We start from the raw sequence: 56,155 nt of genomic DNA on the forward strand, positions 1-56,155 counted from the left end.
GGCGCGGGCTCCGGCCCGCGCTGCGCATCGCCGCGGTGATGGCGGGCCGCAGGCGTAGGGTGGGCTTCAGCCCACCGGCTCCGAAGCGGAAGAAAGCGGTGGGCTGAAGCCCACCCTACGCACCCTCCGATGGTGCTAGCGGGTGTAGTAGCTGCCGCTCGCCACCAGCACCTTCGGCACGCAGAAGGTCCTGGGCAGCACGGCGATCGCCACCGGCACGCCAACGCTTTCCTCCACGCCACCGGCGGCGGCGCAGTCGGCTCCTTCCGGCAGGCGGTAGTGGATGATCCGCACGGTGTACTGCGGGCACACGTCCGAGCAGGGGAACCAGGCCACCACCGGCATGCCGTGGTTGCGGCCGAGCTCGACCGTCTGGCCCATCATCGCCTGCTTGTCGAACGGCCTGGCCGCGTAGGCCGCGAGCGCCGCGTCGTCGAGCAACCCGGGCTCGCTCGCGCGGGTCGCGCAACCGGCGCTCGCAAGCACACAAAGCAGGGCCAGCGCAGCGGGGATGGAAGGTCTCATGGGCGACTCCGTGAGCGGGTTCACCAAACTAGCGCAAGGCGGCCGCGGGTGCGTCAAGGCGGCGGTGACGTGGCCGATAAGCGCATCGACCGGCCCTGGACGCGCCGGGCGGGCGATGAGGATCGCCCGCGGCCAACGAACCTGACGTGATCATCAGCCAACCATCCATCGCTTCCCGCCTGCGCGGCCTGTGGGCCACGCGCGGCCAACGCCGCACGCGCGCCGACCTGCTCGGACGCATCGCCGCCATCGACCAGGTGCAGGCGGTGATCGAGTTCACTCCTGCGGGCGTGATCCTCGATGCCAACGAGAACTTCCTGCGCACCTTCGGCTACACCCGCGAACAGGTGGTCGGCCAGCACCACCGCATGTTCGTCGATCCTGCCGAGCGCGAGGGCGAGGCCTATCGCAGGTTCTGGCAGCAACTGGGCGAGGGCCGGCACGACAGCGGCCTGTACCGGCGCCTCGCCCGCGACGGCCGCGAGGTGTGGATCCAGGGCAGCTACAGCCCGGTCCGCGATGCACTGGGCCGCGTGCGGCGCGTGGTCAAGCACGCCACCGACGTCACCGCGCAGCGCCTGCAGGCGGCTGACATGGAGGGCCGGCTCAACGCCATCGACCGCGCGCAGGCGGTGATTACCTTCGACCTCGACGGCGTCATCCTCGACGCCAATGCCAACTTCCTCGCCGCGCTCGGCTACCGGCGCGAGGAAGTCGTCGGCCAGCACCACCGCATGTTCGTCGAGCGCGCCGAACGCGAGAGTCCGGCCTACCGACAGTTCTGGGAACGGCTGCGTCATGGCGAATACAACGCGGCGTTGTACAAGCGCGTGCGCCGCGACGGCAGCCCGATCTGGATCCAGGCCAGCTACAACCCGATCTTCGACTTGGCCGGGCGGCCGCTAAAGGTGGTCAAGTACGCCACCGACGTGACCCGCCAGACGCTGGCGGCGCAGGCCCTGCGCCACTCGCTGGAACAGCTCAACGACACCGTGCCGGCGATCGCCGGCGACGCGCAGAACGCCAATCGCCTGGCCGGCGACGCCAGGCACAGCGCCGGGACCGGCGGCGCGCTGGTGCAGGAGCTGGTGGGCGCCATCGGCGACATCAACGAGCGCGCCAGGGCGATGGCCGAGATCATCGAGGTGATGGATTCGATCGCCTTCCAGACCAACATCCTGGCGCTCAACGCCGCGGTGGAGGCGGCCCATGCCGGCGAGCTGGGCAAGGGCTTCGGCGTGGTCGCGCAGGAAGTGCGCGCGCTGGCCCAGCGCAGTGCGCAGTCGTCGAAGGAAATCCACGAACTGGTGCAGAACACCGTCGATGCGCTGGCCGGCTGCAGCAGCCGCGCGCAGCGCGCCGGCGAGGCCATGCAGGCGATCACCGGTTCATCCGCCCAGGTGGACGAACGCATCCGCCAGATCGCCGAGGCCGCCCGCTCGCAGGCCGACGGCCTGGCTCAGGTCGGTCGTACCCTGGCCGACCTGCAACTGGACGCGGCCGCCTGAATCAGCTCCCGCGTGCCGGCACCGCGCGGCCGTGCCGCGCCAGCCGGGCGTTCAGGCGATCGAGCGCCAGGTAGATCACCGGCGTCAGGTACAGCGTGAGCACCTGCGACACCACCAGGCCGCCGACCACCGCCAGGCCCAGCGGCCGGCGCACGTCGGCGCCGCTGCCGATGCCGAGCGCGATCGGCAACGTGCCGGCGAAGGCGGCCATGGTGGTCATCATGATCGGGCGGAAGCGCACGCGGCAGGCGTCGAAGATCGCCGCCGCCGGCGCCATGCCTTCCTCGCGCTGCCGCTCCAGCGCGAAGTCGATCAGCATGATCGCGTTCTTCTTGACGATGCCGATCAGCATCACGATGCCGACGAAAGCGAACAGGTCGAGTGATGCGCCGAACAGCACCAGCGTGAGCAGCGCGCCGACCGCCGCCGCGGGCAGGCCGGAGAGGATCGTCAGCGGGTGGATGAAGCTCTCGTACAGGATGCCGAGCACTAGGTAGATCACGAACACCGCCAGCAGCAGCAACAGGCCCATGCCCTGCATCGAATCCTGGAACGCCTGCGCGGTGCCCTGGATCGAGCCGCTGATCGTCGCCGGCAGGCCGATCTTTCCCATCGCGCCATCGATCTCGCTCACCGCTTGACTCAGGCTCACACCCGGCGCCAGGTTGAACGAAACCGTCACCGCCGGCAGCTGGCCCTGGTGGTTGACGGTGAGCACCTGCGGCTTGCGCGCGAAGCTGGCGACCGTGTCCAGCGGCACCGCCTTGCCGGTGTTGGAGGTGACGTACAGGCGCGAGAGCACCGCCGGATCGTTCTGCAGCGAGCGCTCGACCTGCAGGATCACCCAGTGCTGGGTGGCCGCGCCGTAGATGGTCGACACCTGGTTCTCGCCGAACGCCGCGCCCAGCGCGCTCTGCACCTGCGCCATGGTCAGGCCCAGCGGCGCGAGCTTGTCGCGGTTGACCTCGACCATGATCGAGGGGCTGTTGAGATCCAGGTCGTTGGTGACGTCCTGGAAGCCGGGCAAGGCGGCGAACGCGTGCGTGACCTTCGCCGACCAGTCGTACAGCGCCTTGATGTCGATCGACTGCAGCGTGTACTGGTACTCGGACTTGCTCTGCCGGCCGCCGACGCGGATCGCCGGCGGGTTCTGGATATAGGTGCGGATGCCGGTGACCTGCGCGAACTTGTGCCGCAGCTCCTGGCTGATCTCGTCCACGTCGAGGTCGCGCTGGCTGGCAGGCTTGAGCAGCAGCAGGATCGAGCCGTTGTTGACGGTGGCGCGCGAACCGCCCGCACCCACGCTGGACATGTAGCCGGCGAGGTTCGGATCCTTCGCCACGATCGCCGCCAGCTCCTGCTGGCGCGCGACCATCGCGTCATAGGAAATGTCCTCGGGACCCTCGGTGTTCACGCGCAGCTGGCCGCTGTCGCCGGCGGGAATGAAGTCCTTCGGCGCCACCACGAACAGCAGTGCGGTGACGATGAGGCTCGCCACGAACGCGGCCATGACCAGCCGCGGGCGGTCCATGCACCAGCGCAGGCTGGACAGGTAGCCGCGGTGCACCGCGTTGAAGCCGCGGTCGAAGCCATCGATCAGCCAGTTTTTCTTTTCATGGTCGTGCGCCTTGACGAAACGGCTGCACAGCATCGGCGTGAGCGTGATCGCGACCACGCCGGAGATTAGGATCGCCACGCTGATGGTGACGGCGAACTCGTGGAACAACCGTCCCACGATGCCACCCATGAACATCACGGGGATGAACACGGCGATCAACGACAAGGTCATCGAGAAGATGGTGAAGCCGATCTCGCCGGCGCCCTTGATCGCCGCGTCGTACGGCGCCTCGCCCGCCTCGATGTGGCGCACGATGTTCTCCAGCATCACGATCGCGTCGTCCACCACGAAGCCGACCGCGAGCGTGAGCGCCAGCAGCGAGAGGTTGTCCAGGCTGTAGCCTAGCGCGTACATCACGCCGAACGTGCCGATCACCGAGATCGGCAGCGCCACCGCGGGAATCAGCGTGGCCGAGAGGTTGCCCAGGAACAGGTAGATCACCAGCACCACCAGCACGCCCGCGAGCAGCAAGGTGAACTGAACGTCATCGACCGAGGCGCGGATCGACTGCGAGCGGTCGTACAACACCTGCAGCTTCACCGACGGCGGCAGGCCCGCCTCGAACCCAGGCAGCACCTGCTTGATGCGGTCGACCGTTTCCACCGTGTTGGCGCCGGGCTGGCGCTGGATCGCCAGCACGATCGCGCGCTCGCCGTTGAACCAGCTCGCCTTCTGGTCGTCCTGCACGCTGTCGCTCGCGTGCCCCAGGTCGCCCACGCGCACCGGCGCGCCGTTGCGGTAGGCGACCACCACATGGTTGTAGGCGGCCGCGCGCTCGAGCTGGCCGTCGCTGCGGATCGGCAACTGCTGGCGCTGGCCGTACAGCGAACCGGTGGCCTGGTTGACGTTGGCGTCGGCCACCGCCGACTGCACCTGGTCGATGCCGATGCCGCTGGCGGCGAGCTTGTCCGGGTCCAGGCTGATCCGCACGGCGTACTTCTGCGAGCCGTAGACGTTCACCTGCGCCACGCCGTCGACCATCGACAACTGCTGCGCCAGCTCGGTCTCGGCGTACTCGTCCACCTGCGTGAGCGGCAGCGTGGAGGAACTCATCGCAAGGTAGAGGATCGCCGCGTCCGCCGGGTTGACCTTGCGGAAGGTCGGCGGCGTGGTCATCTCCTTGGGCAGCTGGCGCAGCGCCGAGGAGATCGCCGCCTGCACGTCCTGCGCGGCGGCGTCGATGTTGCGGTCGAGCTCGAAGGTCAGCGTGATCGAGGTCGAACCCAGCGCGCTGGTCGAGCTCATCGAGCTGATGCCGGCGATCGTCGAGAGTTTGCCCTCCAGTGGCGTGGCCACCGCGGAGGCCATCGTCTCCGGCGAAGCGCCCGGCAGGCTGGCGCTGATGCTGATGGTCGGGAAATCGACGTTGGGCAGCTCGTTCACCGGCAGCCGCGGGTAGGCCACGACGCCGAACACCAGCAGCGCCGCCATCAGCAGCGTGGTCATCACCGGGCGGCGGATGCAGAGCTGGGGGATGTTCATGGGAATGACCGGTTACCGTGATCTTGCTCCCTCTCCCCTCCGGGGAAAGGGCTGGGGTGAGGGGCGGCTCTTGCGGGAAAGATTGTTGATGCGCGGAGCCGTAGTTTTTTGACCTGGCTCTGTAGCAGCACCCTCGCGAGCCCCGTCCCCTCACCCCAACCCTCTCCCCCATCTTCGATAAAGGACGGGGGAGAGGGAGAAGAGCGATTAGCCGGCCACACGGACTTTCGTCCCTTCGACCAGCAGCATCTGCCCCTCGGTCGCGACCCGCTCGCCGGCGCTCAAGCCCTTGGCGATCACCTGCTGCCCGGCCGCCACCGGCCCTGGCGTCACGTAGCGCTGCGTGACGGTGTCGTCCGCGCCCACCACGAACACGAAGCTGCCGCGCGAGGAGCTCTGCAAGGCCACCACCGGTACGGTGACCGCGTCGTCAATGCGCGTGGTGGGCAGGGTCACCTGCACGAACTGGCCGGGCGTCAGCCGCAGGTCGGGATTGTCGAAGCGTGCCTTGAGCAGGATCGTGCCGGTGGTGTTGTCCACCGCGTTGTCGACGAACTCGAGCGTGCCGGCCAGCGGCCTGGCACCCGGCACGGTGGCGCGCACCGTCACCGGGCCGCGCGCGAGCGCCGCGCGCACGGCGCCGAGGCTGGCCTCGGGCAGGCTGAAGGCCACCCGGATTGGCTGCACCTGGTTGAGCACCACGATGTCGGTGGACTGCGCGCTCACCTGCGCGCCGGGCCACACCAGCGGCGCGCCGGTGATGCCGTCGAACGGCGCCACGATGCGCGCGTAGTCGAGGTTGGCCTGGGCCAGTTCCTGCGCGGCGCGGTCGCCCTGCAGCGTGGCCTGCGCCACGGCGAGGTTGGCCTGGTAGGTGTCGTAGTCGGCCTTGGAGACGTAGCCCTTGGCCAGCATGTCGGCGTAGCGCTGCCGATCGGCTTCGGCCTTCTTCAGCTGCGCCTGGTCGCGCGCGACGGCGCCCCTGGCCTGGTCCAGTTGCGCCTTGAGCAGGCGCGTATCGAGCTGCGCCAGCAACTGGCCCTTCCTCACCCGGCTGCCCGGCTGGAAGGCCAGCGATTCGAGCTGGCCGGAAACCTGCGCGCGCAGCGTGACGCTGGACCACGCCTCGGCGCGGCCGACCAGGTCGAGCGAAAGGTCGAGGCTGCCCCGGCGCGCCACCGCCACCTGCACCGGCACGGCGCTGGACGCCGGCTTCGGGTCGGACGCGCTGGCCGCCGGACGCCACGCGAAACGTACCCCGAGGGCGACGAGCACCAGGACAGCCAGCAGCAACAGTATCTTTTTCGGGGACATGCAGACGTTCGATCCGGGGAGAGCCCGCGGTCAACGCGCGGGCAGGCCTCTGCCATGGGGCGAACCTGCCACAACGCGGCAGCCGGCCAGAGGTTTACCTGTCACGGCATTTTCCCCGCGCCGTGCCCACCGGCCCACCGCCAGAGGGCATGGACCCGAGTCACTCGCCGCCGGTTTCGGTCTGGTCCAGCGCCTGCAGGTTGTCCTTGATGCGGCCGATCACCGCCAGCGCCTGGCTCAGTTCCTCGGCGCTGATGCCGGCGGTGGCGTCCTTGCGCAGGCCGCGGCCGATGTCCTGCATGTCGTCGATCACCGCACGCGCACGCGGGGTCAGGTGCAATCGCCAGGCGCGGCGATCCTTCGGGTCGGGGCGGCGTTCGACGAAGCCGGCGGCCTGCAGGCGGTCGATCACGCGGCCGACGGCGATCGGTTCCATCTCGAGGAATTCGGCCAGCTCGGTCTGCCGCAGGTCTTCCTCGCGGTGATGCAGCATCTTGATCGCGCGCCACTGCGCCCGGGTCAGCCCGAAGCGGACGGCACGCCGATCGAAGTGCTTGCGGAAAAGCAGCGTCACGTCACTGAGCAGGTAGCCGAACGGAATATCTTCGGGTTTCATCTTTTTGTTCTGCATGTCCCCATCCCAGAGCCAAGGATAAGGCGCCGTCCGCGCCAAAAACCATCGTCCATGTCGATCACCCTGCTTACCGCCGATCTCACCCGCCTGGCCGTCGATGCAATCGTCAATGCCGCCAACCGGCCGCTGCTCGGTGGCGGCGGCGTCGATGGCGCGATCCATCGCGCCGCCGGCCCGCGCCTGCTGGAAGCCTGCCGCGCGCTGCCGGAGGTGGCGCCGGGCGTGCGCTGCCCGACCGGCGAGGCGCGCATCACGCCCGCCTTCGACCTGCCGGCCGCCCACGTGATCCACACGGTGGGGCCGGTCTGGCGCGGCGGCAGCCACCACGAGCCGGAACAGCTGGCCGCCTGCTACCGCAACGCGCTGCAGCTGGCGCGCGAGCACGGCCTGCACTCGATCGCCTTTCCCGCGATCAGCTGCGGCGCCTACGGCTATCCGCCCGAACTGGCGGCCGAAGTCGCCTGCCGCAGCCTGCGCCGGACGCTGGCCGAGGCACCCGCGCCGGCGACACAGGTGCATCTGTGCTTCCTCAACGCGGCCATGACGCAACTGTGGCAGCGCGTGTTCAACGCAGCTTGAACGGGTAAAGCGGCGGCAACGGCGGCTCGCCGCCCGAGGCGGCCGCGCGCCACCGGAACCCCTGGCCGAAGGCGGCGGCCAAATCCGGCGCCGGGTCACTCGCGGTCGCGGCGAAGCGCCGCCGCTGCAACTGCTCGATGGCCGCGCGCTGGCTGGCCGAGTCCAGCGCCTCGGCCAGCGCGCCCAGGCTCGCCACGCCCGGGCGCTCCGCACGCGCCCAGGCCAGCAACGCGTGCGCCTGCGCCGCCGGATCGCTGCCGCGGGCCGCGGCGAGGAAGGCCAGGCGCAGCGCACGATGCGAGCTTGCCGCTGGTGCGGGCGCGTTCGATCCCGGACTCCTGCGGCGTCGCCACACCCACCACGTCGCGAGCGCGCCGCCGACCAGCAGCAGCGCCACCGCGAGCAGCACGATCACCCGCCACGCAGGCGCATGCGCGGGAGATGCCGGCGTGGCTGCGGACGCGGGCAGCGCCGGCGCGGCACGCGCCGGCACCGAAGCCGGGCTGGCGGGTGTCTGCGGGCCACCGGCGGCCGGCAACACCGTCAGCGTGTGCGCCGGGACGCGCGCCTCCTCGACCTGGCCGCTCTGCACGTTCCACCATTTCAGCGTGATCGCGGGAATGGTGAGCGTGCCGGCCTGGCCCGGCACCACGGCGAAGTTCTGCTGGCGGCGGCCGAGCAGCCACTGGCCGTCGTTGCGCGTGCTGGTCACCGGCTTGTCGGGATAGACCGTGGCGTTCTTCAGGTCCGGCAGGCTCAGCACGGGCAGCGCCTCGTAGGGCAACCCGGTGGCCTGCACGGTCATGGCCAGGTCCAGCGGCTGGCCGACGCGCAGCTTGCCGTCGGCGGGGAGGCCTTCCAGGGTCAGGCTCAACGCGCGCGCGGGCAGCCAGGTGCTGCTGCCCCACTGCGACGGCACCGGCTGCACGTCGATGGGTATCTGCGGCGAGGCCGCCGTCGTAGGCGTGCCCATGGCGAAGAAGCTGTCCGGATCGGTCGGGTCGATCAGTTCGCCCTGGAAGCGCAGCGACGGCAGTTCGATGGTGCCGGCATGCTGCGGGATCAGCGCGTAGCGCCGCTCGATCACGTGATAGCCGCGGCCGCTGCGCACCACGTCGTAGTCCAGGTCGTCACCCAGCCGACGCGCGTCGATGCCGGGCAGTTGCGGATCCTCCAGCGAACCGCTGCTCAGGCTGCCGGCGAAATACAGCCGCACGGTGAACAGCAGTTGCTGGCCCACGCGCACCCGGGTCGGCTGGGCGCTGGCCTCGAGGAACACGTCCTTGCCGCTGTTGGCTGCCGCCGCGGGGTTCGGCGGCGTCACGGTGAGCGTGAGCGGTTGCGTGCGCGCACCGGCAAAATCCAGCGCCGGGATCGCCAGCTGGCCGACCCGTTTCGGGCGCAACGCGATGCCGACGGTGAACTGCATGCTGCGCCGGCCGTTGATGATGCTCACGCTGGTACTGCTGGACTGGCCCAGCACGTCGAAGTCGCCGGCCAGTGCGGAAAGATCCGGCGCCTGCGCCAGGCCACCACCCTCGACGCGCAGGTTGAGCGTGACGGTATCGCCCAGTTGCACCTGGTTGCGATCCAGCGAGGCCTGCACTTGTGCCGCGTGCGCCAGCATCGGCAGCAGCGAGAGCAGCAGCAATGCGATCCACCGCCTCATGGCAGGTCGTCCTCCGTCGTGGCGCCGCCGTGGCGCTGGCGGTACTCCAGTTCGAACTTGCGCCGCAGCAGCGCGCCCGGATCGTCCGGCACGCGCTGCAGCGCCTGGCGCAGCTCGGCGGGCAGGCGCGCCTGCGGGTCGTCCTTGTCCAGCGCGCCGAGCTGGTGCTCGTTGCCGTTGGGCTTGGCGTCCGCGCCCAGTGCGCGGTCCATCTGCTGCTTGAGCGCCTGCCCCGCACGCGCCGTGCGCGCCTGCTGCTCGGCCTGTTCCTGCGGCGTCAGCGGACGACTGGCGCCCTGCTGTTCCTGCTGCCTGCCGTCGTGCTGGCCGGCCTGGTCCTGCGCGCCTTGCGCGTCGGGCTGTTGCTGGCCCTGGCCCTGCTGTCCCTGGCTGTCCTGGCGGCCGTCCTGCTGTTCGCCCTGGCGGTTGCCCTGGCTGTCCTTCTTCGCTTGCTGGTCGCCCTGCCCCTGCCTGGACTTCGAGGACTTGCCGCCGCCCTGGTTCTGCGCGTCGTTGGGGTTGTCCTGTGGCGGCGGCTGGCGGCGCAGCCAGTCCTCGACCGCCTTGCGGTTGGCCGTGGCGTCGGCATTGCCCGGATCGAGCGCGAGCGCGTGGTCGTAGGCGGCCAACGCATCCTGGTAGCGGCCGGCCTTGGCCAGTGCGTTGCCGAGGTTGTACTGCGCATCGGTGGTTTCGATCGGTCGCAGCGCATCGATCGCCGCGGCGTAGTCGTCCGCGCGATAGGCTGCCGCGCCGCGCAGGGCGGGGTCGCGGGCCAGTGCGGCGGCCTGCTTCGCGTGCCCTTCGTGCAGCGCCCGCGCCGCCTGCTGGTCGCGGCGCTGCCACAGGTCCTGCCAGGTGCCCGCTTCCGCGCGGGCGGGCAGCAACGGCAGCAGCACCAGCGGCAACAGCAGCAGCCAGCCGCGGCGGAAGGCGAGCGCCAGCAGCGGCAGCAGCGGCAGCAGCAGCCAGGGACCCCGATCCTCCCATTGCGCGCTGGCCTGGTCCGTCGCGGTGCCGGCATCGCCGCTGCGCAGTTGCGCCTGCAGGGCGTCGATGTCCGCATGGTCGTCGCGCATGGGGACGTAGCGGCCGCCACCGGCAGACGCCAGCGCCGCCAGCGCGGCATCGTCGCGTGCGGCCATCGCCACGTTGCCCTGCGCATCGCGCAGGAAACCGCCTTCGGCCAGCGGCACCGGTCCGCCCCGGCTCGTGCCCACGCCCAGCACCGACACGCGCACGCCCTCGGCGCGCGCCTGGCGGGCGGCCTGCTGCGCCTCGGTGCCGGCGTCGTCGGTGACCAGCACCAGCGAGCCGCCGCCGACGTCGGCATCGTGGATCAGCGCAGCGCCCCGCGCGATCGCCGCGGCGGCGTTGTCGCCTTCCACCGGCATGGTGTCGGGGGCCAGTGCGTCGAGCAGGTCGTTGAGGCTGTTGGCGTCGCTGGTCAGCGGCGCCACCACGAAGGCCTCGCCGGCGTACGCGACCAGCCCGTTGAGCCCGCCGCGGTTGGCGGCGAACAGGTCGCGCGCCTTGTAGCGGGCGCGATCGAGGCGGCTCGGCGTGACGTCGCGCGAGAGCATGTGCTGCGAGAGGGAAATCGCCACTACCTGCGCGGCACGGTCGGCGAACAGTGGCTGCGGCACGCGGCTCCAGCTCGGTCCGGCGAAAGCCAGCGTGGCCAGCAGCCAGCCGAAGGCCAGCAACGCGGGCGGCACGCTGCGGCGTTGCGTGTGGCCCTGCAACAGGTGCGGCAGCAGCTCGGGATCGACCAGCCGCTCCAGTTGCGCGCGCGCGCCCTGCCCGCGCACCGCCAGCGCGGCGACCAGCGGCAGCGCGAGCAGCAGCCACAGCCAGGCCGGCCGCAGGAAATGGAACTGGTGCAGCGCCTCGCTCATGCCGTGCGCTCCCGCATCGCGCCCGCGCGCGCCAGCAACACCAGTGCGAACAGCAGCACCGCCGCGCCCAGCGGCCAGCGGAACAACTCGTGGCGCGGGCGCAGCACCGGCCCGTGCTGCGGCATCGGTTCCAGTGCATCGATCGCGCGGTAGGCGTCGGCCAGCGCGTGGGTGTCGGTGGCGCGGAAGAAGCGTCCGCCGGTCTGGTTGGCGATGCGCGTCAGCATGGCCTCGTCCAGGTCGGCCGAGGGGTTGACCAGGCGCATGCCGAAGAAGTCGGGCACGCGCATCTGCGTGGCGCCGACGCCGATGGTGTAGACGCGCACGCCGGCCGCCTTCGCCGCCGCCGCGGCCTGCTCGGGCGAAATGCTGCCGGCGTTGTTGACGCCGTCGGTGAGCAGTACCAGCACGCGCGCCTGCTGCGGCAGGCCGGCCAGGCGCTTGACCGCCACCGCGATGGCATCGCCGATCGCCGTCTCGGTGCCGGCGAGGCCTACCGCGGCGCCCTTCAGTTGCGCACGCACGGCGCCGAGGTCGTAGGTCAGCGGCGTCACCAGGAAGGCGCGGCTGCCGAACAGCACCAGGCCGAGCTCGTCGCCCGCGCGGCGCGTGATGAAGTCGCCGGCGATCGCCTCGACCGCCTCGAAGCGGCTGACGTCCTGGCCGGCCAGCTGCATGTCCTCGGTGCGCATGCTGCCGGAGAGATCGATCGCCAGCAGCATGGCGCGCCCACTGCGCTGCTGGGCCTGCGGGGGACCGACCCATTGCGGCCGCGCGGCCGCGACGACCAGGCACAGCCACGCCAGTGCGAGCCACCAGCCGGCGGCCCCACGGTCCGGTCGCCGCTCGATCGCCGCCAGCGCCACGCCCGGATGCGGCAGGTGCAGCGCCTGCCCTGGCGGCAGCGGGCGCAGCCAGCGACGCAGCAGCCACGGCAGGGGCAGCAGCAGCGCTACCCACGGCCAGGCGAACTCGGGCCAGGTGAACTCAGGCACGCCGCACCCTCCGCCCCTGCATGGCGAGCGCAGCGCGCAGCCAGCGGCGCGTGGCATCCAGCGCCGCGGTGGCGTCGTAGGGCTGGCGCCGGTACATCGCAGGCTCCAATGCAATCAACTGCTGCAGCGTGTCCGCATCGACCGGCACGCGCGCCAGCGCGCCGCGCCAGGCCTCGCCGTCGAGGCGTGCGGCGGCGGGATCGTGCAGTCGGGCCACGCGTCGCAACAACTGGTGCAGGCCGGTCGCCAGCGCCGGCGCGTCGTCGGCGTGGCGCGCGGCGAGCACATCGACCTCGGCAAGGATTCCCGCGCGCCGGTGGCGTTCGCGCCGTGCACGCAGCCACAGCCAGGCGCCGGCGGCCGCACCCAGCATCAGCAGCGCCGCCAGCACCCACCAGCCCGGCGCCGGCGGCCACCACGGCGGCGCCGGCGGCAGATGGATGTCGCGCAGGGCTGGGCCCTCCGGCGCGGGTAGCACGCGCATCATCGCGGCGACCTCGCGCCCAGCAACGCGGTGACGGCCTCGAGTGGATCGGCCGTGGTGTCGAGGCTGCGCCAGCGCAGCCCCAGCGCCTGGGCCAGCGCGCCGAGACGCGCCTGGCCGGCGCCCAGCGCCTGCTGGAACTCGCTGCGCTGGCGCATGCCGTGCAGGCTGACCTCGCGGCGCTGGCCGGCGTGTTCGAGCGGGTAGCGTCCGGGCGGCGGCAATTCCAGTTCGAGCGCATCGGCGACCACCAGCACGGCGACGCTCGCATGCCGGGTCATCTCGCGCAGGCGACCGCGGGCGGCCTCGTCGCAGCTCATGCCGTCGCTGATCAGCAGCACGCGGTTGGCGCCATGCAGGCGACCGCCCCGCGCGAGCGCCTCGGACAGCGGTTCGGCCGCCTCGATGCCGCGCGTCGCGCGATCCCATTCGGCAAGCGCGCCGCACAGGCCGACCGCACCGCGCGGACCACCCTGCGGCTTGAGCAGTTGCCGGCAGGTGCCGAAGGCCATCGCGCCCACCCGCTCGCCCGCGCGTACCGCATACCAGCCGGCGACCGCAGCCGCACGGGCGGCCTGCACCGACTTGAAACGGACGCGGGTGCCGAAGCGCATGCTCGGATGGGTGTCCAGCAAGACCAGCAGGCGGCCCTCGCGCTCCTCCTGGAACAGCTTGGTGTGCAGCTCGCCGCTGCGCGCGGTGAGCCGCCAGTCGAGGCGGCGCACGTCGTCGCCGGGCTGGTAGACGCGCGACTCGGCATAGTCCATGCCGCGGCCGTAGAGCCGGCTCGAACGCTGTCCCGCCGCCAGCGCCCGGCTGTTGAGCGGCTGCGGCCGGACCCGGCCGACCCGCGCCCGCAACGCGAGCAGTTCGGCCAGTGACACGGAGGCACGGCCATCGCCATCGGCGCGCACGGGGACGGCGGACATCACGGCAGCGGCACGAGATCCAGCAGGCGGTCGATGACCTGGTCGCTGCGCACGCCTTCGGCCTCGGCCTCGTAGCTGAGCAACACGCGATGGCGCAATACCTCGTGCACCACGCCGTGCACGTCCTCGGGCAAGGCGTAGTCGCGCCCGGCCAACCAGGCGTGCGCGCGGGCGCAACGGTCCAGTGCGATGGTGGCGCGCGGGCTTGCGCCCCAGGCGATCCAGCGCTTCAGCTCGGGACCGTAGCGGCCGGCGTCGCGCGTCGCCAGCACCAGTTGGGCGAGGTATTCCTCGAGCGCCGGCGCCATGTGCACGGCAAGCGCCGCATCGCGCGCCGCGAACACGTCGGCCTGGGTGAGCAGCGCGCGCGGCGGTGCGGCCGGGTGCAGCGCGCGGCGCGCCTGCTCGCGGGCGAGCTGGAGGATGGCCAGTTCCGAGGCGGCATCCGGGTAGCCGATCGTCACGTGCATGACGAAGCGGTCCAGTTGCGCCTCGGGCAGCGCAAAGGTGCCTTCCTGCTCGATCGGATTCTGCGTGGCCATCACCAGGAACAGGTCCGGCAGGCGCCAGGTGCTGCGGCCGACGGTGATCTGCCGTTCGGCCATCGCCTCGAGCAGTGCCGACTGCACCTTGGCGGGCGCACGGTTGATTTCGTCGGCAAGCACGATGTTGTGGAACAGCGGCCCGCGCTCGAATTCGAAGCTGCCCGCCTGCGGGCGGAACACGTCGGTGCCGGTGAGGTCGGCCGGCAGCAGGTCCGGGGTGAACTGCACGCGATGGAAATCGGCCTCGATGCGCGCGGCCAGCGCCTTGACCGCGGTGGTCTTGGCCAGGCCCGGCGCCCCCTCGACCAGCAGGTGGCCATCGGCCAGCAGGGCGATCAGCAGGCAGTCGATCAGGTGCGGCTGGCCGATCACCTCGCGCTGCAGTTCCTCGCGCAGGTGCACGAAGGCCTGTTGCAGGCGGTCCGGCGTAGCGGTTTGCGGTGTGTCCATCGGCTATCCACGGGGGCGACGCGGCTACTGACCGCGACAATGGACGGAAGTTTACGGGCGCCCGTGCAAGGGTCGCGTATGCCAGACCGCACGTAGACCGGACCGCACCCGGATGGCAGGAACGAAAAAGGGCGGCCGAAGCCGCCCTTTTCCTACCTCGCCGCTACACGGTTACTGCAGCGTGTCGCTGAGGATGCGGGGCGTCACGAAGATCAGCAGTTCGGCCTTGCTGTTGTTCTTGACCGTCTTGCGGAACAACGCGCCAAGACCGGGGATGTCGCCCAGGCCGGGCACCTTGCTGATGGTGTTGGCCTTGGTGATCTCGTAGATGCCGCCGAGCACGACGGTCTGGCCGTTGTCCACCAGCACCGAGGTGTTGATCTCACGGGTGTCGATCTGCGGCACCTGGCCACTGCCCGGGGCGTCGATGAACTTGGCGAGCGCGTCCTTCTTGACGTTGATCTTCAGGTACACACGGCTGTCGGCGGTGATCGTCGGGGTGACACGCAGCTCCAGCACGGCGTCCTTGAACTGCACCGTCGCGGTGCCGCTGCCGGCCGAACCGGTGGCGCTGTTCTGGTAGGTCACGTAGCCGATCTGCTGGCCCTGTCGGATCACGGCCTCCTGCTGGTTGGCGGTGATCACGCGCGGGCTGGAGATCACTTCACCGCGACCTTCGGTCTGCGCCGCCGAGAGCTCGAGGTCGACCAGGTAGTTGGCGCCCAGGATGGCCAGGCCGAAGCTGCCCATCGGATTGGCCGCCGGCAGGTTGACGTTGAAGCCGCCGGCGCCGGTCTGGTAGGTGGTCACGCCGCTGGCATTGCTCGAGCCGATGTTGTTGTTGCCCCGCTCGATGGCCAGGCTGGCCGCGCCGTTGCTGCCGCCCTGTGGCGCGGTAGTGATCACGTTGCCGCCGCTGGTCGTGTGCAGCGCCTGCACGCCCCACTTCACGCCAAGCTCGCGGGTGAAGTCGTCGGTGGCCACCACGATGCGCGACTCGATCAGCACCTGCTGCACCGGCCGGTCGAGCACGGCGATCAGCTCGCGTAGCTCGCGGATCTTGTCCGGCGTCTCGTTGAGCAGCAGGGTGTTGGTGCGCTCGTCGAACGAGACGCTGCCACGCGGCGACAGGAAGCCGCGGCTGCCGCCGCTACCGCCGCCGCTACCGCTCTTGCTGCCGGTGGTCAGCAGCTTGGCGATGTCGGCCGCCTTGCCGTAGCTGATCGGCACGTAGTCGGTGACCAGTTCGGCGGTGTCCTCGGCCTTCAGGCGGGCCTCGGCCAGGTTCTGCTCATAGTTGGCCAGTTCCTGCTGCGGCGCGATCCAGATGACGTTGCCGTCCTGGCGCTTGTCCAGGCCCTTGGCACGCAGGATCACGTCCAGCGCCTGGTCCCACGGCACGTTGACCAGCCGCAGGGTGACGCTGCCGCCCACGCTGTCGGCCACGACGAGGTTCTTCTTGGACATCTCCGCGATGAACTGCAGCGCAGCGCGCACCGGGATGTCCTGGAAATTGAAGGTCACGCGGGTGCCGTTGTAGACCGGCGGCTGGCCCTTGGCCAGCTTGCCGTCGGCCGCGGCGTCCTTCTTGGGCGCGACCTCGACCACGTACTGGTCAGCGGTCTGGTACGAGGAGGTCTCCACGTTGCCCTTGAAGGCGATCTCCATGCGCGCGCCACCGCCCATGCCGGCGCGGGTGGTGATGGATTGGACCGGCGTGGCGAAGTCCAGCACGTCCAGGCGCTGCGCCTGCTCGGCCGGCAGCTTCACGTGGCTCAGGTTGACGATGAGCTTGTCGCCCTCGCGGCGCATGTCGGCATCGGCACCGGCACCGCTGAAGCTGACCAGCACGCGGCCCTCGCCGTTGGGGCCACGGCGGAAATCGATGCCGGAGACCGACGGGCCGTTCATCGCCGAAGGCAGGGCCTTGGTCGGATCGACGGCGGAGGCGGTGGTGGTCGTCTGCGCCTCGCTGCCGTTGTTCACGGTCAGCACCAGGTCGTTGCCGTCGACGCGCGTGCGGTAGGAGGCTTCGCGCATCAGCTCGACCACCACGCGGGTGCGTCCGCCAGCCGAAACGGCCGAGACGCCGGAGGTCGAGCCCTTTCCGATGTCGAGATGACGCGGCGCCGCGTTGGTGGTGTCGGCGAAATCCACCGCGATGCGCGGCGGGTTGCCGGTGGTGAAGATACGCGGCTCCGGCGGCGGGCCGCCGGCGAAGTTCATGTGCAGCTCGACGCGGCCCCCGGGCAGCGTGTCGTAGCTGATTCCCTTGAGCGTATTGGTGGCCGCCAAGGCATCGCCCGTCCACGCGGCGGCGACGATCAGCAGGCCCATCAGGCAGCGACGTGCGTGGCGCATGGCTCGGCCCCGGACAGGTTGGTTGTGGTTGCTCATTGCGTCAGCCCCTGTGTTCATTTCTCGCCGAGCCCGATGCTGGCCGAACGTTCCATCCAGCCGCCATTGCCATTGGAAACCAGTTCGACCAGATCGATGTGGTCTTCCGCGATGTCGGTGACCCGACCGTAGTTCTGCCCCATGTATTCATTGCGATGGACGCGGTGGATCACGCCACCGGGGTCCTTCACCAGCGCTTCCATCCCCGCGCCGGTGCCGACCGTGCCGACCATCTTCAGGCTGTCCAGCGCGAACATCTCCAGCGGCTGCTTGGGCCGGTCTTCGTCCGGACGCGGGCCGTTGGAGGAACCGCCGGGCTGCTGTTCGGCCGTGCTCGCGCTGAACGGGTCGCGCTTGCCGTCGTCGGAGTACTGGAAGGTCTCGAAGGTCTTGATGACCGGCAGCGGCGGGATCGGAGCGCCCTTCTTGCTCTTCTCCTGCGCGACCCAGTCGCGCAGGTCGGACATGCCGCGGGTGCAACCGGCCAGCAGCAGCAGGGCGGCGAGCATCAGCAGCAGCTTCGCCAGGCTGGCGGGCCGAATGGCATTGAAACGGCTCATTTGCGCCCCCTCGCCTTGCTCTTCGCGGTCTTGTTCGCGGCGCTCTCGTTGTCTTCCAGGTAGCGGTAGGTCTTGACCGTGCCTTCCAGCACCAACTGCCCGCCGGCCGGCGGTTCGCCGTTGGCGCCTATTGGCAACTGCGTCGACAGCGAAACGTCGTGCATGGTGAGGATCACCACCCGCGGCAGCGAAGCCACGCCGCTGATGAAATTGCCGAACTGGTGGTAGGTGCCCACCATCTTCAGTTCGATCGGCTCTTCCGCGTAGAAGTCCTTGGGATGCTCGCTGCCCGGGTCGAAGGTCTGGATTTCCAGGCCGGCAGACAATGCGGTCTGCGAGATGTCCACGAGCAGCTCGGGCATCTCGGTCTTGCTGGGCAGCTGGCGCAGCAGCTGGCGCAGCATGTCCTGCATCTCGTCCAGCTGCTGCTGCAGAGCCTCGAGGTTGACCGACTTGGCCTGCTTCTGGCTGAACTCCTGCTTGAGCGAGTCCTCCTTGGAGGCCAGGCTCGCCAGCGAATCCTGCTGGTCGCTGACGTGCAGATACCAGCCCAGGAACATCACGATCAGGAACACCAGCACGGTGAAGAACAGCTTGACCGACTTCGACCAGCCACCGATGTTGTTTCGATCGAGGCTGCGCAATTCATCGAAGAACTTCATTTGCCGGCCTCCCCGTGGGTGCCCGAGGCCGCGGATGCCGATGCCGCAGGCGCGCCCTGCAGCAGCACCGGCGTCTTGCCGGGCTCCTCCGCGCCGGGCTGGCTGAGCTTGACCCGCAGACCGAACGTGTAGGGCATCCGCCCGGCGCGGTACTTGATCTCGGTCTTGTCCAGGTCGGCGCCGCCCATCCAGGGCGAAGCGTCGAGGTTGCGCATGTACTCGGCCACGCTGGCGTTGGACTGGGCCACGCCGTAGAGCACCATCGAATCGGAGTTCTGCTTCATGCTGGTCAGGCGTGCGCTCGCGGGAATGGTCTTCACCAGTTCGTCGAACAGGTGGACCATCTGCGAGCGGTTGGCCTGCAGCTGCTCGATGATCTGCTTGCGCGCGAGCAGACGCTGGCGGACCTTCTCCAGGTCCTTGATCTTGGCGATGCGTTCGTCCAGTTGCTTGATCTGGCCTTGCAGGTAGGCGTTGCGCTCGTTCTGGTTGTCGATGCGCATGCCCATCCAGAACGACCACAGCAGCAACACCAGCAGCGCCGCCACGAAGGCTGCGCCCAACTGCATGAAGAATTCCCGCTCGCGCTGCTTGCGCCGTTCGGCACGCCAGGGAAGTAGGTTGATGTGTGCCATCAGTCGAAACTCCTGAGCGCCAGGCCGACGGCGATCATCAGGGCCGGGGCATCCTGCGCCAGCGACTGCGCCTGCACCTTGGGCGACAGCGACATGCGCGCCAGCGGGTTGGCCACCATGCAGGGCACGCCCAGCTGTTCCTCCAGCATCGGGCACAGCCCTTCGATCGAGGCGCAACCGCCGGCCAGCACCACCTGGTCGACCTTGCTGTACTCGCTGCCGGCGAAGAAGAACTGCAGCAGGCGGCTGATCTGCTGGATCAGCGCCTCCTTGAACGGCTCCAGCGCCTCCGCCTCATACGACTCGGGCAGGCCGCCCTTGCGCTTGGCGCGGCCGGCTTCCTCGTAGGACAGGCCGTAGCGGCGCATGATTTCGTCGGTCAGCTGCTTGCCGCCGAATACCTGCTCGCGCGAATAGATGGTGCGCTGGTGGCGCAGCACCGACAGCGTGGTCATGGTGGCGCCGATGTCGACCACCGCGACCAGCGCGTCTCGGCTGACGTTGAGCTGGTCGACCAGCATGGTGAAGGCGTTTTCCATCGCGAAGGCCTCCACGTCGACCACCCTGGCGGCCAGGCCGCCCAAGTCGAGCGCGGCCACGCGCATGTCCACGTTCTCGGTACGCGACGCGGCCAGCAGCACGTTGTTCATGTCCGGGTTGTCGCGCACCGGTCCCAGCACCTCGAAGTCGAGGCTCACCTCGTCGATCGGGTACGGGATGTACTGGTTGGCCTCGACCTGGATCTGGCCCTCGAGGTCTTCCTCGGACAGGTCGGCCGACATCGGCACGATGCGCGTGATCACAGCCGAACCGGCGACCGCGGCGGACGCATGCTTGAGCTTGGAGCCCGAACGCGCTAGCGCGCGGCGGATCGCCTCGCCCACCGCCTCGACCTCGACGATGTTCTTCTCGACCACGGCGTTGGGGGGCAGCGGCTCGACCGCGTAGTGCTCCACGCGATAGCGCCCGCCGGCCTGGCTCAGCTGTAGCAGCTTGACCGCAGTCGAACTGATGTCGACGCCGATCAGCGGCGGCTTCTTGGGTGTAAAGAGACCCACGTTTTTCCCCCTTGCCCCTGGCGCCCGGGCCGGAAACCGGCGGATGCGCGCAGGCATTAGATCCAAAATTTAACGCAATGGCAACGGCCTACGGCAACTTTCTCAACAAAATGGCGTGATGGCCTGCACATTTGGTTGACACCGCCCCTGACGGGCCGTTTTCGCGATCCAGCCCCGGGTCGGGCGGGCGATCGATAGTGCAACATCTATACTCGACGTTGTTTTGACTTGAGTCTCGCTCTTCCAAACCATGCAAATTTTCAAGCGTCTGCTGCGCTGGGCTCTGGTCCTGGCCTTCATCGGCTTCGTCCTGGCCATCGCCGCCGTCGGAGTCGCCTACTGGCTGATTGCTCCTCGCCTGCCCTCGGTGGCGGTGCTGAAGGACTACCACATGCAGGTGCCGCTGCGGGTGCTCAGTGCCGACGGCAAGCTGATCGCCACCTTCGGCGAGACGCGCCGCATCCCGGTCGACATCGCCAACGTGCCCGACAAGCTCAAGCACGCCGTGCTGGCCGCCGAGGACGCCGACTTCTACAACCATCCCGGCGTGGACTGGCACGGCATCGCGCGCGCCGGCTGGCACGTGATCATCTCCGGCGGCGACAAGGGCCCGGGCGGCTCGACCATCACCCAGCAGGTGGCGCGCAACTTCTTCCTGAGCCCCGAGAAGCTCTACTCGCGCAAGCTCACCGAGATCTTCATCGCGCTGCGCATGGAGAACGAGCTGACCAAGGACCAGATCCTGGAGCTCTACCTCAACAAGATGTTCCTCGGCCACCGTTCGTACGGCGTGGCCGCCGCGGCCGAGTACTACTACGGCAAGACGCTGGACCAGTTGACCGTCGCCCAGTGCGCCACCATCGCCTCGACCTTCCAGTTGCCGTCGGTGGTCAACCCGATCAACAGTCCCAAGCGCATGCTGACGCGGCGCAACTGGGTGCTCGGCCAGATGCTGGAGCACCGCTACATCAGCAAGGCCGAGTACGAGCAGGCGGTCAACGAGCCGAACAATGCCTACCCGCACGAACAGCCGATCGAGGTGGACGCGCCCTACCTCGCCGAGATGGTGCGCCTGCAGGCGCTCGACCGCCTCGGCAACGACGCGCTGACCGAGGGCTACGTGGTGCGCACCACGGTGACCAGCACCCGCCAGCAGGCCGCGGTCGATGCCATGCGCGACGGCCTGGTCGCCTACGACCGCCGCCATGGCTGGCGCGGTCCCGAGGCGCACCAGGAACTGCCGGCCGACGCCGGCAACGACGATTTGGATCGCCTGCTGTCCGGCTACACCGACATTTCCGGCATGCAGCCGGCGATCGTCACCGCCGTCAGCCCGACCGAGGCCACGCTTTACCTGGCCAGCCGCCAGACCGTGCAGTTGGGCCTGGACGCGGTGGCCTGGGCGCGTCCCTACCGCAACGAGAACCACAGCGGACTGACACCCAAGAGCGTCGACGCCGTGCTCAAGCGCGGCGACATCGTGCGCGTCGCACGCAACGACAAGGGCGACTGGGAGCTGGCGCAATTGCCCCGGGTACAGGGCGCGCTGGTCTCGGTGAGCCCGGAGGACGGCGCGATCCAGGCGCTGGTCGGCGGCTACAGCTTCCTGCGCAGCAAGTTCAACCGCGCGGTGATGGCGGCGCGCCAGCCAGGCTCCAGCTTCAAGCCCTACCTGTATTCGGCGGCGTTCGAGCGCGGCTTCACGCCCGCCTCGATCGTCAACGACGCGCCGCTGGCCCTGCCCGACCCGTCGCGCCCGAACGGCCTGTGGACGCCGGAGAACGACGACGGCAAGTTCGACGGCCCGATGCGCCTGCGCGAGGCGCTGGTGCAGTCGAAGAACCTGGTCTCGGTGCGCCTGCTCGACGCGATCGGCGTGCGCTTCGCGCGCGAGTACATCACCCGCTTCGGCTTCCCGCTCGACGCGCTGCCGAACAACCTGTCGATGGCGCTGGGCACCGCCTCCGTCTCGCCGATGGGGATGGCGCGCGGCTACGCGGTGTTCGCCAACGGCGGCTACCTGGTCACGCCGTACTTCATCAAGGAAATCGACGACCGCGACGGCAAGCCGGTCTACGTCGCCAACCCGACCCGTGCCTGCCGCACCTGCCAGGAACGCCTGCTCGACACCCGCCCGCCCGGCCCGCCGCCGGCCGACATGGGCACGCATCCGGCCAACGCGATCGCCGCGGTGCCGGCCGGCGCCAGCACGGTGGCCGGTGTGGGCGATGCCGTGCTGCCGGCCGACGCACACGGCGAGGGCGCGCACCCGCCGCTGCTCGCGCCGCAGGTGATCGACGTGCGCAACGACTACCTGATCACCTCGCTGATGAAGGACGTGATCCTGCGGGGCACCGGCTACGCAGCCAAGGCGCTGGGGCGCGACGACCTGGCCGGCAAGACCGGCTCGACCAACGACCACCGCGACGCCTGGTTCGTCGGCTTCAACGGCGACGTGTCCACCTCGGTATGGGTGGGCTTCGACGACTTCAGCTCGCTGGGCCGCGCCAACGGCGTGGGTGAGTTCGGCGCGCAGGCCGCGCTGCCGATCTGGATGGAATACATGGGCGCGGTGCTCAAGGGCCTGCCTTCCAACGCGCTGCCGATGCCGCCCGGCATCGCCACCGTCCAGATCAACCGCCAGAGCGGCCTGCCCACCTCGCCCGACGATCCGAATGCGATGAGCGAGATCCTGAAAGTGGAGGACGTCGATCGCCTGCGCGCCCAGGCCGCGCAGCAACAGCAGAACCAGGACGAGCAGCACCCTTACGATATCTTCTGACGGCGACGCACCACTCACGCCGGATCGGCTCTGCTGCCGGTCCGGCCCTACCGGGAGGAGTGACATGGCACGCGGCGAGCACCATCGCATCCATGCGCACGATCGCCAGCAACGCAACCGGCTGCGGGTGGCCCAGGAAGCCGCCCGGCTGATGAGCGAGCATGGCATCCGCGACTTCCACCACGCCAAGCTCAAGGCTGCCGAGCGGCTGGGTATCCACGACGCGCAGGCGCTGCCGCGCAACCAGGAGATCGAGCAGGCCTTGCGCGAGCACCAGCGCCTGTTCGACGCCGACAGCCAGCCGCAGCAGCTCAAGGCCCGCCGCGAGGCCGCGCTGGAGGCGATGCGCTTTCTCGGCCGGTTCGACCCTCGCCTGGTCGGGCCGGTGCTCGAAGGCACCGCCGACGCGCACTCGGCGGTGTGCCTGCACGTGTTCAGCGACGATCCGGATTCGGTGATGCTGTTCCTGCGCGAACACGGCGTGCCGGCCGAAATGCAGACGCGGCGGTTGCGCGTGAGCCGGGAGGAACAGGCCGACTACCCGGTGCTGCTGTTCGCCGCCGACGGCCTGCCGTTCGACCTCACCGTGATGCCGCGCGACGCCCTGCGGCAGGCGCCGCTGGACCGCATCGACGAGAAGCCGATGCGGCGCGCGTCGCTCGGCGCGGTGGAGGAACTGCTGGCCGAACCGGACGCGGACGACGAGTTCGAACGCATGCTCGCCGCGGTCCGCCGCTAGACCTCCTGTCCTTGCGGGAGCGCGCTCCCGGATGCGGTGCACACGCACCCAACTGCGTTGCGGCCGCACCCAAGGGGGGCGTGCAGGAAAACCCCAAAACGAAAACGCCCCGGCATGGCCGGGGCGCTCCGTATCGGAACCACCGCTACGCTCAGCGCTTGTCGAGCGCCTTGTAGTCACGCACGTCGGCGCCGGTGTAGATCTGGCGCGGACGGCCGATGCGCGACCCCGGGGTCTCGTGCTGCTCGATCCAGTGGGCGATCCAGCCGGCGGTGCGGGCGATCGCGAACATCACGGTGAACATCTCGGTCGGGATGCCCAACGCCTTGTAGATGATGCCCGAGTAGAAGTCGACGTTCGGGTACAGCTTGCGCTCGACGAAGTACTCGTCCTTCAGCGCCGCCTCTTCCAGTTTCATCGCCACGTCGAGCAGCGGATCGTTGACGCCGAGCTCGGCGAGCACCTTGTGACACATCTCGCGGATGATCTTGGCGCGCGGGTCGAAGTTCTTGTAGACGCGGTGGCCGAAGCCCATCAGGCGGAAGTTGTCGTTCTTGTCCTTGGCGCGCTTGACGGCGGTTTCCACGCGGTCGGGCGAACCGATCTCCTGCAGCATCTCCAGCACCGCTTCGTTGGCGCCGCCATGGGCCGGGCCCCACAACGCGGTGATGCCGGCGGCGATCGAGGCGTACGGATTGGCGCCGGTGGAACCGACTAGGCGCACGGTCGAGGTGGAGGCGTTCTGTTCGTGGTCGGCGTGCAGGATGAACAAGAGGTCCAGCGCCTTGGCGGCCACCGGATTCATCTGCAGCGGCTCGCTCGGCACCTCGAACATCATGTGCAGGAAGCGCTCGACGTACTCGAGGTTGTTGCGCGGATAGCGGAAAGGCCAGCCGATCGAATAGCGGTAGCAGGCCGCCGCGATGGTCGGCATCTTGGCAATCAGGCGGATCGCGGCGAGCTTGCGGTCGTTCGGGTCATCGACGTTGAGGTCGTCGTGGTAGAACGCCGACAGCGAGGCGACCGAGGCGGCCAGCATGGCCATCGGGTGCGCGTCGTGGTGGAAGCCCTGGAAGAAGTTCTTCAGCGACTCGTGCATCATCGTGTGATGCGTGATCTGGTGCTCGAAAGTCGCGAATTCGTCCTTCTTCGGCAGCTCGCCGTTGAGCAGCAGGTAGGCCACTTCCAGGAAGGTCGACTTCTCGGCGAGCTGCTCGATCGGGTAGCCGCGGTACAGCAGCACGCCCTTGTCGCCGTCGATGTAGGTGATCGCGCTCTTGGTGCTGGCGGTCGAACCGAAGCCGGGGTCGTAGGTGAAGTGGCCGGTGTCCTTGTACAGCGTGCCCAGGTCGATGCAGGAGGGCCCCAGCGTGCCGCTCAGCAGGGGCAGCTCGGCACTGCGGTTGCTCGATTCATCGACGAGCTTGACGACCTTGGAATCGGACACGGGGAATCTCCTTCGACAAAGACGTACCGGAGGCATCCGCGAGAAGGCACCGCCCGGCAAGGGAATGGCATCGCGCTGGGGAAAGCGGCCGATGCAACCGATGCATTATCGCACATCGGCCGTGCCGACATCCGCACGCGGATGGACCGGCCAGGCACGCAAAAGGACACGGGGCGAGCCGCTGGCCCGCCCCGTGTCCTCTTCGATTGGCAAGCCCGCCACTGCCGCGGCGGCGGGCCAGAGCACGACCGGCTTACTTCTGGCCGTAGCGGCGGCGGAACTTGTCCACGCGGCCGCCGGCGTCGATGTTCTTCTGCTTGCCGGTGTAGAACGGGTGCGAATGGCTGGAGATATCCACCTTGACCAGCGGGTACTCGTTGCCGTCTTCCCACTTGACGGTTTCCTTGGTGGCGATCGTCGAGCGCGTCAGGAACGCGAAGTCGGACGACAGGTCCTGGAACACCACCGGACGGTAGTTGGGATGGATATCGGGCTTCATGACGGACTCAAAGCGGCGGGTGAAAAGAGCGGCATTATAGCGGCCGGGTGACGGCGGGGTCAACTTGCCGGGGAGAGCAAAGGCCTCGCCCTTGCACGACCGCCAGCCGCTCAGTCGGCTCCGAGCGCCCGCCGCACCATCGCCCCGAAGCGTTCCTGGTCCAGTTCCAGCACCACGTTGGCGTTGACGGGGCGACCGAGCCGGCCGGTCCAGTCCACCACGGTGGCGCCGCGGGTCAGCCGCCCGTCCAGCTCCACCGCCACGCGCCGCCGCTCGCTGCGCACCACCACGGCGGGATCGATCGCCACCGCCATCGCCAGTGCATCGGCCGCGATGATCCCGCGCCGGCCGCGCTCGCGGTTGGTCCTGCGCGCCACCTGGCAGATGCTGCCGTAGAACCGCGCGCGATCGTCGCCGGCTTCCAGCCAGCCGTCGAAGGCGTCCTCGTCGAAGGCGTGGCGCAAGGTCAGCTCCCAGTCGACCAGGTCGAAATCTCCGAAGGCCTCGAACACCACGTGGGCCGCCTCCGGATCGAAACCGATGTTGAATTCGGCAGGCACGCGGCCGGTGTTGCCCTGCCCGGTCACCGCGCCGCCCATCACCACCAGTCGCTTCACCCGTTGCGGCAGCGTCGGATCCAGCCGCAGCGCCAGCGCCACGTTGGTCAGCGGCGCCAGGGCCACCAGGGTCAGCTCGCCGGGCCGCTCGCGGGTCAGCCGCAGCAAGGCCAGCGCGGCTGCCTCATCGGCCGTGGCGCCCGCGGGCTCGGCGAAACCGACGTCGCCGAAGCCGTCGCGTCCGTGCACGAAGGCGGCATCCTCCTCCGGCAGGCGCACCAGCGGCGTGGCGCAACCCGGGAACACCGGCGTGCCTGCGCCGAGCAGGTCGACCAGCACGCGCGCATTGCGCACCGTGTGCCCCAGGCCCACGTTGCCCGCCGCGATGGAGAGGCCGGCGACGTCGGCGTGCGCATGCGCCATCAGGATGGCGAGCGCGTCGTCCACGCCGGGATCGGTGTCGATCAGGAGCTGGGGTCGGGTCATGCGGAGCCTGCGGAAAAACGTTTAGCTTAGGACATCGCGGCCGCGCAGGCGCCTGCAGGCGCGGCGGCACGGTTCGGCAGTGCGGACGCGGCGCGCAACGGAGTCCGCGGCACCGGCTCAGGCATGGACGTAGCGCGCGGCGGCGCCGATCCAGCGTTCGATGAGTTTTTCGGCCGCGCGCGGCTGCTCGCGCAGCATCGCCTCGCCGACCTGCTGCACCGCCGGCAACAGGTGCGCGTCGCGCGCCAGATCGGCGATGCGGAAGGCAAGCTGGCCGGTCTGCCGCGTGCCGAGCACCTCGCCGGGTCCGCGCAGTTCCAGGTCCTTCTCGGCGATGCGGAAGCCGTCGCAGGTCTCGCGCATCACGTTGAGCCGCTCGCGCGCCAGCTGGCCCAGCGGCGGCTGGTAGAGCAGCACGCAATTGGAGGCCACCGCGCCGCGGCCGACGCGGCCGCGCAACTGGTGCAGCTGGGCCAGGCCCAACCGCTCGCTGTTCTCGATCACCATCAGGCTCGCGTTGGGCACGTCCACGCCCACCTCGATCACGGTGGTGGCGACCAGCACCGCCAGTTCGCCGGCCTTGAAGGCGTCCATCACCGCCTGCTTTTCCTTCGGCTTCATGCGGCCGTGGATCAACCCCACCCGGCAGCCGTCCAGCGCAGCGGAAAGCTCCGCGTGCGCCACCTCGGCCGCCTGCGCGCGGAGCTGCTCGGATTCCTCGATCAGCGTGCACACCCAGTAGGCCTGGCGGCCTTCCGCGCAAGCCGCGTGGATGCGCTCGATCACCTCGGCGCGGCGCGCATTGGAAACGGCGACCGTCTGCACCGGCGTACGGCCCGGCGGCAGTTCGTCGATCGACGAGACGTCGAGGTCGGCATACGCGCTCATCGCCAGCGTGCGCGGGATCGGCGTGGCGGTGAGCACCAGCTGGTGCGGCACCAGCTCCCCTTCCAGCCCCTTGTCGCGCAACGCCAGCCGCTGCTGCACGCCGAAACGGTGCTGCTCGTCGACGATCACAAGCCCCAGGCGCGCAAAGGCCACGCCCTCCTGCATCAGCGCGTGGGTACCGATCACCACCGGCGCGCCCCCGGCCACGCGCGCCAGGGCGTTGGCGCGCGCCTTGCCTTGTTGCTTGCCTGCCAGCCATTCGACCGCCACGCCGAGCGGTTCCAGCCAGTGGCGGAAATTGCGCAGATGCTGTTCGGCCAGCAGTTCGGTGGGCGCCATCAGCGCGACCTGCCAGCCGGCCTCCACTGCGGCAAGCGCAGCCAGCGCCGCAACCGCGGTCTTGCCGCTGCCGACGTCGCCTTGTACCAGCCGCAGCATCGGTTTGGCCTGCGCGAGGTCGGCGAGTACGTCGCGTGTCACCCGTTGCTGCGCGCCGGTCAACCGGAACGGCAGGCTTTCGACGAATCGGCCGCGCAGCTCGCCGATGCCATCCAACACTGGCGCGCGCCGCCGGCGCACGGCCGCGCGCATGCGCTTGAGGCTCAGGTGCTGGGTCAGCAGTTCCTCGAAGGCGAGGCGCTGCTGCGCCGGGTGCCGGCCGTTGACCAGGTCCGCCAGCGGTGCGTCCGGTGGCGGGCGGTGCGCGTACAGCAGCGCTTCGCGCAGGGAGGTCAGCCCATGCGCGGCGCACAGTTGCGCCGGAATGAGTTCCAGCGCGGCATCGGAGGGCAGCAGTGCGAGCGCCTTGTCGATCACTCCGGCCAGCCGCTTCTGTCCCAGGCCTTCGGTGGTCGGATAGACCGGACTCAGGCGCTCGTCCACCGCCACCGCCTCGTCATCGGCCACGCGCTGGTATTGCGGGTGCACCATCTCCAGTCCCTGCGCGCCATGGCGAACCTCGCCGTAGCACAGCAGCTTCAGGCCGGGCTCGAGCTGTTCGGCCTGCGCACGGTGGAAATGGAAAAAGCGCAGCAGCAGCGTCTGGCGCGAGTCGTCGCCGACCGCGACCTTCAGTTGCGGCCGATAGCGGAAGCCGCGCTCGACCGCCTCGACCGTGCCCAGCACCTGCGCGCGCTCGCCTGCCCGGAGGTCGGCGATGGCGGTGATGCGGGTCTTGTCCTCGTAGCGCAGCGGCAGGTGGAACCACAGGTCCTGCACACGCTCCAGACCGAGCCTGGCGAGCGTCGCGGCCAATGCCGGACCGACGCCCGGCAGCGTGCCGAGCGGCGACAGGCCGGGATCGGCTGCAGGCGATGGGATGGCGCGGGCGTTGCGGGCGGGCATGAAGACTTAAGCCTAGCCCAGCGCCCAGTCGGGATGCAGCATGCCGGTGTGGGTGCATGCCGCGCCGCGTGGTCAGGCCGCGGCGCGGCGCATGGGCTTCTAGTCGAGCACCATGATCGCATCGACTTCCACCTGCGCGCCCTTGGGCAGCGCGGAGACCTCGATGGTGGAGCGCGCCGGATACGGCTGCTGGAAGTATTCGGCCATCACGGCGTTTACGGCGGCGAAATTGGCCAGGTCGGTGACGTAGATGCCCACGCGCACGAACTGCGCGAGCGACCCATCGGCAGTCTTGGCCACCGCGGTGAGGTTGTCGAACACGCGGCGTGCCTGCGCACTGATGTCGCCTTCGATCAGGTCGCCGCTGGCCGGATCCAGCGGAATCTGGCCGGAGAAATACACCGTGTTGCCGGCGCGCACGGCCTGCGAGTACGGGCCGATGGCGGCGGGCGCCTGCTCGGAATGGATGATGCTGCGGGACATGGCGGGCCTCATGGGGGTAAGGCGTGCCAGTGTAAACCGTCCGCACCGGAACCTGGCCAGCGGCGCCCGCTCAGAACGGGATCGCGTCGTGCGTGGCGATGCCCACGTCCACGCCCGGGTAGCGCAGACCGGAAAAATAGCGGTTGGTATGCGCCACGATCTGCTCACCGTCCAACGCCACGCCGTGGAATTCGCTGGCAGTGGTGGTGTGCGCGTCGCTGGCCAGCGTCACGGTAAAACCCTCGGTCGCTGCACGCTGCGCGGTGGTGCGGATGCAGTAGTCGCTCTGCGCGCCGGCGATCACCAGGCGGCGCACGCCCCTTTCCCGCAGCAGGGCGCGCAGCGGCGTATCGGCAAAGGCGTCGTAAAAGATCTTGGACACCTGCGCCTCTTCCGCTGCCGGCACCAGGCCAGCCGCAAGCTGCCAGGCAGCACTGCCGTGCGGAAGGTCTTCGTCGACGTGCTGAACCCACACCACCGGGGCGCCGGCGGCACGCGCGCGCTCCACCAGCGCGCCGGTGCGGGCGACCACGCCGCCGGCGTCGAAGCAGCCCTCGAGCACGCCGACCTGCAGGTCGATCACGAGCAGCGCCGTGGTCATCGTTCAGAGCGGATAGCGGTAGGCGCCGCTGACCACGCCGGTGCGCCGCACGCGGCGGATCACGTCGGCCAGGTGCTTGCGGTTCTTCACTTCCATCGCGAACAGCAGCGTGGCCGCCGACGCGTCGCGCTCGACGTATTCGACGTTCTCGATGTTGGAGTCGGCCGCGGCGATCGCCGCCGCGACGGTCGCCAGCACCCCGGGCCGGTTGATGACCTCGATGCGCAACTCGGCGCGGTAGTCGCCCTGCACGTCGCGGTCCCATTCGATCGCCACGCAGCGTTCCGGCGACTTGCGGAACTCGGCCACGTTCGGGCATTCCACGCGATGCACCACGATGCCCTTGCCCGACGAGAGGTAGCCGACGATCTCGTCGCCCGGCAACGGATGGCAGCAGTTGCCGAAGCTCAGCACGCCGCGCTCGGCGCCGGTAATGCGGATCTTCTCGCTGGCGTGCGGCGTGGTGGTCGCGCGGCCACCACCACGCAGTGCGACCAGATGGTGCGCGACCTGATCGGGCATGCGGTTGCCCAGCGCGATGTCGGCCAGCAGTTCCTCCAGCCGGCGCAGCTTGGAATCCTCCAGGAAACGGTCCAGCGCCTTGGCCGGGATCGCATCGATGTTGGTGCCCAGCGCATCCAGTGCGCGGTCGAGCATGCGGTGGCCGAAGTCGACGGCATCCTCGTGCTGCAGGTGCTTGAGGTACTGCCGGATCGCCGTGCGCGCCTTGCCGGTGACCACGAATTCCAGCCAGGCCGGGTTGGGCACCGCCGAGGGCGCGGTGATGATTTCCACCAGTTGGCCCGATTCCAGCCGCGTGCGCAGCGGCAGCAGCTTCTTGTCCACCCGCGCGGCCACCGCGTGGTCGCCCACGTCGGTGTGCACCGCGTAGGCGAAGTCCAGCGCCGTGGCGTTGCGCGGCAGCGCCAGGATGTCGCCGCGCGGGGTGAACAGGTAGACCTCGTCGGGGAACAGGTCGATCTTGACGTTCTCGATGAACTCCGACGACGAGGGCGTGTGCGCCTGGCTGTCGGCCAGCGCGGAGAGCCACTCGCGCGCACGCGCCTGGGCGCTGTTGGCCGGACCCGAGTCGGTCTTGTAGGCCCAGTGCGCGGCGACGCCCCGCTCGGCTACCGAATCCATCTCGGCGGTGCGGATCTGCACCTCGATCGGCGCGCCGAACGGACCCAGCAGCACGGTGTGCAGCGACTGGTAGCCGTTGGCCTTGGGAATCGCGATGAAGTCCTTGAAGCGGCGGTCGACCGGCTTGTACAGCGAATGCACGGCGCCCAGCGCCATGTAGCAGCTCATCGCGGTGTCGACCACCACGCGGAAGCCATACACGTCCATCAGTTGCGCGAAGCTCTTGTGCTCGTTGCGCATCTTCGAATAGATGCTCCACGCCGACTTGATGCGCCCGACCACGCGCGCCGGCAGGTGCTCGGCGGCCAGCCGCGCGGCCAGCGCGTGCTCGATCTTGCTCATCACCTCGCGGCGGTTGCCCAGCGCGGCGCGGATGCGCTCGCTGATCACGCGGTAGCGGTCGGGGTGGAGCGAGCGGAATCCCAGGTCCTGCAGTTCCGCCTTGAATTTGTTCATGCCTAAGCGCTGGGCGATCGGTGCGTAGATTTCCAGCGTCTCGCGCGCGATGCGCCGGCGCGCGGATGGCTCCTTGGCGCCGAGCGTGCGCATGTTGTGCAGGCGGTCGGCCAGCTTGATCAGGATCACGCGGATGTCGCGCGCCATCGCCAGCAGCATCTTGCGGAAGCTTTCCGCATCGGCCTCCTGGCGATTGGAGAAGCGCATCTTGTCCAGCTTGGTGACGCCGTCGACCAGGTCGGCCACCACCTCGCCGAATTCGGCGGTGATGTCGGCGCGGCTGAGCTCGGTGTCTTCCAGCGTGTCGTGCAGGATCGCCGCGATGATGGTTTCAGCGTCCAGGCCCAGCTCGGCGAGGATGCCGGCGACGGCGATCGGATGGGTGATGTACGGCTCGCCGCTCTTGCGCGCCTGGCCGCGATGCGCATGCGCGCCTACCTCGTAGGCGCGCAGCACGCGCGCCACCTGGGCTTCCGGGAGATAGGCCGCGCGCTCCTTGAGCGCCAGCACGTACGGGGGCAGCACGGACGGGTCCACGGGGACGGAGGGCGTGGTCGCCGTCATGGGTTCGCGATCCCCGTTCAGACGGTGCTTCCGTGCGGTTCAACGCCAGGCATGGCGAGGATGCCGGCGGGGCCGGCAGGGCGACTGCACCATCGACAGCCGCCGGCGGACATCAGTCGTCGCCGCCCTTGGACAGATCGTCGTCGACCTCGGCGGCAGCCCATTCCAGCGCCTCGCGTTCGGCGCGCTCGCGCTCGGCACGATCGATCTCGTCGATGGTGGCCTGGTCGATGCGGCGATCGGCGATCTCGCGCAGGGCGAGCACCGTGGGCTTGTCGTGGTCGGGGTTGACCGCGGGCTCGGCGCCCTTTTCCAGCTGGCGGGCGCGCTTGGTCGCCATCAGCACCAGCTCGAAGCGGTTGTCCACCACCTCGAGGCAATCTTCCACGGTAATGCGGGCCATGCGAAATCCTCAAGCACAAAGGCAACTTAGAGAGGGCGAAGTGTAGCGGAGCGGCGGCTTGGCTGGCAATGCGGCATGCGCGTATCATGCGCGGTTCGATCGCCGGCCACCGGCGCCGATCCGCCTGACTGACAAAATATAAAACCAGGCGGTACACTTTTGCGGTACCCGTAGCGGATCCTGCCCACCGATGCTCTCCCTGCCCCGTCTTTCCCCAAGCCGCCTGCTGCCGCTGGTCGCCCTGGCGCTGCTGGCCGGCTGCACCATCGCCAAGCCGCGCACCGACGATCCGCTGGAGAAGTTCAACCGCAAGGTCTACGCGTTCAACGACTCGCTGGACAAGGCGGTGATCCGCCCGGTCGCGGTGGGCTACCGCAAGGTGACCAATCCGCCGGTGCGCCGCTCGGTCAGCGACTTCTTCACCAACCTGCGCATGCCGATCACGGTCGCCAACGACCTGCTGCAGGCGCGGCCCAAGCAGGCGTTGCAGAGCACCGGGCGCTTCCTGGTCAACCTCACGCTGGGCCTGGGCGGTTTCTTCGACCCGGCCAGCCAGCTCGGCATCCCGCTGGAGGACAACGACTTCGGCGTGACCCTGGCGCGCTGGGGCGTGCCCGACGGCGACTATCTGGTGCTGCCGCTGATCGGCCCGACCACCGTGCGCGACGTGTGGCGCATGCCGGTGGACAGCTACTTCTTCGATCCGCTGTCGATCTACGCGCGCACGCACGACTACAAGTACGGCCAGCAGTACCTGCCGCAACTGATGTACCTGGTGACGCTGCGCTCGCGCGGCATCGATGCGGAGAGCTTCCTCGAATCGGCCTACGATCCGTATGTGTTCATGCGCGACGCCTACCGCCAGCGCCGCCTGTACCAGATCTACGACGGCAACCCGCCGGCCGAAGTGATCCAGCAGATGCAGGGCCTGAACGACGACAACTTCGATCCCGAGCAGTTGCTGGACGAGCAGCACCAGTGGGAGAACAAGCACCCGGACTCGGGCGAGCACAAGCAGTAGGCGTGCCCCGGCCCACCAACGAAAAAAGGGCCCCGGCGGGCCCCTTTTTTTTCTGCAAGCGTCAGGCGCTCAGCCGACCAGCACGTCGACCTCGCACACCTGCGCCAGCGCGCGCATGCCCTCGGGCATGTTTTCCACGACCAGCGTACGGCCCAGTTGCCGGGCCTGCGCCTGCGCCGCCAGCACGCAGGCCAGCCCGGCACTGTCGCTGCGCTCGACGCCGGCGAGGTCGAGCCGCGCCACCGGCTCGGCAGTCAGCGCCGCGCCGATCGCCTTCAGTGCGGCGGCGGCCGTGTCGAAACTCAGCACGCCACTGACGCCGAGCGTGCCCGGCGCCGTGCGCTGGAGCTGGAACGTGGCCGCGCTCACGAGGCCTTGCTGTCCTTGTCCATGGTTTCCAGCGCCTTCTCGCCCTGGCTTTCCAGGTTGGCGATCAGCTTCTCGATGCCGACCTTGCGCACCTCCGCGTCGACCTGGTTACGGTAGTTGGTGACGTAGGAGATGCCTTCGATGATCACGTCGTAGGCCTTCCACTCGCCGTCCTTGCTCTTGCGGAAGGCGTAGTCCACCGAGAGCTTCTTGCCGTCGTCGAGCACGACCTGGGTGCGCACCACGGTGCGCTTGTCATAGAGGTCTCCACTGAAGGGCAGCACCTGCACCGCGCCCTTGGTGTAGTTGAGCAGGCCTTCGGCGTAGCGGTGGGTGATCGAGTTGTAGAACGCCTTGGCGAAGCGCTCGCGCTGCTCAGGCGTGGCCTCCTTGGCATGCCGGCCGAGCACCAGGATGGAGGCATAGTCGATGTCGAAGTGCGGCAGGAACACATCGTCGATCACGCTGATCAACTTTTCCTTGTCGTTCTTCAGTTCATCGCGGTGGCCGGCGATGGTGGTATCGAGCTGGTGAGCGATTTCCTTGACTATCTGCTCCGGGGTCTGCTGGGCAGCCGGCGCCTGCGCGGCGGCATCCTGGGCCAGCACGGGAGAGGCGGCCACGGTGCCGAACGCGATGGCCATGGCGAAAGCCAGAGTGCGCAACATGGGGAAAACTCCTTGTGGGATGCCGGCGATACTCAGTGCTTGCCGGCGGGGGTGTCGTTGGACGCGTCCTTCTTCTCGGCTGGCGAGCCGTTGACCAGGAACTTGCCGATAAGGTCTTCGAGCTGCATGGCCGACTGGGTCAGCACCATCTCGTCACCGTTCTTGAGGAACTCCGGCGAGCCGCCGGGTTGGATCGCAACGTACTGGGTGCCGATCAAACCGCTGGTGAACACAGCGGCGGCCGAATCGTCGGGAATCTGGTCGTATTTCTTGTCGATCGAGAGGATGACCTCGGCGTCCAGCTTGGCAGGATCGGCAAGCACGGCGGCAACGCTGCCGATCGGCACGCCCGCCATCTTCACCGGCGCGCCCACCGACAGTGCGCCGACGTTGCTGAAGCGCGCCTTCAGCGAGTAGCTGCCGCCGAGGTTGTCGGCCACGCCGCCGGCACCGAAGAACTTGCCGAGCATCTCCTCCAGTTGCTGCGCCGGCTTGGTGCGCGCCAGCGTGCCGCCGTCGGCCAGCTCCTTCTTCGAGCTGCCGTACTCGATACCGACGTACTGGTCGCCGAGCAGGCCGCTGGTGAAGATCGTGGCGATCGAGTCGTCCGGGATGTGGCTGTACGCCTGGTCGATCGACAGCTTCACGTCGGCCGCTTCCTGCTTGGGATCGAGCGTGATCGAGCTCACCTGGCCCACGCGCACGCCGGCGATCTTCACCGGCGCGCGCTCCTTGAGCTGGCCGATGTTGGCGAAGTGCGCCTCGACCGTGTAGCTCGCGCCCTGGTGCGTGTTGGCCACCGAGGTGGTCTGCGTCGCCAGGTAGGCCAGCGCGGCGAAGCCGAGCACGATGAACAGGCCGGTGCCCACGGCATAGGAATTTCTCTGGCTCACGGCTCAGGTCCTCACATGAGAAAAGCGGTCAGCACGAAGTCCAGCGCGAGGATCGCGATGGACGAGGCGACCACGGTGCGGGTGGTGGCGTAGGCCACGCCTTCGCTGGTCGGCGGCGTGGTGTAGCCCTGGTAGACGGCGATCAGCGAGACCACCGCACCGAACGCCAGGCTCTTGACCAGGATGCCGTTGACCACGTCCTTCCAGACATCGACGGTGGCGGTCATGTTCGACCAGAACGTGCCGTTGTCGATGCCCAGCCAGGTCACGCCGACCAGGTGTCCGCCGAAGATGCCCAGCGCGCAGAACACCGCGCAGAGCAGCGGCATGGCGATCAGTCCGGCCAGGTAGCGCGGCACCGCGACATAGGCGATCGGGTCGACCGCCATCATCTCCATCGCGGCGAGCTGGTCGGTGGCGCGCATCAGGCCGATCTCGGCGGTAATGGACGTGCCGGCGCGGCCGGCGAACAGCAGTGCGGTGACCACCGGACCGAGCTCGCGGTAGATTGCGATCGCCACCACCGTACCGCTGGCCGCGGTGCCGCCGAAGATCGACAGCACGTAATAGAGTTGAAGGCCCAGCACCATGCCGACGAACAGGCCGCAGACCATGATGATGGTCAGGCTCATCGCGCCGACGAACCACAGCTGGCGCACCGTTTCGCGCGCGTGTTTCAGGCTGCGCGGCACCGCCGCCAGCAGGGTCAGCAGGAACAGGCCCGCGTCGCCGATCTGCGCCAGGGCGTTGGTGATCACGTTGCGTTGCGGCTGTGCGCTCATGCCTTGGCTCCGGTCAGGCCCAGCGCCTGCGCGTAGTCGCCGGCGGGATACTGGAACGGTACCGGGCCGTCGATCGCGCCGCCGAAGAATTGCCGAGTCCATGGCGAACCATCGTCGGCGATGGTCTTCGGATCACCCTGGGCCACCACCTTGCCGTTGGCGATCAGGTAGACCAGGTCGGCCACCTGCTTGATCGCGTCCAGCTCGTGCGCCACCAGCACGCTGGTGATGCCGAGCGTCTCGTTGAGCGTGCGGATGAGCTTGAGCACCTGGCTCAACGCGATCGGGTCCAGGCCGACGAACGGCTCGTCGTAGAGGATCAGCATCGGATCGAACACGATCGCCCGCGCCAGCGCCACGCGCCGCGCCATGCCGCCGGAAAGCTCGGCCGGCATCAGGCCGGCCGCGCCGCGCAGGCCGACCGCCTGCAGCTTGGTCAGCACGATGTTGCGGATCAGCACCTCCGGCAGCTGCGTGTGCTGGCGCAGCGGAAAGGCGACGTTCTCGAACACGTCGAAATCGGTCAGCAGCGCCGAGTTCTGGAACAGGTAGCCGATCTTCTCGCGCAGCGCGAACAGCTTCTCGCGCGAAAGCTCCGGCACGTCCTGCCCGTCGACCAGCACCTTGCCCGCGTCACCGCGCATCTGCCCGGTGATGTGCTTGAGCAGCGTGGTCTTGCCAGTACCGCTGGGGCCCATGATGGCCGTCACCTTGCCGCGCGGAATGTCCAGATCCAGCGCGTCGAAGATGGTCTTGCCGTTGAGCACCGTGGTCAGGCCACGGACGCGCACCAGGGGTTCGGAGGGGGCGGCGGGGGCGGTCATAAGCGGATAAAGGTAGCCGAGCGGTGAATGCCAAGCCAGCCTTGCCTCTCCCCCGCAAGGATGCGTCAGGCTCAGGCGAGCAGCTCGGCGATCAGCGCCTCGTGCCGCTTCCACTGCAGCGCGCCCCGCTGCCGTACCGCCCGCACGATGGCCTGCAGGTCGCCCAACGCCTCGTCGAAACCGTCGTTGACGACGATGTAGTCGAATTCGTGCGCATGGGCGATCTCCTCGCGCGAATTGTGCAGGCGCCGCTCGATCACCTCCGGTGCGTCCGAGCCGCGCCCGCGCAGCCGGCGCTCCAGTTCGGCGCGCGAGGGCGGCAGGATGAATACGCTGACGCAGTCGGGTTTGGCCCGGCGGATCTGCGCCGCACCCTGCCAGTCGATTTCCAGCAGCACGTCGCGGCCCTGGTCGAGCAGGCCCTGCACCGTCGCCAGCGACGTGCCGTAGAAGTTGCCGTGCACTTCGGCATGCTCGAGGAACGTGCCGGCGGCGATCTGCCGCTCGAACTCATCGCGCTCGACGAAGTAATAGTGGCGCCCGTACTCCTCGCCCACCCGCGGCGGGCGCGTGGTGTGCGAGATCGACAGCGAGATCGTCGGCTCGCGCTCGAGCAGCGCGTTGACCAGCGTGGATTTGCCGGCCCCGGAAGGGGCGGCGACGATGAACAGCGTGCCCGGCTCAACCGACATGGGAATGCCAGGTCCGCGCGCCCGGGATCGCCACCGGACGAAAGCAGCGAGGGGCGGAAGGCCCCCACGAGCGGGGCATCGAGACAGGAAAGTTGGCGGTCATCCACGCAGTATAAGGGTGGACGTGCCGTCCGCCCCGCCCCTCGTCCGCTGCCCCGGGCGTCAAGCCCGCGCGGGCGTTAGCGAGAACTCCGTCACATCCTCGCCGGCATGCCCGCGGGAAATCTTGTGACGCACGGCGGACCGTGGCCTGATGCCGCCGTTGCACAGGGGATCGCAATGGCGTGGCGCAGCATCGCTTCACGGCTGGCCCTATGGTTGCTGGCCGGCTCCGTGCTCGTGCTGGTCGTCGTCGGCACGACGCTGTTCGTGCGCACGCGTACGCAGATCCTCGCGCACGCCCACGGCGAGGCCATGGCGCTTTCCCGGGCCGCCGCCGATCGCATCGAATCCCGGCTGGGCCGCGTCGCGGCCACCACGCAGTTGCTGGCCTCCCTCTCCGGTTCGGGTACGCGTGACATCGGCGCGCTGCTGCGGGACAGCCTGCAGGCCAACGCCGACATCGCCGGCCTGGCGATCGCGCCGGCGCCGGTCGACGGGCACGCGCCCACCATGGCGCCGTTCGTCAGCCGCGACCGCGACGGCAAGCTGCAGCAGCGCAACCTCGCCAGCGACCCGACCCGCTACTGGGAGCAGTACTGGTTCCTCGGCGGCATGGCCTGCGACGCCGGCTGCTGGCAGCACCCTTTCTTTTCGCGCTCGCGGCAGCGCCTGCTGGTGAACTATTCGGTGGTGGTCCATCGCCAGCACCGCGCGATCGGCCTGGTGAACGCCGACGTCACCCTCGAATGGCTGCAGAACATCCTCGACACGCTGCGCAAGCCTGCGGGCGCCTATACCTTCGTGCTGGGCAGCGACGGTCGCTACCTGGCCCATGACCACGTCGCACTGGTCGGGCGCAACGGCGCGCCGGCACTGTTGCAGGCGATGGCGCGCCAGGACGGTGCGCCGGTCCGGCTGGCCGACGCGCCCGGCGGGCCGGTGTGGGTCTACCCCTCCCCGATCCGCGGCACCTTCTGGTCGCTGGGACTGGCGATGCCCGAGGCGCGCATCTACGCCGACGTACGCAAGCTCTTCCTGACCGGCCTCGTGCTGGGCGTGCTGGCGCTGGCGGGCATCGCGCTGATCACGGTGGTGACCCTCCGGCGCACGCTGGCGCCGCTGGGCGTGCTCGCGCATCGCGCCGAACATGTGGCGCGCGGCGAGCTGGACTTCGACCTGCCCGCCACGCGATGGCAGGACGAGATCGGGCGCCTGACCGAGTCGTTCGACCAGATGCGCCACCAGTTGGCGGCGCACCTGCGTCGGCTGACCGAGGCGACGCGCGAGCAGCAGCGCCTGGCGAGCGAACTGGAGATCGCACACCAGATCCAGACCGCGCTGTTGCCCAAGGAACACTACCTGGACGCGCATTGCCCGAACTTCGAGTTGCACGCGGCCCTGCGACCCGCCCGCGCCGTGGGCGGCGACCTGTACAGCTACTTCATGCTGGACGAGCGGCGCTTCTGCATCCTGGTCGGCGACGTGTCGGACAAGGGCATTCCCGCGGCCCTGTTCATGGCGCGCACCATCACCCTGGCCAAGGCGCTCGCGCCGCGCAGCCGCGCGCCCGAGCAGTTGCTGCGGCTGCTCAACCAGGAGCTGTGCCGCAACAACGACAGTTGCATGTTCGTCACCCTGCTGTGCGGCGTGCTCGACACCCAGGACGGAACGCTGGCGCTGGCCAGCGCCGGCCACGAGCCGCCGGTGCTCTGCGGCGGCGCCACCGCGCGCCTGCTCGAGTTCGAAACCGGCCCGGCGGTCGGCCTGGACGACGAGGCGAGCTACCCCGTCGAACAGATCACCCTGCAGCCGGGGGAAACCTTGCTGATCTATACCGACGGCATCACCGAAGCGGCCAACCGCGAACAGGCCATGTTCGGCACCCAGCGCATGCTCGAGAGCCTGGTCGATCCGCCGCAGCCGGCGACGGCTGCAGGCTATACGAGCCGGCTGCTGGCCGACGTGGACCGCTTCGTCGGCGAGGCCAGCCAGGCGGACGACATCACCGTGCTCGCGCTCAACTGGCTTCAGCCCGACCCCGGGAGGACCGAACCCGTGCTGACCTTGGCCGTGCGCAACACCGTGCCGGACGTGTTCGACGCGATCGCCCGTTGCGACCAATCGCTGCATCACGCCGGTGTCAGCGAGGCCGTCCGCAACGACGTGCAACTGGTGCTGGAGGAGATGATGGTCAACATCGTCCAGCACGGCTATCCCGACGAGCGCGAGGGCACTATCGGGCTGCAGCTGCGCGCCGCCGGCGACGCCATCGTGGTCGAACTGCACAGCGATGGCGTCGCGTTCGACCCGACCGCCGCCCCGCCGGCCGAACTGCCCGGCGACCTGGCCGACCGCGACGAGGTCGGCGGGCTGGGCATCCACCTGGTGCGCGCCATGGTCAGCGAGATGGACTACTCGCACGACGCCAGCGGCAACCACCTGCGCCTCCATTTCCCCAACGAACAGGATGTGACCATCGCATGAGCCTCAGCATCCATACCGAGCATTCCACCCCGGAGCGCGCCACGATGCGCCTGCACGGCCGCCTGGACGCCACCACCTTCGGCGCCTTCGACGAGGCGGCACAAAGCCTGCTGCCCGGCATCGCCCCAGGCGGCACGCTGGTCCTCGACCTGGCCGCGCTCGATTACATCAGCAGCGCCGGCCTGCGCAGCTTCGCCAAGGCGCGCAAAGGCATGCGCGAGCGCGGCGGGCACACCCTGGTGCTCGACCCGCAGCCGCAGGTGCGCAAGGTCTTCGACATCGTCAAGGCCGTGCCGGTGCGCGAGGTATTCGCGAGCGTGCAGGAACTCGACGCCTACCTGGACACCATCCAGCGCCAGGTGGCGCAGGCCTCCGAGGACTAGCTCCGCAGCGTCACGAAGCCGGCCTGCGCCGGCTCCGCATCCGGCCAGAAGTTGGCCGTCGCCCGCGCTACTCGATGTTCTGCACCTGCTCGCGCATCTGCTCGATCAGCACTTTCAACTCCACCGCAGCATTGGTGCTCCGCGCGTCGACCGACTTGGAGCCGAGCGTGTTGGCTTCTCGGTTGAATTCCTGCATCAGGAAATCCAGACGGCGGCCGACCGGCTCCTTCAGGCCGAGCACGCGGCGGGTCTCGGCGACGTGCGTGGCGAGGCGGTCGAGTTCCTCGTCGACGTCGCTGCGGGTGACCTGCAGCACCAGCTCCTGTTCCAGCCGGCCGGGATCGGCAGGCTGCTTGAGGTCGGCCAGGCGTGCCTCCAGGCGCGCGCGCAGCGCGGTGCGGATCTCCGGCATCCATTCGCGCACCTGGCCGACGATGCGCTCGATGGCGTCGAGCTTGTCGCGCAGGATCGATTCGAGCTGGGCGCCCTCGCGCTCACGCGTCGCACTGAGCGCGTCCAGCGCGCGGTCGAGCACGTCGAACAGCGCCGCCTGCAGTGCGTCCGGATCGGTCTCGGCCTGGCGCAGCACGCCCGGGAAGCGCAAGAGTTCGGTCAGTTGCACCTGCATGCCGGGAAAGCGCCCGGCCAGCTCGCGGTTGAGCGTGGCCAGGCGGCCGAGCGTCACCTCGTCCACTTCCAGCGACTCGCCGCGCGCCTCGCCGCCGCGCAGGCGCACGGTGAGATCCACCTTGCCGCGCGACAGCCGCGCGGCGACGCGTTCGCGCAGCGCCGGTTCGAATCCGCGCAACTCCTCCGGCAGGCGCGGACTGAGCTCCAGATAGCGATGGTTGACGGTGCGCAGCTCGCAGCTGAGTGCGCCGGCGGGGCCCTGGATGTCGGCGCTGGCGTAGGCCGTCATGCTGCGGATCATGCGTCGAGCCTTGCGGTCGGGGGGAGGAGCCGCAATGGTAAACTCTCGTATCCCGCCTGCCCAACCTCAAGGCCCGCATGACCATGACCCGCCCGAGCGGCCGCGCCAGCGACCAGCTGCGCCCGGTGACGCTGCAACGACGCTACACCCGCCATGCCGAGGGCTCGGTGCTGGTGAGCTTCGGCGACACCCGCGTGCTGTGCACCGCCAGCATCGAGGACCGCGTGCCGCCGTGGCTGCGCGGCAAGGGCGAGGGCTGGATCACTGCCGAGTACGGCATGCTGCCGCGCGCCACCGGCACGCGCACGCAGCGCGAAGCCGCGCGCGGCATGCAGGGCGGCCGCACGCTGGAGATCCAGCGGCTGATCGGCCGCTCGCTGCGCGCCTGCGTCAACCGCCAGGCGCTGGGCGAGCGCGTGATCACGCTGGACTGCGACGTGCTGCAGGCCGACGGCGGCACGCGCACCGCGGCGATCACCGGCGCCTATGTCGCGCTGGTCGACGCGGTGAACTTCCTGATGAAGCGCGAGAACCTGAAGCGCAACCCGGTCGTCGGCGCGGTGGCCGCGGTGTCGGTAGGCGTCTACAAGGGCGTGCCGGTGCTCGATCTGGACTACGCCGAGGACTCGGCCTGCGATACCGACATGAACGTGGTGATGAACGACGGCGGTGGCTTCATCGAGGTGCAGGGCACCGCCGAGGGCCATGCGTTCCGCCGCGAGGAAATGGACGCCATGCTGGCGCTGGCCGAGAAGGGTGTCGCCGAACTGGTCGCCGCGCAACGTGCCGCGCTGGCGGAGGGCTGATCCGTGCGGCGCGTGGTGCTGGCCAGCGGCAACCGCGGCAAGCTCGCCGAGTTCGGCTCGCTGCTCGCCGGCAGCGGTTTCGAGGTGGTGACCCAGGGCAGCCTGGGCGTGCTCGACATCGAGGAAACCGGCACCACGTTCGTCGAGAACGCGCTCCTCAAGGCGCGCCATGCCGCGCGCATCACGCGCCTGCCCGCGCTGGCCGACGACTCGGGCCTGTGCGTCGAACACCTGGATGGCGCGCCCGGCCTGTACTCGGCCCGCTACGCCGGCACCCACGGCGACGCGCCGGCCAATCGCGCCAAGCTGCTGCATGCGCTCGAAGGCGTGCCGGCCGAACGCCGCGGCGCCTTCTTCATCTGCGTGCTGGTGCTGCTGCGCCACGCCGATGACCCGGCGCCGCTGATCGCCGAAGGCCGCTGGCACGGTCGCGTGCTGGACGCCGAGCGCGGCGACGGCGGCTTCGGCTACGACCCGCTGTTCCTGCCCGAGGGCCAGGCGCTGTCCGCGGCCGAGCTCGACCCGGCGCTGAAGAACCGCCTGAGCCATCGCGGCCAGGCGCTGGCCCGGCTGCACGACCAGCTGGGCGCATCGCACTAGCCATGCCGCTGATCGCGCCGCCGCTGGCGCTGTACGTGCACATGCCCTGGTGCGTGAAGAAGTGCCCGTATTGCGACTTCAACTCGCATGGCCTGCGCGGCGAGCCGCCCTACGCCATCTACGTCGATACCCTGCTGGCCGACCTCGACGCCGACCTGGCCGACTTCGGCGCCGCCGCACACGGCCGCCCGATCGTCAGCGTGTTCTTCGGCGGCGGCACGCCCAGCCTGTTCGCGCCCGAACACGTCGCCCGCTTCCTGGAGGGCGCCCGCGCACGCCTGCCGTTCGTGGACGACTGCGAGATCACCCTCGAGACCAATCCGGGCACGGTCGAGCACGGCCGCTTCGACGGCTATCTCGCGGCAGGCGTCAACCGGTTGTCCTTCGGCATCCAGAGTTTCGACGACGACAAGCTCAAGCGGCTGGGCCGCATTCATTCAGCCAGCGAGGCCGAAACGGCGGTGAAGTCGGCGCAGGACGCCGGCTACGCCAACCTCAACCTGGACCTGATGTACGCGCTGCCGCAGCAATCGCTGGAAGGCGCGCTGGCCGACGTGGAACGCGCCGTCGCGCTGGCACCCACGCACATCTCGCACTACCAGCTCACGCTCGAACCCAACACCGCCTTCGCCGCCAACCCGCCGCCGCTGCCCGACGACGACCACGCCTGGGCGATGCAGGAAGCCTGCGAGGCGCGCCTGGCCGAGGCCGGCTACGGCCAGTACGAAATCTCCGCCTACGCCCGCCCGGGCCGGCGCTGCCGGCACAACCTGAACTACTGGGCATTCGGGGATTACCTGGGCATCGGCGCCGGCGCGCACGGCAAGCTCACCGACACGGCCGCCGGCCAGGTCCGCCGCCGCTGGAAGAGCCGCCACCCGCGCAGCTACCTGGAGGCCGCCGGCGGCCCGACGCGCATCGGCGGCGACGGGCCGGTCGAACCGGCGGAACTGCCGTTCGAGTACATGCTCAACGCGCTGCGGCTGCATGACGGCGTGCCGCTGGACGCCTTCGCCGAGCGGACCGGCCTGGCGCCGGAGCGCATCGCCCCGGCCCTCGCCCAGGCCCGCGCGCGCGGCTGGCTGCAGGATCTGCCGGACCGTCTGCAGCCTTCCCCGCTGGGCCAGCGCTTCCTCAACGACCTGATCGGGCTGTTCCTGGACTAGCCTGTGGCTGGGCTGGTTTGTTCCGGACACGGCATGGCCTGACCGGCCTATGGCAGACCGGCTGACGCGCGCATACACTAGCGGACGTCAAGAATCCGAGAACTGCGTCATGGATGTCGAGCAAAGGCAGCACCTGGCCGCCACGCCCGGGTCGGACGATCGGGCCTTGCAGCACCTGCCCCTGCGCGTCCAGCGCCTGCTGGCCGGCCTGCGCGGATTGTGCGATGCGCGGCTGGAGCCAGCGCTCATGGCAGGACTGGATGCGCTGGACGACAGCCTGTACCAGCAGGCCGAGCGCTCGCGCAGCCATCTCGATCAGCAGCGCTGCTTCGACAGCCGCGCCATGGTCCGCAGCCATCGCGCCGCCTTCCTGCGGCGGGTGTCGGAGCACCTGGACGACAGCTTCGCGCGGCTGGGCGAAGTCGACGAGACGTCCGACGATCTGGCCGTCACGCCCTCGCTGAGCCTGCTGGGCCGACACGAACACGAACTCAACGCCGCGCTCGAGCAACTGGCCTCGCGCGGCGAGGCGCATACCGGCCCGGTGCTGGCGGAGCTTTCCTACCGCATGGCCGTGCTGGTCGGTGCGCCACCGCTGGAAGGCGAGGCGATGCCGGCGTCGCCGCACAACCTGGCCACGGCGGTGCGCCGGGCCATGCCGGCCCTGGACCTGCCGCCGGACCACCAGTTGCTGCTGGTGCAGGCACTCGAACGCAAGCTGGCGGCCATGCTGCCGGCCCTGTACGAGGCGACCAACGCCTACCTGCTGGCCGACGGCATCCTGCCGCACCTACGTGCCTTCGCCGGCGCGCGCCCGGCCAACGCACCGCCGGCGCCGCCGTCGATGAAGGCGCCGGCCGCTCCGGTCGCCGACGCGGCGCAGGCCGCTCCGGCCGCCAGCCACGAACCCATCGCTGTGCTGGAAACCCTGCGCGACCTGCTGGCACGCCAGCGCGCCGGCGAAGCCCACGCCGCCAGCGGACCGGCCGCCACGCCGGGCGAGCTGGAAGCCGCGCTGGGCGCCCTGCAGCGCCACCTGGTCCAGGTGACCGACCGCGCCAGCCGCGAACTGCGCAGCGCGCAGCGCCTGCGCGAGGAACTGCTGGCCCATCTCAACACGGGCAAGCCGGCGGGTGCCGCGCGCACCAGCCTGAGCCCGGAGCAGGACGACACCGTGGAACTGGTCGCGCGGCTGTTCGAGCAGCTCGGCCAGCAGTTGCACCAGGGGCCGGGCGCCACCGCGCTGCTCGGCGACCTGCAGGTGCCGATCCTGCGCGTGGCGATGAGCGACCGCAGCTTCTTCGAGCAGGCCGAACACCCAGCGCGGCACCTGCTGGGCACCCTGGCCGAGGCGTCCAACGACTGGGGCGACGGCAAGGACATCGACCCGGACCTGGCCGCGCAGCTCAGCCGCCTGGTCGCCCGTGCGCAGCGCGAGGCACCCAGCGCGGGCCTGTACACCAGCCTGCTGGCCGACATCCGCCATCACCTGGCCCAGCTCAGCCGCAAGGCGCAGGTCACCGAACGCCGCCAGGTCGAGGCGATGCAGGGCCGCGAGCGCCTGCACCTGGCGCGCCAGCGCGCGACCGCGGTGCTGGCGGCACGCTTCGCCGAAACCACTCCGCGCGGCCTGCTGCGCGCCCTGCTCGATCGCGCCTGGTCGGACGTGCTGGCGCTGGCGCTGCTGCGCCACGGCGAGGAAAGCGAGGCCTTCGCCGAACGGCTGCGGCTGACCGACCAGTTGCTCGGCCGCCTGCCGGTGGACGATCCGCTGGCCCTGCGCCTGGCCGTGGAAGACCACCTGCAGCAGATCGGCATGCAGGCCGAAGAGGCCGAACAGGTTGCACAGCGGCTGATCGGCGGCGACGCGGAGGCTGCCAAGCCGGGCGAGCCGGTCGCCATGCCGGCGCCGGCCGCACCGGCCGCACCAGCCGACATGCCCGCCCTCGCCGCCTATGCGGCGGCCGTCGAGCCGCCCAGCGCCACCGACCTTGCCCTGCGCCTGAAGCAGCGCCAGCGCCTGGGCGAGCAGCGCGGACAGGAAGCCCGCCCGGCCGCCGCGCCGGCGTCCGAGCCGCCGCTGGGTCCGCAGGAGGCGCGCATCCACAACCGCCTGCGGCAACTGCCCTTCGGCAGCTGGTTCGAGTTCATCGACCCGGCGACCGGCGCCGCCTCGCGGCGCAAGCTGGCCTGGTTCTCGCCGCTCTCGGGCAACAGCCTGTTCGTCAACCGGCGCGGCCAGCGCGTGGCCGAGATGAACCTGCGCGAGCTGGCTGCGGCGATCGCCAGCGGCCGCGTGCGCGAAGTGATGGCGCCGCGCGACGGCCTGTTCGACCGCGCCTGGCGCGCCCTCACCGGCAGCCTGCAGCGCCCCACCGCGCGCGCATGACCGCACAGGTCATCCCACTCGAACAGCGCCGTGCGCCGCGCAAGCGTGCGGCCGCCTCGCCGCTGGTCACCGATGCGATCAGCGCCCGCCCGCTGGGTCACCTGTGCAACCTGTCCTCCACCGGCGTGCTGCTGATCGCCCCGGACCGCCCGCGCAGCGAGGCCGTGTTCCAGGTGCGCCTGCCGCTGGGCGAGGGTGCGGCAAGCGCGATCGAACTGGGCCTGCAGGAGCAGTGGCACCAGGCCGCCAATGCCGGCCAGGTGTGGGTCGGCTACCGCATCATCGCGATCGCGCCCGAGGATGCACAGACCCTGGTGCAGTGGCTGCAGCGTGCCTGAATGGCCGCCGATGACGTGCCTGCGTCATCGGCATAGACTCGCAGGCATCGCGGCACGGCAAGGCTCTCCATGGATGTCGAACAACCGGACCGGCATCGCCCGGGCGCAGGCGCCCCACCGGCGCACTGGCCGGCGAAGACGCGCCAGCTGATCGACGAGATCCGGCTGCTCTGCCGGGAATGGCTGTCCGAACCACTGAAGGTCTGCCTGGGCGATTTCGACCGCGCGCTGCACGAGCACGCGGCCCGCACCCGCAGCCACATCGAGCAGCAGCGCTACCAGGCGACGCGCCAGCGGCTGGTGTCGGAGCGGCAGGCGTTCGAGCAGCGCTTCATCGACTGCATCGACCAGGCGCTGCTGCAGTTGGGCGCGCAGCCGGCCGCCGCCAAGGCGCCGTCGGCACGCCTGACCCTGAGCCTGCTCGATCCGCTGGAGCACGAGATGACCGGCGCTCTGGACCAGCTGGTCGCGCGCAGCGCGGCGCGCGGTGGCCCGCTGCTGGTGGAGCTGGGCTACCGGCTGGCGGTGCTGGTCGGGACGCCGCCGCTGGAAAGCGAATCGATGCCGCTGGGGCCGCAGGCGATGGCCAAGGCCTTCCGCGATTCCAGCGCCGCACTCGGCCTGCCCGCCGAACACCACCTGCTGCTGCTGCAGGCCGTCGAAGGGCGCCTGATCCAGGGCCTGACGCCACTGCACGAGGTAATCAACAACCATCTCGCCGCTGCCGGCATCCTGCCCCGGCTGCGGCCGTTTCCGCTGCCGCGCGGGCCGCGGCCGCCCCGCCGCCAGCGCCCGCTGCCCGCCGCACCCGCGACCGAGCCGGCACCGGCGCGCTCCGGCGGCCTGCGCGAACTGCTCGCCCGCCAGCGCGGCCCGCGTCCGGTTTCCGGCCATGCACGCTTCGCCAGTCCCGACGAACTGCAGGCCGCCGTGCTCGCCCTGCAGCGTCAGCGCGGCCGCCACGCCGACGCCGCGCTGCGGCACGCGCAACGGCTGCGCGAGGCGCTGATCGACCAGCTCAACGCCGGGCAACCGATGGATGCGGTGCCCCTGCTGCCCGGTCCGGACGCCGACGATGCGCTGGAATTGTTGGCGCGGCTGTTTGAGACCCTGCACCACCAGCTGCCGCCGTCCTCCTCCGCGCAGGCGTTGCTCGACCGCGTCCAGTTGCCGATGCTCGCCGCCGCAGTGATCGATGGCAGTTTCTTCGACAGCTCCGAGCAGCCGGCCCGCCGACTGCTCGACGCCTTGCTCGAAGCCGCACGCGACTGGATCGACGGCAGCGATGGCGGCCTCGTGCTGGAACCGCTGCTCGCCCGCCTCGACAGCGAGCCGCCCACGGCGGCGCTGTACGCCGAACTGCGCGCGGAACTGGAAAGCCAGCTCGCTCCGCTGCAGCGCAAGGCGCACATTTCCGAGCGGCGCCACGTCGAAGCCATGCAGGGCCGCGAGCGGCTGGAGCAGGCGCGCCAGCGCGCCAACGAACTGCTCGCCGGCCTGCTGGCCAAGGCGCCGCCCCGCGCCGCGCTGCGCGCGCTGCTCGAGCACGCCTGGTCGGACGTGCTCGCGCTGACCCTGCTGCGCCATGGCGAGCAGAGCGACACCTTCGCCCGCCGCCTGGTGATCACCGACCAGCTGCTCGGCCGCCTGCCGCCCGGCAACCTGGAGACCCTGCAGGCCGAGCTGGTCGCGGGACTGCAGCAGATCGGCATGCACGGCGAGGAGGCCACCCAGGTCGCGCAACGCCTGATCGGTGCGGGCGCGATGCTGCACGACGCCGATGGCCCTGGGCTGACCGGCCTGGCGATGCGCCTGAAACAACGCCGCGGCTCGGACGAACCCGGCACGCCGGCGCAGGCCGCGCCGGTCGTCCCGTCGGCCGAAGCCCTGCGCCTGCACCAGCGCCTGGGCCAGCACACCGGCGGCTGGTTCGAGTTCACCGAGGCCGGCGGCAACCGGGTCCGCCGCAAGCTGGCCTGGTATTCCCCGCGCGCCGCGCGCGGCCTGTTCGTCACGCGCCAGGGACAGCGCGCGGAGGAAATGAGCCTGGCGGAACTGGCGCAGGCCATCGGTGCGGGTAAAGTGCGCGAACTTCCGGCCGTTAACGAGACCGACCTGGACCGCGCCCTGCGCTCGCTGGCCGACAGCCTGCGCCAGGCCAACCCGATGCCCGGAGCCCGTTCGTGACGCCCAATCCGCAGGAAAGCCGCCGCGCCCATCGCAAGCCGGTCAACATCGCCGCCGAAGTGGTCGATGCGATCAGCGGCCGGCGCATGGGCCAGTTGGGCAACCTGTCGGCCAGCGGCATGCTGCTGATCGGCAGCCAGGCGCCGCGCAACGAGGCCATCTACCAGTTGCGTCTGCCGCTGCCCGGCCTCGGCGACACGCCGCCGACGATCGAGGTCGGCGTGCAGGAACAATGGCACGAGGAAGCCGCCACGCCCGGCCAGTTCTGGGCGGGCTACCGCATCATCGCCATCGGCGACGACGAGGCCGCGCAGCTGCAGCGCTGGCTCGACATGCCCGGCTGAGCGCCCGACGCCGGGTTGCGGCTGGCCGTCGGCCCGCTGCCGCGCGATCATGGTGGACTCCCCCGAAGACGGGCGCCTGCGCCTGCCGCCGAAGAAGGACGCCACATGACCGAGAACCTCGCCCCGCTCTACACCCAGCACCTGGCCACCCTGCGCGAACGCGCCGACCAGGCGCTAGCGATCGGCGGCTTCGACCGGCTGCTGATCGCCGCGGGCACGCCGCTCAACAAGTTCCTCGACGACCAGGACTTCCCGTTCGTCTCCAACCCGCACTTCCGCCACTGGCTGCCGATCACCGACGCGCCGGGTAGCTGGCTCGTGTACGCGCCGGGCGCGAAGCCGAAGCTGCTGTTCGTGCAGCCGCGCGACTACTGGCACGTGGTGCCGGCCGCACCCAGCGGCTACTGGGTGGAGCACTTCGACATCGAGGTCGTGCGCAGCCAGGCCGACGCCGTCGCCGCGCTGCCCAGGGACGGGCGCAACGCCGTGATCGGCCCGGCCTGCCCGTCCATCGAGGGTGTGGAGGCGAACAATCCGCAGCCGGTGCTCGACTACCTGCATTGGCACCGCAGCTACAAGACGCCCTACGAACTCGCGCTGATGCGCAAGGCCAACCGCATCGGCGCGCGCGCGCACCGTGCCGCGGAGATGGCCTTCCGCAACGGCCAGAGCGAATTCGGCATCCACATGTGCTACCTCGCCGCCGCTCGCCAGATCGACGCGGAGCTGCCCTACGCCAGCATCGTCGGCCTCAACGAGCACGGTGCGGTGCTGCACTACACCCACTTCGACCGCCGCCCGCCTGCCGTGCACCGCTCGTTCCTGATCGACGCGGGCGCCAGCTGCGCCGGCTACGCCAGCGACATCACCCGCACCTACGCCGCCGACCGCGCCGGCGAGTTCCAGGCGCTGATCGACAGCGTCGACACGGCGCAGCGCGGCTTCGCCGCCAAGGTGCGCGCGGGCCAGAGCTACCCGGAACTGCACATCCACGCCCATCACGTGCTGGCCGGCGTGCTGCGCGAGCACGGCTTCATCCGCATGGGCGAGGAAGAGGCGGTCGCCAGCGGCGTGACGTCGGCGTTCTTCCCGCACGGCCTGGGCCACCCGATCGGCATCGCGGTGCACGACGTGGCCGGCTTCCAGCAGAGCGAGCGTGGCGGCAGCATCCCGCGGCCGGAAGGCCACCCCTACCTGCGCATGACCCGCGTGCTGGAGCCGGGCATGGTGGTGACCATCGAGCCGGGCCTGTACTTCATCGACATGCTGCTGGACGAGCTGCGCGCCAACCCGGCCGCCAGGGACGTCGACTGGGCGCGCGTCGATGCCTTCCGCCCCTACGGCGGCATCCGCATCGAGGACGACGTGGTGTGTACGGGCGGGGAGCCGGAGAACCTGACGCGGGATGCTTTCGCGGCGCTCTGATTGGGGCGGGAGACGGGGAGCAGGAAACGCGGAACGCGAAGATGGCGGAGCCCTGGCGGCTCCGGCTCTGTACAACCCATCGGGCGGGAAGACCCAGGTTCGCGCAGACTGCACGTTCCCCGCTCCCCGTCCCCGCTCTAGTGATATCCCTCGCCGGCCAGCACCTTGCCGCGGAACACCCGGTACGAATACACGGTGTAGGCCAGCACCGCCGGGATCAGGAACGCCGCGCCGACCAGCACGAAGCCCTGCGAGGACGGCGGCGAGGCGGCGTCCCAGATGCTCATGCTGGGCGGCACGATGTTCGGCCACATGCCCACCACCAGGCCGACGAAGCCCAGCGCGAAGAAGCACAGCGCGAGCACGAACGGCTGCACTTCGCGGTTCTTCAGCACCGCCCGCCACAGCAGGATCGCGTTGAGCGCGGTGAGGATCGGCACCGGCGACAGCCACAGGATGTGCGCGCCGGTGAACCAGCGCTCCATCAACTGCGAATCCAGGAATGGCAGCCACGCGCTGACCATCAGCATGAAGCCGATCACCGCCAGCATCAGCGGGCGGGTGAGGTCGAAGGCGATCCGCTGCAGCCGCCCCTCGGTCTTCAGGATCAGCCAGGTCGCGCCGAGCAGCGCATAGCCGAACACCACCGCCACCGCGGTCATCACCGCGAACGGACTGAACCAGCCGAACGCGCCCTGCACGTACTTGCCGCCGGTCAGCGGCATGCCCTCGACCAGCGCGCCCAGGATCAATCCCTGCGCGAAGGCGGTGAGTACCGAGCCCACGCTGAAGGCCACACCCCACAGCCAGCGCGAGGTGTGCGCCTTGAAGCGGAACTCGAACGCCACGCCGCGGAAGATCAGCGCGATCAGCATGACCAGGATCGGCAGGTACAACGCCGAGAGCACCGCCGCGTAGGCCTTCGGAAAGGTCGCCATCAGGCCTGCGCCGCCGAGCACCAGCCAGGTCTCGTTGCCGTCCCAGATCGGCGCGGCGGTGTTCATCATGTGGTCGCGCTGGTCCTCGTCGTCGGCGAACGGCAGCAGGATGCCAAGCCCCAGCACGAAGCCGTCCAGCAGCACGTACATGATCACCGCGAAGCCGATGATGAAGAACCACACCACCGGAAGGAGGGTCGCCCAGTCCATCGTCAATCCTCCATCGGATCATCGGGCGCCGACAGCGGACGCGCCGGCGTGCGGCGGCGGCTTCCGTGCACGGACGTGGCAGGCTGGACACGCTGCGGCGCCGGCAGCGGGCCATCGCGGAACAGCTTGAACAGGTACCAGGTGCCGGCGCCGAAGATGCCGATGTAGACCACCACGAAGGTGATCAGCGACGCCAGCACGCTGCCTACCGGGAGCTTCGTCGCCGCCTCCGACGTGCGCATCAGGCCCTGCACGACCCAGGGCTGGCGACCCACCTCGGCGACCCACCAGCCGGTCAGCAGCGCGACGAAGCCGGAGGGGATCATCACCACCCACGCCTTCAGGTACCAGCGCCCCGAGAACAGCGTGCCGCGCTTCCAGCGCCACAGCCCGACCAGCGCCAGCGCCAGCATCAGCAGGCCCAGCCCCACCATGACGCGGAACGAGAAGAACGGGATCTTCACCGGCGGCCGTTCGTCGCGCGGGAAGTCCTTCAGTCCCTTGACCTCGCCGTCCCACGAATGGGTGAGGATCAGGCTGCCCAGGTGCGGCACCTCCACCGCGTAGCGGTTGGTCTCGGCCTGCTCGTCGGGCCAGGCGAACAGCGCGAGCGGCACGCTGCTTTCGGTGGTCCAGCGCGCCTCGATCGCGGCCAGCTTGGCCGGCTGGTATTCGCGTACCTTGAGCCCCGCCATGTCGCCGATGACGATCTGGATCGGGATCACGATGGCCAGGAACGCCAGCGCCAGCTTGAGCATCACGCCGGCGCGGTCGACGAAGCGCCGCTTCAGCAGATAGACGGCCGAAATCCCGCCCACGACCATCGCGGTCGAAATGAATGCCGCCAGCACCATGTGCGGCAGGCGCACCAGGAACGAGGGATTGAAGATCACCTGCCACCAGTCCGCCGGATAGAACACGCCGTCGCGGATGGCGTAGCCGGCCGGCGTCTGCATCCAGCTGTTGGCCGACATGATCCAGAACGAGGACAGCAGCGTGCCCACCGACACCATGCAGGTGGCGAAGAAATGCATGCCGTCGCTGACCTTCTTCCAGCCGAACAGCATCACGCCCAGGAAGGTCGCTTCCAGGAAGAACGCCGTGAGCACCTCGTAGTTGAGCAGCGGCCCGACCACGTTGCCGGCGACGATCGAGAAGCCGGCCCAGTTGGTGCCGAACTGGAAGCTCATCACGATGCCGGATACCACGCCCATGCCGAAGGCGACGGCAAAGATCTTCAGCCAGAAGAAATACAGGTCGCGCCACAGGTCGGTGCGCTTGACCAGCCACACGCCCTCGATGAACGCCAGCCACGCCGCCGTGCCGATGGTGAAGGCGGGAAACAGGATGTGGAAGGACATCACCCACGCGAACTGCAGGCGCGAGAGAAACTCGGCAGTCATGCGTCACTCCCTGCGGGAAGGCACCGCGGACTATAGGCGCGCAAGGCGTGATGGGAGCGGCATCGCGGCAAGCCGCCGCGCGGCGTGGCGTCGCAGACCCTTGCGCGCCAACCCCTGGCAGGAGCGGCGCCGTCGTGCCTGCGGCTTAGCGCCTGCCCAGCATCCCCGCCAGCTCTTCCGGTTCCCTCGTCACCGCGGCGGTGAGCACGACATTGCCCTCGGCGGTCACCGCCACGTCGTCCTCGATGCGGATGCCGATGCCGCGCCAGCGCTCGGCCACGCCGCGCATGTCGAGCGGCACGTAGATGCCCGGCTCGACGGTCACCACCATGCCCGGCTCGAGCAGGCGCGCTTCTCCGTCGACCCGGTAATCGCCCACGTCGTGCACGTCCAGCCCGAGCCAGTGGCCGGTCTTGGAAGGAAAGAACGCCTTGTAGGCGCCGCTCTCGATGGCCGCGTCGGCCGACCCCTTGAGCAGGCCCAGCGCGCACAGCCCCTCGGCGATCACCCGCACGGCCGCGTGGTGTGCGGCATCGAAGGGACGACCCGGCTGCACCTCGTCGATCGCCGCCTGCTGCGCGGCCAGCACCACCTCGTAGAGCGCGCGCTGCTCGCGCGTCCAGCGCCCGTTGACCGGGAACGTGCGGGTGATGTCGGAGGCGTAGCACTCCACCTCGGCGCCGGCGTCGATCAGCAGCAGGTCGCCGTCCTTCAGCGGCGCGCGGTTGGCCAGGTAATGCATGGTGCAGGCGTTGGTGCCGCCGGCGACGATCGGCGGAAACGCCGGGACCGCGCCTCGGCCGCGCATCACGCGCAGCAGTTCGGCCTCGACCTCGTATTCGAAGCGGCCCGGGAGGGCCGCCGCCATCGCCGCCAGGTGCGCTTCGGCGGCGATCGACGCGGCCTGGCGCATCAGCTTCAGTTCGCCGCGCGACTTGTAGAGCCGCAGGTCATGCAGCAGATGCCCCAGGGCCACGAATTCCTTCGGCACCACGCCGCCGCCGCGCAACTGGCGCAGGCGACGCATCCAGCCGAGCAGGCGCGCGTCGAAGTCCGGTTCGCGGCCGAAGTGGCAGTACACCCGCGCGCGGCCCTCGATCATGCCGGGCAGGATGTCGTCGATGTCCTCGATCGGGAAAGCGTCGTCCACGCCGTAGGCGCTCACCGCCCGCTCGGTGCCGGCCACCTCGCCGTGCCAGCGCTCGTGCGCCGGATCGCGCTCACGGCAGAACAGCACCGCCTCGCCGTGCGCGCGTCCGGGCAGCAACGCCAGCACCGCGTCGGCCTCGGGAAAGCCGGTCAGGTAATGGAAGTCCGAGTCCTGCCGGTACGGCCAGGCGGCATCGGCGTTGCGCATCCGTTCGGGCGCGGCAGCGACCAGCAGCGCAGCGTCGGCGCCGGCCATGCGCATCAACTGGCGCCGGCGGCGCGCGAATTCGGCGGCAGCGATGCTCAATGCAGGGTATCGTTCGCCGGGCGCTGCGCGCTGTGGCATTCGGCGAACAACAACATGGCGCCCATGCGCACGAATTCGTGCACCTCGATCAGCGCGTCCTCGTCCTCGCTCTCGTCGCCGAAGTCGAAGGCGGAACCGGCGATGGTGGTCAGGTCGCGCAGGATCTCCTGCGCCTCGTCCGACAGTTGCGCATGTGCGCCGGCGCCGGCCAGGCCGAAGCCGCCGAGGAAGCCACGGCACCATTCGACCAGCGCCTCGGCCCGCTCGGCCAGCGGACGGTCGTCGGCCGGCAGCAACGGTTCGAAGCCGAGTTCCGGATCGGCCAGTTCGCCGCGGGACTCGGTCGCCAGCCGTTCGAGCAGCGCCTGGTCGTGCGGCGCCGGCACCACCGCCTCGCCGCCTTCGAACTCCAACGCGGTCAGCAGCGGCTGCTTGTCCAGCGAGCCGCCGCCGGCCAGGTAGCCGCACAGCGAGCCGTGCAGTTCGCTGGCATCGGCGCCGATGCGCATGCGCACCAGGGCGGCATCCAGCTCGTCGTAGCCGAGGAAGTCGGTGGAGGTCATCGGAGTTCTCCGGGGGAACGGCCGCCAAGTCTAATGCCGGCGCCCGCGCATGGCGTCGCGGACAGCCGAATGCCGCACCTTTTCCCCCGGCAGGCTTGCTATATTCACGCCATGAGCACGCCCGATCCCGCCCAGCAGGAATTGGCCATCCTGAACCAGCAGCTGGACCGCCTGCTGGACCTCGTGCGCCGGCTGCAGGAGGAAAACCGCAGCCTGCGCCACAGCCAGGAGCAACTGGCCAACGAACGCGCGGGCCTGATGGCGCGCAACGACCAGGCGCGCAGCCGCGTCGAGGCGATGATCCAACGGTTGAAAGCCCTCGAGAACAACGGCTGATGAGCGACGCGCCCTCCCCCGCCTCCGAGCCGGTCGCGCTGCGCCTGCTCGACCGCGAATTCCTGATCGCCTGCTCGCCCGAGGAACGCGAGGGCCTGCTCGCCGCGGCCACCTTCCTCGACCAGAAGATGCGCGAGCTGCGCGCCAATGCCAGGACGCCCGGCTTCGACCGGCTGGCGGTGCTGGCGGCGATCAGCATCACCCACGAATACCTGGCGCTGCGCAAGCAGCACGACGGCGCTGATCGCAGCGTGACTGACGGCCTCGCTGCGCTGCGCCGCAAGCTTGAAGCGGCGCTGGACGCGCAAGTAAGATAGGCCCCGGCGTTTTCTGCGGTGTGCGCCAGCACACTCTTACATTTGCCTTGTTCCTACATACGACCCCGGGTCGGCTTCACATGGTTGTTGTGCATGTCCGCCGCGTGCGGAAAGCCTTGAAGGCCATGTAGCCCTCCCACCTGATCCAAAGGGATCAAGGTCGTTCGGTGGGCAGCGGCATCGCGGTTGACGCC

General features: G+C 69.7%; 51 protein-coding genes and 1 other RNA gene. 18 read left to right on the plus strand and 34 right to left on the minus strand.

Annotated elements, in window-relative coordinates; translation table 11 throughout:
* Nucleotides 1–135: 135 nt before the first annotated feature.
* Nucleotides 136–525 carry a hypothetical protein gene (locus AAIL17_RS07210; RefSeq protein ID WP_424682153.1) on the minus strand — a complete coding sequence of 130 codons (390 nt, stop codon included), beginning with the start codon at nt 523–525 and terminating at the stop codon, nt 136–138.
* Nucleotides 526–671: 146 nt separating this feature from the next.
* Here AAIL17_RS07210 and AAIL17_RS07215 point away from each other — a divergent pair, with 146 nt between their 5' ends.
* On the plus strand, nt 672–2,033 hold the full coding sequence (locus AAIL17_RS07215) for a methyl-accepting chemotaxis protein (RefSeq protein ID WP_424682154.1): 1,362 nt from the start codon (nt 672–674) through the stop codon (nt 2,031–2,033).
* A 1-nt stretch (nt 2,034) separates the two neighbouring features.
* On the opposite strand, the gene AAIL17_RS07220 is transcribed toward AAIL17_RS07215, so the two are convergent.
* The 3 genes from AAIL17_RS07220 to AAIL17_RS07230 form a co-directional block, all read right to left on the minus strand.
* Nucleotides 2,035–5,133: an efflux RND transporter permease subunit gene (locus AAIL17_RS07220; RefSeq protein ID WP_424682155.1), complete on the minus strand. Its 3,099-nt coding sequence runs from the start codon at nt 5,131–5,133 to the stop codon at nt 2,035–2,037.
* 207 nt (nt 5,134–5,340) lie between these two features.
* Nucleotides 5,341–6,447, minus strand: a complete 1,107-nt coding sequence (locus tag AAIL17_RS07225) for an efflux RND transporter periplasmic adaptor subunit (protein ID WP_424682156.1) — start codon at nt 6,445–6,447, stop codon at nt 5,341–5,343.
* A 160-nt stretch (nt 6,448–6,607) separates the two neighbouring features.
* Entirely contained in the window at nt 6,608–7,063 is a 456-nt protein-coding gene (locus tag AAIL17_RS07230) for a MarR family winged helix-turn-helix transcriptional regulator (protein WP_424682157.1), read from the minus strand.
* 69 nt (nt 7,064–7,132) lie between these two features.
* Here AAIL17_RS07230 and AAIL17_RS07235 point away from each other — a divergent pair, with 69 nt between their 5' ends.
* Nucleotides 7,133–7,660: an O-acetyl-ADP-ribose deacetylase gene (locus AAIL17_RS07235; RefSeq protein ID WP_424682158.1), complete on the plus strand. Its 528-nt coding sequence runs from the start codon at nt 7,133–7,135 to the stop codon at nt 7,658–7,660.
* Here AAIL17_RS07235 and AAIL17_RS07240 read toward each other — a convergent pair.
* The 11 genes from AAIL17_RS07240 to AAIL17_RS07290 all read right to left on the minus strand — a co-directional run bounded on the left by AAIL17_RS07240 (nt 7,647) and on the right by AAIL17_RS07290 (nt 19,942).
* Nucleotides 7,647–9,329 (minus strand): BatD family protein, encoded by a 1,683-nt coding sequence (locus AAIL17_RS07240; protein WP_424682159.1) that lies wholly within the window; start codon nt 9,327–9,329, stop codon nt 7,647–7,649. The genes AAIL17_RS07235 and AAIL17_RS07240 overlap by 14 nt on opposite strands.
* The gene (locus AAIL17_RS07245) at nt 9,326–11,227 is read right to left on the minus strand and encodes a VWA domain-containing protein (protein ID WP_424682160.1); all 1,902 of its coding nucleotides are present in this window, start codon (nt 11,225–11,227) and stop codon (nt 9,326–9,328) included. The genes AAIL17_RS07240 and AAIL17_RS07245 overlap by 4 nt, the downstream gene beginning before the upstream one ends.
* Complete coding sequence (locus tag AAIL17_RS07250; protein WP_424682161.1) at nt 11,224–12,222, minus strand: VWA domain-containing protein; 999 nt, start codon at nt 12,220–12,222, stop codon at nt 11,224–11,226. Before AAIL17_RS07250 ends, AAIL17_RS07245 begins: the two co-directional genes overlap by 4 nt.
* A complete protein-coding gene (locus AAIL17_RS07255; RefSeq protein WP_424682162.1) occupies nt 12,215–12,706 on the minus strand; it encodes a DUF4381 family protein in 492 nt (163 codons plus the stop codon). The genes AAIL17_RS07250 and AAIL17_RS07255 overlap by 8 nt, the downstream gene beginning before the upstream one ends.
* A complete protein-coding gene (locus tag AAIL17_RS07260; RefSeq protein ID WP_424682163.1) occupies nt 12,706–13,635 on the minus strand; it encodes a DUF58 domain-containing protein in 930 nt (309 codons plus the stop codon). The genes AAIL17_RS07255 and AAIL17_RS07260 overlap by 1 nt, the downstream gene beginning before the upstream one ends.
* On the minus strand, nt 13,635–14,630 hold the full coding sequence (locus AAIL17_RS07265) for an AAA family ATPase (RefSeq protein WP_424682164.1): 996 nt from the start codon (nt 14,628–14,630) through the stop codon (nt 13,635–13,637). The genes AAIL17_RS07260 and AAIL17_RS07265 overlap by 1 nt, the downstream gene beginning before the upstream one ends.
* 171 nt (nt 14,631–14,801) lie before the next feature.
* Nucleotides 14,802–16,991, minus strand: coding sequence for a type IV pilus secretin PilQ (gene pilQ, locus AAIL17_RS07270; protein WP_424682165.1), 2,190 nt, complete (start codon nt 16,989–16,991; stop codon nt 14,802–14,804).
* Between the two features lie 53 nt (nt 16,992–17,044).
* The gene (locus tag AAIL17_RS07275; protein WP_424682166.1) at nt 17,045–17,587 is read right to left on the minus strand and encodes a pilus assembly protein PilP; all 543 of its coding nucleotides are present in this window, start codon (nt 17,585–17,587) and stop codon (nt 17,045–17,047) included.
* Complete coding sequence (locus tag AAIL17_RS07280; protein WP_424682167.1) at nt 17,584–18,249, minus strand: type 4a pilus biogenesis protein PilO; 666 nt, start codon at nt 18,247–18,249, stop codon at nt 17,584–17,586. The genes AAIL17_RS07275 and AAIL17_RS07280 overlap by 4 nt, the downstream gene beginning before the upstream one ends.
* Nucleotides 18,246–18,884 carry a PilN domain-containing protein gene (locus AAIL17_RS07285; protein ID WP_424682168.1) on the minus strand — a complete coding sequence of 213 codons (639 nt, stop codon included), beginning with the start codon at nt 18,882–18,884 and terminating at the stop codon, nt 18,246–18,248. The genes AAIL17_RS07280 and AAIL17_RS07285 overlap by 4 nt, the downstream gene beginning before the upstream one ends.
* Nucleotides 18,884–19,942 carry a pilus assembly protein PilM gene (locus tag AAIL17_RS07290; RefSeq protein WP_424682169.1) on the minus strand — a complete coding sequence of 353 codons (1,059 nt, stop codon included), beginning with the start codon at nt 19,940–19,942 and terminating at the stop codon, nt 18,884–18,886. Before AAIL17_RS07290 ends, AAIL17_RS07285 begins: the two co-directional genes overlap by 1 nt.
* Nucleotides 19,943–20,192: 250 nt before the next feature.
* On the opposite strand from AAIL17_RS07290, the gene AAIL17_RS07295 reads away from it, so the two are divergent.
* Entirely contained in the window at nt 20,193–22,724 is a 2,532-nt protein-coding gene (locus tag AAIL17_RS07295; RefSeq protein ID WP_424682170.1) for a penicillin-binding protein 1A, read from the plus strand.
* A gap of 64 nt (nt 22,725–22,788) precedes the next feature.
* Nucleotides 22,789–23,463: a hypothetical protein gene (locus tag AAIL17_RS07300; RefSeq protein ID WP_424682171.1), complete on the plus strand. Its 675-nt coding sequence runs from the start codon at nt 22,789–22,791 to the stop codon at nt 23,461–23,463.
* A 151-nt stretch (nt 23,464–23,614) separates the two neighbouring features.
* Here the strand turns inward: AAIL17_RS07300 and AAIL17_RS07305 are convergent, their stop codons facing one another.
* The 8 genes from AAIL17_RS07305 to rpoZ all read right to left on the minus strand — a co-directional run bounded on the left by AAIL17_RS07305 (nt 23,615) and on the right by rpoZ (nt 32,334).
* Nucleotides 23,615–24,910, minus strand: a complete 1,296-nt coding sequence (locus AAIL17_RS07305; protein ID WP_424682172.1) for a citrate synthase — start codon at nt 24,908–24,910, stop codon at nt 23,615–23,617.
* A gap of 253 nt (nt 24,911–25,163) precedes the next feature.
* Nucleotides 25,164–25,409 carry a type B 50S ribosomal protein L31 gene (locus tag AAIL17_RS07310; RefSeq protein ID WP_291194450.1) on the minus strand — a complete coding sequence of 82 codons (246 nt, stop codon included), beginning with the start codon at nt 25,407–25,409 and terminating at the stop codon, nt 25,164–25,166.
* 110 nt (nt 25,410–25,519) lie between these two features.
* Nucleotides 25,520–26,452, minus strand: coding sequence for a nucleoside hydrolase (locus AAIL17_RS07315; protein WP_424682173.1), 933 nt, complete (start codon nt 26,450–26,452; stop codon nt 25,520–25,522).
* Between the two features lie 117 nt (nt 26,453–26,569).
* Nucleotides 26,570–28,684, minus strand: coding sequence for an ATP-dependent DNA helicase RecG (recG, locus tag AAIL17_RS07320; protein WP_424682174.1), 2,115 nt, complete (start codon nt 28,682–28,684; stop codon nt 26,570–26,572).
* Nucleotides 28,685–28,783: 99 nt separating this feature from the next.
* Complete coding sequence (locus tag AAIL17_RS07325) at nt 28,784–29,167, minus strand: RidA family protein (protein ID WP_424682175.1); 384 nt, start codon at nt 29,165–29,167, stop codon at nt 28,784–28,786.
* 70 nt (nt 29,168–29,237) lie between these two features.
* Complete coding sequence (locus tag AAIL17_RS07330; protein WP_424682176.1) at nt 29,238–29,768, minus strand: isochorismatase family protein; 531 nt, start codon at nt 29,766–29,768, stop codon at nt 29,238–29,240.
* 3 nt (nt 29,769–29,771) lie between these two features.
* Nucleotides 29,772–31,931, minus strand: a complete 2,160-nt coding sequence (locus tag AAIL17_RS07335; protein ID WP_424682177.1) for a RelA/SpoT family protein — start codon at nt 31,929–31,931, stop codon at nt 29,772–29,774.
* Between the two features lie 112 nt (nt 31,932–32,043).
* Nucleotides 32,044–32,334: a DNA-directed RNA polymerase subunit omega gene (gene rpoZ / locus AAIL17_RS07340; protein WP_327472794.1), complete on the minus strand. Its 291-nt coding sequence runs from the start codon at nt 32,332–32,334 to the stop codon at nt 32,044–32,046.
* 190 nt (nt 32,335–32,524) lie between these two features.
* Here rpoZ and AAIL17_RS07345 point away from each other — a divergent pair, with 190 nt between their 5' ends.
* Nucleotides 32,525–33,355: an MlaA family lipoprotein gene (locus AAIL17_RS07345; RefSeq protein WP_424682178.1), complete on the plus strand. Its 831-nt coding sequence runs from the start codon at nt 32,525–32,527 to the stop codon at nt 33,353–33,355.
* A 69-nt stretch (nt 33,356–33,424) separates the two neighbouring features.
* Here AAIL17_RS07345 and AAIL17_RS07350 read toward each other — a convergent pair whose 3' ends face one another.
* The 6 genes from AAIL17_RS07350 to gmk form a co-directional block, all read right to left on the minus strand.
* Nucleotides 33,425–33,724 carry an STAS domain-containing protein gene (locus AAIL17_RS07350; RefSeq protein ID WP_424682179.1) on the minus strand — a complete coding sequence of 100 codons (300 nt, stop codon included), beginning with the start codon at nt 33,722–33,724 and terminating at the stop codon, nt 33,425–33,427.
* Nucleotides 33,721–34,392, minus strand: coding sequence for an MlaC/ttg2D family ABC transporter substrate-binding protein (locus AAIL17_RS07355; RefSeq protein ID WP_424682180.1), 672 nt, complete (start codon nt 34,390–34,392; stop codon nt 33,721–33,723). The genes AAIL17_RS07350 and AAIL17_RS07355 overlap by 4 nt, the downstream gene beginning before the upstream one ends.
* A 32-nt stretch (nt 34,393–34,424) precedes the next feature.
* Nucleotides 34,425–35,285, minus strand: a complete 861-nt coding sequence (gene mlaD / locus AAIL17_RS07360) for an outer membrane lipid asymmetry maintenance protein MlaD (RefSeq protein WP_424682181.1) — start codon at nt 35,283–35,285, stop codon at nt 34,425–34,427.
* 11 nt (nt 35,286–35,296) lie between these two features.
* Entirely contained in the window at nt 35,297–36,067 is a 771-nt protein-coding gene (gene mlaE, locus AAIL17_RS07365) for a lipid asymmetry maintenance ABC transporter permease subunit MlaE (RefSeq protein WP_424682182.1), read from the minus strand.
* Nucleotides 36,064–36,891, minus strand: a complete 828-nt coding sequence (locus AAIL17_RS07370; RefSeq protein ID WP_424682183.1) for an ABC transporter ATP-binding protein — start codon at nt 36,889–36,891, stop codon at nt 36,064–36,066. Before AAIL17_RS07370 ends, mlaE begins: the two co-directional genes overlap by 4 nt.
* A 71-nt stretch (nt 36,892–36,962) precedes the next feature.
* Nucleotides 36,963–37,583, minus strand: a complete 621-nt coding sequence (gmk, locus tag AAIL17_RS07375; protein WP_424682184.1) for a guanylate kinase — start codon at nt 37,581–37,583, stop codon at nt 36,963–36,965.
* A 279-nt stretch (nt 37,584–37,862) separates the two neighbouring features.
* On the opposite strand from gmk, the gene AAIL17_RS07380 reads away from it, so the two are divergent.
* A complete protein-coding gene (locus AAIL17_RS07380; RefSeq protein WP_424682185.1) occupies nt 37,863–40,169 on the plus strand; it encodes a SpoIIE family protein phosphatase in 2,307 nt (768 codons plus the stop codon).
* Nucleotides 40,166–40,552 (plus strand): STAS domain-containing protein, encoded by a 387-nt coding sequence (locus AAIL17_RS07385; protein WP_424682186.1) that lies wholly within the window; start codon nt 40,166–40,168, stop codon nt 40,550–40,552. Before AAIL17_RS07380 ends, AAIL17_RS07385 begins: the two co-directional genes overlap by 4 nt.
* 67 nt (nt 40,553–40,619) lie before the next feature.
* Here AAIL17_RS07385 and AAIL17_RS07390 read toward each other — a convergent pair whose 3' ends face one another.
* Nucleotides 40,620–41,483 carry a YicC/YloC family endoribonuclease gene (locus tag AAIL17_RS07390; protein WP_424682187.1) on the minus strand — a complete coding sequence of 288 codons (864 nt, stop codon included), beginning with the start codon at nt 41,481–41,483 and terminating at the stop codon, nt 40,620–40,622.
* A 77-nt stretch (nt 41,484–41,560) separates the two neighbouring features.
* On the opposite strand from AAIL17_RS07390, the gene rph reads away from it, so the two are divergent.
* The 8 genes from rph (at nt 41,561) to pepQ (ending at nt 50,738) form a co-directional block, all read left to right on the plus strand.
* Nucleotides 41,561–42,289, plus strand: a complete 729-nt coding sequence (gene rph / locus AAIL17_RS07395) for a ribonuclease PH (protein WP_424682188.1) — start codon at nt 41,561–41,563, stop codon at nt 42,287–42,289.
* Between the two features lie 3 nt (nt 42,290–42,292).
* On the plus strand, nt 42,293–42,889 hold the full coding sequence (gene rdgB / locus AAIL17_RS07400) for an RdgB/HAM1 family non-canonical purine NTP pyrophosphatase (protein ID WP_424682189.1): 597 nt from the start codon (nt 42,293–42,295) through the stop codon (nt 42,887–42,889).
* 2 nt (nt 42,890–42,891) lie between these two features.
* Nucleotides 42,892–44,055 (plus strand): radical SAM family heme chaperone HemW, encoded by a 1,164-nt coding sequence (gene hemW, locus AAIL17_RS07405; RefSeq protein ID WP_424682190.1) that lies wholly within the window; start codon nt 42,892–42,894, stop codon nt 44,053–44,055.
* A 109-nt stretch (nt 44,056–44,164) separates the two neighbouring features.
* Nucleotides 44,165–46,444 carry a DUF1631 family protein gene (locus tag AAIL17_RS07410; protein ID WP_424682191.1) on the plus strand — a complete coding sequence of 760 codons (2,280 nt, stop codon included), beginning with the start codon at nt 44,165–44,167 and terminating at the stop codon, nt 46,442–46,444.
* Entirely contained in the window at nt 46,441–46,782 is a 342-nt protein-coding gene (locus AAIL17_RS07415) for a PilZ domain-containing protein (RefSeq protein WP_424682192.1), read from the plus strand. Before AAIL17_RS07410 ends, AAIL17_RS07415 begins: the two co-directional genes overlap by 4 nt.
* Before the next feature lie 69 nt (nt 46,783–46,851).
* Nucleotides 46,852–48,969, plus strand: coding sequence for a DUF1631 family protein (locus tag AAIL17_RS07420; RefSeq protein ID WP_424682193.1), 2,118 nt, complete (start codon nt 46,852–46,854; stop codon nt 48,967–48,969).
* Nucleotides 48,966–49,313 (plus strand): PilZ domain-containing protein, encoded by a 348-nt coding sequence (locus tag AAIL17_RS07425; protein ID WP_424682194.1) that lies wholly within the window; start codon nt 48,966–48,968, stop codon nt 49,311–49,313. Before AAIL17_RS07420 ends, AAIL17_RS07425 begins: the two co-directional genes overlap by 4 nt.
* 105 nt (nt 49,314–49,418) lie before the next feature.
* Nucleotides 49,419–50,738 (plus strand): Xaa-Pro dipeptidase, encoded by a 1,320-nt coding sequence (pepQ, locus tag AAIL17_RS07430; protein WP_424682195.1) that lies wholly within the window; start codon nt 49,419–49,421, stop codon nt 50,736–50,738.
* 137 nt (nt 50,739–50,875) lie between these two features.
* Here the strand turns inward: pepQ and cydB are convergent, their stop codons facing one another.
* The 4 genes from cydB to AAIL17_RS07450 form a co-directional block, all read right to left on the minus strand.
* Complete coding sequence (gene cydB / locus AAIL17_RS07435) at nt 50,876–51,886, minus strand: cytochrome d ubiquinol oxidase subunit II (protein WP_424682196.1); 1,011 nt, start codon at nt 51,884–51,886, stop codon at nt 50,876–50,878.
* Nucleotides 51,887–51,888: 2 nt separating this feature from the next.
* Complete coding sequence (locus tag AAIL17_RS07440; protein ID WP_424682197.1) at nt 51,889–53,289, minus strand: cytochrome ubiquinol oxidase subunit I; 1,401 nt, start codon at nt 53,287–53,289, stop codon at nt 51,889–51,891.
* 145 nt (nt 53,290–53,434) lie between these two features.
* Entirely contained in the window at nt 53,435–54,784 is a 1,350-nt protein-coding gene (locus tag AAIL17_RS07445; protein ID WP_424682198.1) for an aminopeptidase P N-terminal domain-containing protein, read from the minus strand.
* Nucleotides 54,742–55,308 carry a UPF0149 family protein gene (locus AAIL17_RS07450; RefSeq protein WP_424682199.1) on the minus strand — a complete coding sequence of 189 codons (567 nt, stop codon included), beginning with the start codon at nt 55,306–55,308 and terminating at the stop codon, nt 54,742–54,744. Before AAIL17_RS07450 ends, AAIL17_RS07445 begins: the two co-directional genes overlap by 43 nt.
* A 111-nt stretch (nt 55,309–55,419) precedes the next feature.
* On the opposite strand from AAIL17_RS07450, the gene AAIL17_RS07455 reads away from it, so the two are divergent.
* From AAIL17_RS07455 to ssrS, 3 genes are all read left to right on the plus strand, one after another.
* Nucleotides 55,420–55,644, plus strand: coding sequence for a TIGR02449 family protein (locus tag AAIL17_RS07455; RefSeq protein ID WP_231323315.1), 225 nt, complete (start codon nt 55,420–55,422; stop codon nt 55,642–55,644).
* Nucleotides 55,644–55,961, plus strand: coding sequence for a cell division protein ZapA (locus AAIL17_RS07460; protein ID WP_424682200.1), 318 nt, complete (start codon nt 55,644–55,646; stop codon nt 55,959–55,961). Before AAIL17_RS07455 ends, AAIL17_RS07460 begins: the two co-directional genes overlap by 1 nt.
* 7 nt (nt 55,962–55,968) lie before the next feature.
* Nucleotides 55,969–56,154, plus strand: a non-coding RNA gene (ssrS, locus tag AAIL17_RS07465) — 6S RNA.
* The last annotated feature ends 1 nt before the right edge of the window (nt 56,155 follow it).

This window comes from Frateuria sp. YIM B11624 (genome assembly GCF_049727805.1).
Lineage (GTDB): Bacteria > Pseudomonadota > Gammaproteobacteria > Xanthomonadales > Rhodanobacteraceae > Frateuria_A.

Bases quoted from the DNA above. Each gene is read 5' to 3' on its own strand.
- AAIL17_RS07210 (WP_424682153.1), bottom strand. From the start codon at position 525: ATGAGACCTTCCATCCCCGCTGCGCTGGCCCTGCTTTGTGTGCTTGCG.
- AAIL17_RS07220 (WP_424682155.1), bottom strand. From the start codon at position 5,133: ATGAACATCCCCCAGCTCTGCATCCGCCGCCCGGTGATGACCACGCTG.
- AAIL17_RS07225 (WP_424682156.1), bottom strand. From the start codon at position 6,447: ATGTCCCCGAAAAAGATACTGTTGCTGCTGGCTGTCCTGGTGCTCGTC.
- AAIL17_RS07230 (WP_424682157.1), bottom strand. From the start codon at position 7,063: ATGAAACCCGAAGATATTCCGTTCGGCTACCTGCTCAGTGACGTGACG.
- AAIL17_RS07235 (WP_424682158.1), top strand. From the start codon at position 7,133: ATGTCGATCACCCTGCTTACCGCCGATCTCACCCGCCTGGCCGTCGAT.
- AAIL17_RS07240 (WP_424682159.1), bottom strand. From the start codon at position 9,329: ATGAGGCGGTGGATCGCATTGCTGCTGCTCTCGCTGCTGCCGATGCTG.
- AAIL17_RS07245 (WP_424682160.1), bottom strand. From the start codon at position 11,227: ATGAGCGAGGCGCTGCACCAGTTCCATTTCCTGCGGCCGGCCTGGCTG.
- AAIL17_RS07255 (WP_424682162.1), bottom strand. From the start codon at position 12,706: ATGCGCGTGCTACCCGCGCCGGAGGGCCCAGCCCTGCGCGACATCCAT.
- AAIL17_RS07260 (WP_424682163.1), bottom strand. From the start codon at position 13,635: ATGTCCGCCGTCCCCGTGCGCGCCGATGGCGATGGCCGTGCCTCCGTG.
- AAIL17_RS07265 (WP_424682164.1), bottom strand. From the start codon at position 14,630: ATGGACACACCGCAAACCGCTACGCCGGACCGCCTGCAACAGGCCTTC.
- pilQ (WP_424682165.1), bottom strand. From the start codon at position 16,991: ATGCGCCACGCACGTCGCTGCCTGATGGGCCTGCTGATCGTCGCCGCC.
- AAIL17_RS07275 (WP_424682166.1), bottom strand. From the start codon at position 17,587: ATGAGCCGTTTCAATGCCATTCGGCCCGCCAGCCTGGCGAAGCTGCTG.
- AAIL17_RS07280 (WP_424682167.1), bottom strand. From the start codon at position 18,249: ATGAAGTTCTTCGATGAATTGCGCAGCCTCGATCGAAACAACATCGGT.
- AAIL17_RS07285 (WP_424682168.1), bottom strand. From the start codon at position 18,884: ATGGCACACATCAACCTACTTCCCTGGCGTGCCGAACGGCGCAAGCAG.
- AAIL17_RS07295 (WP_424682170.1), top strand. From the start codon at position 20,193: ATGCAAATTTTCAAGCGTCTGCTGCGCTGGGCTCTGGTCCTGGCCTTC.
- AAIL17_RS07300 (WP_424682171.1), top strand. From the start codon at position 22,789: ATGGCACGCGGCGAGCACCATCGCATCCATGCGCACGATCGCCAGCAA.
- AAIL17_RS07310 (WP_291194450.1), bottom strand. From the start codon at position 25,409: ATGAAGCCCGATATCCATCCCAACTACCGTCCGGTGGTGTTCCAGGAC.
- AAIL17_RS07315 (WP_424682173.1), bottom strand. From the start codon at position 26,452: ATGACCCGACCCCAGCTCCTGATCGACACCGATCCCGGCGTGGACGAC.
- recG (WP_424682174.1), bottom strand. From the start codon at position 28,684: ATGCCCGCCCGCAACGCCCGCGCCATCCCATCGCCTGCAGCCGATCCC.
- AAIL17_RS07325 (WP_424682175.1), bottom strand. From the start codon at position 29,167: ATGTCCCGCAGCATCATCCATTCCGAGCAGGCGCCCGCCGCCATCGGC.
- AAIL17_RS07330 (WP_424682176.1), bottom strand. From the start codon at position 29,768: ATGACCACGGCGCTGCTCGTGATCGACCTGCAGGTCGGCGTGCTCGAG.
- AAIL17_RS07335 (WP_424682177.1), bottom strand. From the start codon at position 31,931: ATGACGGCGACCACGCCCTCCGTCCCCGTGGACCCGTCCGTGCTGCCC.
- rpoZ (WP_327472794.1), bottom strand. From the start codon at position 32,334: ATGGCCCGCATTACCGTGGAAGATTGCCTCGAGGTGGTGGACAACCGC.
- AAIL17_RS07345 (WP_424682178.1), top strand. From the start codon at position 32,525: ATGCTCTCCCTGCCCCGTCTTTCCCCAAGCCGCCTGCTGCCGCTGGTC.
- AAIL17_RS07355 (WP_424682180.1), bottom strand. From the start codon at position 34,392: ATGTTGCGCACTCTGGCTTTCGCCATGGCCATCGCGTTCGGCACCGTG.
- mlaE (WP_424682182.1), bottom strand. From the start codon at position 36,067: ATGAGCGCACAGCCGCAACGCAACGTGATCACCAACGCCCTGGCGCAG.
- AAIL17_RS07370 (WP_424682183.1), bottom strand. From the start codon at position 36,891: ATGACCGCCCCCGCCGCCCCCTCCGAACCCCTGGTGCGCGTCCGTGGC.
- gmk (WP_424682184.1), bottom strand. From the start codon at position 37,583: ATGTCGGTTGAGCCGGGCACGCTGTTCATCGTCGCCGCCCCTTCCGGG.
- AAIL17_RS07380 (WP_424682185.1), top strand. From the start codon at position 37,863: ATGGCGTGGCGCAGCATCGCTTCACGGCTGGCCCTATGGTTGCTGGCC.
- AAIL17_RS07385 (WP_424682186.1), top strand. From the start codon at position 40,166: ATGAGCCTCAGCATCCATACCGAGCATTCCACCCCGGAGCGCGCCACG.
- AAIL17_RS07390 (WP_424682187.1), bottom strand. From the start codon at position 41,483: ATGATCCGCAGCATGACGGCCTACGCCAGCGCCGACATCCAGGGCCCC.
- rph (WP_424682188.1), top strand. From the start codon at position 41,561: ATGACCATGACCCGCCCGAGCGGCCGCGCCAGCGACCAGCTGCGCCCG.
- hemW (WP_424682190.1), top strand. From the start codon at position 42,892: ATGCCGCTGATCGCGCCGCCGCTGGCGCTGTACGTGCACATGCCCTGG.
- AAIL17_RS07410 (WP_424682191.1), top strand. From the start codon at position 44,165: ATGGATGTCGAGCAAAGGCAGCACCTGGCCGCCACGCCCGGGTCGGAC.
- AAIL17_RS07415 (WP_424682192.1), top strand. From the start codon at position 46,441: ATGACCGCACAGGTCATCCCACTCGAACAGCGCCGTGCGCCGCGCAAG.
- AAIL17_RS07420 (WP_424682193.1), top strand. From the start codon at position 46,852: ATGGATGTCGAACAACCGGACCGGCATCGCCCGGGCGCAGGCGCCCCA.
- pepQ (WP_424682195.1), top strand. From the start codon at position 49,419: ATGACCGAGAACCTCGCCCCGCTCTACACCCAGCACCTGGCCACCCTG.
- cydB (WP_424682196.1), bottom strand. From the start codon at position 51,886: ATGGACTGGGCGACCCTCCTTCCGGTGGTGTGGTTCTTCATCATCGGC.
- AAIL17_RS07440 (WP_424682197.1), bottom strand. From the start codon at position 53,289: ATGACTGCCGAGTTTCTCTCGCGCCTGCAGTTCGCGTGGGTGATGTCC.
- AAIL17_RS07445 (WP_424682198.1), bottom strand. From the start codon at position 54,784: ATGCCACAGCGCGCAGCGCCCGGCGAACGATACCCTGCATTGAGCATC.
- AAIL17_RS07450 (WP_424682199.1), bottom strand. From the start codon at position 55,308: ATGACCTCCACCGACTTCCTCGGCTACGACGAGCTGGATGCCGCCCTG.
- AAIL17_RS07455 (WP_231323315.1), top strand. From the start codon at position 55,420: ATGAGCACGCCCGATCCCGCCCAGCAGGAATTGGCCATCCTGAACCAG.
- AAIL17_RS07460 (WP_424682200.1), top strand. From the start codon at position 55,644: ATGAGCGACGCGCCCTCCCCCGCCTCCGAGCCGGTCGCGCTGCGCCTG.